The organism is Flavobacterium sp. (genome assembly GCF_965277525.1).
Taxonomy (GTDB): domain Bacteria; phylum Bacteroidota; class Bacteroidia; order Flavobacteriales; family Flavobacteriaceae; genus Flavobacterium.
Map to the genome: position 1 here is coordinate 1 of NZ_CBDIDC010000003.1, position 57,671 is coordinate 57,671.

Sequence of the window (57,671 nt, forward strand, 5' to 3'; positions counted from 1 at the left end):
CCTTTTTCTTTCTGGCAATGGGGAGGTAAATGTGATGCTATTCCAACAGAAAAAGCAACTCCAAAAGAATTGTTTGATTATTTGGATCATATAGTAGGCGTCAAAACGTATAATGATAAAATGTACTTTAATTATCTGCCGTCGTATTATCAGCATTTGAGCGAGCTGGGATACTATGGTTTTGATTTATCCCCGGTTGCAGATTTGTTGAAAATGGTAAAAAGTTCCTCTAATAATCGTTTTGCACCTAAAGATGTTGTTATAAAATACCATCCCCAATATATTAAAGAAGTACGCAAATATGTTGAAAATAAGGGTGATAAAATTTTATACATCTACGGAGGTGATGACACCTGGTATTCCTGTTCTCCAACACCAAATTCAAAATTAGATGCCTTAAAAATGGTTCTTCCAGCCCGGAAGTCATACGACAAGAGTTAAAGGTTTTCCTGAAAAAGATAAAGCGTTTTATTCTGGAAACTTTAGCGAGGTGGCTGGAAATAAAGGAATTTGACAAAAAAGATTAAGGTCAAATTTAGCTTTAAGTTCTTCAGGAAAGTATGATATTTTTTTGTTGCTGTTGATCATAATTAAAGAACTATAGATATTTTATGTGCATAGTCCAGATTAATAGGATTATGATATTTTTTTAACAGTAAAAGATCGTTTTTTATCGAATCTCGTAATTTAGGAATTTTCTTCTTTTTATTTTGTGGATTTAATAGAAGGGTTATATATTAGCTCAAATAGTATATCTTTTTTATAACCACTTCAATGAACTTAAAACTTTGTATTATACTTTTCTTTATAATTATAAATTGCTTCTCACAAAATAGCACAGAGATTTATGGGAAAATTTTATCTGATAATTCAGCCTTAACAGATGTTGTAATTGAATTAAAAAGTGGCACATTTTCGAAATTTGCAATTACTGATAAAAAAGGTATGTATAAATTTTCTAATATAGCTATTAAAGGAAATGATACTTTGTTTTTGATAACAAGTAAACCAGGTTATAGAACTTACTATCATAGAATTGTAGATACAAAATCAGAGAATAACATTTATCTTGAGAAAGAGGAACCAAAAGAGCTTAACGAAGTTATAATTAAATCTGACAATAAAATAATTAATACAGCTCGGAAATTTATATATAAAATTGATTCAAAAGATTTTTTAAAAAATGCGAAAGCCGGAGAAGTTTTAAGTACTGTTCCAAATGTCTATTTTAATAAATTTGAAGAAAAGGTAATTGTTGATGGGGTACTAAGTGTTAGAATTTTCATTGATGGAATAGAAGCAATGTCAAATGAACTGGAAAATATTGATGCAATTAATATTGATAAAATTGAAGTGATTTCCAATCCGTCGTCAACTCTATATGGTTCGGAGTTTTTAGGAGCTATAGTTAATGTTATCACTAAAAAAAAGAAGTGAAGAATTTATAAAAGGAAGTGTTGGTACTACTATTGGAGCTAGTAATAATTATTGGTCTGTTATTCCTGCTCTTACTTATAAAAAAGGAAGGTTTGCAATAAGATCCAATTTTAGATATTTGGATAATGATCAAGTTGTTGATTTTAATTCTTTTAGAAGTGATGAAGAAGGTGCTTTTTATCAAAGTAACGTAAAAAAAACAAAAAGTAATCAGGAAAATTTTAATACAAGAGTAGGAGTTAAGTTATCAGAGAGATCAAATATCACTTTTACTAATGCATTCTCTGGTTATAAATTTAACGGCAATGCTAAAGGTTTTTCAATGTTAAACGATGATAAGGCTGAGCTTTTTTCTAAAAAAGGTAAAGAAACGAATAGCCAATGGAATTTAGCTTCAGTTTTCAGTCATTCTTTTGAAGAAAACACGACTCTTTTTGTAAAAAGTGCTTATTCAATATATAAGAAAGTTGATGCCAACGTGTTTGATTACGAATATCAAGGATTAGAATACTATGATATTCGATCTAAAAATAAGGAGTTTTCAATAGAGGTAGATTTAGAGTCAGAGAACATAACTTTGTTTAAAAAAAATATGAGTTTTTATTCTGATTTGAAATTCATTAATAGAAACTATAGTTTTTTTGAGAGTACTTATTTTCTTAATCAAAAAGTGGTCGATGCTTCAGTAGAATTAGATACTGATTGGTCTAGTAAGATTTCTACAGAAATAGCCTTGACTTTTGAAAATACTTATAACAGTAATAGTACTTTGCACCAGAACTATAATTTATTATTACCAACATTTAATGGTATTTATCATTTTAAAAATAAACTTGATGTTAAATTTAGTTATTCAAGAAAAGTTTTACGGCCGGATGCCAGTGATTTGAATAACAATATTGTCGTTATATATCCAGGATTAGCAAAACAGGGGAATGAAGATTTAGATCCTCAATTAAGAGATTATTATTCATTGACATTCAATAAATCGATTAAATCAGATAATTTTTCACTAAAAAATTTATAATGAATCTATTAACAATGCAATAACAGAAGTTTATAGAAAAGATGGGGAATTATTAGTTCAAACGCTTAATAATGCGGCTAGGTATAATTCTGTAGGTTTTAGTCTGGGGATCAAAACAAAATTGTTTAAGAAAGTAATAACTAATATTAATTCTGGGTTTGATTATAATGTTTATGAAGATAATAGTGAAATGGCAGTAATTGAAAAAAATAGTGGCTATACTTTTCGAGGAAACATTAATTTAAGTACTAAATTTTTTAAAGATAAAATTTCAGTTTCATTTTCAGGTAGACAAGATGGTCCTAATTATTCATTATTGTCAAAGAGAATAACGAAGCCCTATCTGGATTTCAATATAAGTACCAATCTGTTAAACGATAAGATAAGTATTAGTTTGTATGGGAGAAACTTACTAGGTAAGCCTGCTAGTGGATTTACAGATATAAGTAGCTATGGCAATTTTTATCAAAAAGTAGAAACCACAAATAATTCTAGAAATTTATTATTGATTTTAACATATAATTTTGGTAAAAAATTTAATGATAAAATAGATTCTCCGGATATTAATAACAATGACATCAGACGATAGTTTTTATTATGATCTGCTCTTTCAAATAATCCATAGCAAATTTCCCTTCGTTAAAAATTAAATCCAGAACGCTTAGATTATTGATGAATCCATGTTTGTCATCAAAAACCTGTGTGTATTTTTCAAATGTGTTGGGGTCTTTTTTTCCGTTTGCCAAAAATCTGAAATCAGATAGATTTTCTGTTTCGGCAAAATATTCAATGGTTTTGTTAAACTCTAATTTCATTCGTAAACACTTGGTTACGATATCCAGAACTTCAAAGTTTAAATCAATTAAAAAAGTATGTTTTTTTTCGAAAACAGGACGAATATCGTCTTCAAAAAACTCAAAAAAAGGAGAGCTTCTGTACCCTGCTTCCAGTGATTTAAAATGTTGTTTCTGCCAGTCGAATTCATTCTCAATTAAAACATCTTTTGTTTTTTGATGTATTGATTTTGAATGTTTAATTGGGATATTCAGTAACTGAATTCCGTTTGGACTGTAGATATAAGTACGGTTTCTGTTGGTTTGTTTCTGAAAATTATCTTCCATTTCAAAAGTAATATTTTCAGATTGAGCCATAACTGCAAAGTGGCTAATGGAAGGAAAATAAGTAGGAAGTAATAGAGAGTTCATTTTATGTTGAATTTTGAGTTAAAAGTTTCAGGTTTCAGGTTTCACGTTCGCAAAGAACCTGAAACCTGAAACCTGAAACAAAAAAAACTTTATTTTATGCTTTGTTTTCTTTTCTTTTTCTCCAGAAATATTCACCCACAAAATATGCAGCAAGAATAATTAAGAAATATTTAAAGTAAGATTGTGGTTGTCCTTCGCCATTAACGGTGGTAAAAACTCTGTTCCAACGAACTTTGTTAATTCCTTTGCCGTTAGTATCCCAGCTCATCCAGATAAAAACAGGTTTTCCTACGATGTGATCTGCAGGTACATATCCCCAATAACGACTGTCTTCAGAGTTGTGACGATTGTCTCCCATCATCCAGTAATAGTTTTGTTTGAAGGTGTAGGTAGTAGCTTGTTTTCCGTTGATCAAGAAGTGGGAGCCGTCTAATTGTAGCGTGTTTCCTTCGTATTTAGTAATGATTTCTTTGTAGAATGGCAAAGATTCATTGGTTAGAGCAACTGTTTTTCCGGCTTCCGGAATATAGATTGGTCCAAAATTATCCTGGCTCCATTTGTTAATATGAGGAAAAATTGCATTGTCATTTCCTCTGTCAATTTCTCTTTTGACAGCAGTAACCCCAGGAGTGTTTTTCAGGCGTTCAGCACTGGCTTCTGTTAATGCTCTGAAATAGATAGTATCTCTTCTGTCCGGATTTTTTAGGTAAGCACCATCAGTTATATCTAATTCTTTCATTAAAGATTCAATATCGATAGGTGTTTTTTCATCTAAAGCTACTGTGTAAGAATATTGAGGTTTGGCTCTTTCCGGTAAAATCAATTTTTTTCCGTTAATGAAAACAAAACCGTCTACAATTGATAAGCTGTCTCCCGGAATACCAACACATCTTTTTACGTAATTCGATTTTTTATCAATGGGTTTTATAACGCCTGGTCTTCCTTTTGGCTCATAGAAATAATGTACCGTATCAACGGGCCAGTTAAAAACTACGATATCTGAACGTTTTATTTTTTCTAAAGCGGGAAGTCTAAAATAAGGCAATTGTGGCCAGCTTAAATAGGATTTTCTTTTTAAGAATGGTATAGTGTCGTGAACCATTGGCAGTGCTACGGTTGTCATAGGTACACGTGGACCGTAATTTACTTTACTTACAAATAGAAAGTCACCAATTAATAACGATTTTTCCAATGATGAAGTTGGAATCGTATAAGGTTGTACGATATAAGTGTGTACTAAAGTTGCTACGATAATAGCAAAAAGTAATGAGCTTATAGTGTCAGCGGTTTTGTTTTGCGGTCTTAATTCTCTATTGGCATTGTACTCTAATTTCTGAGTATAATTGACATAATAAATATAAAACCCAAAGGTAAATATCCCTAATAAAGTGTCTAAAGTAGATTTTTTGCCAAATGTTTTTAGTGTTTCTACCCAGATAACCGGAAACATGATCAGGTTAATAATCGGAATGAAAAGTAATAAAGTCCACCAGGTTGGTCGACTAATTATTTTCATTAAAATTATTGAATTGTAAACCGGTATTGCAGCTTCCCAGCTTTTTCTTCCTGCTGCCTGATACAATTTCCAGGTTCCCAGAAAATGAATTACTTGTACAGCTAAGAAAAATACGAACCAAAGATATAGTGTCATAATATTTTGTTTAAAGTTTCAAGTTTTAAGGTTTTTTTAGTTTCGGCCTTAAAATTTCAATCTGTTATTTTAAGTTTAATACATCTTTCATGCTGTAAACTCCTGTTTTACCAGCAAGCCATTCAGCAGCGATTACGGCTCCAAGAGCAAAACCTTCACGGTTGTGAGCAGTGTGTTTTAGTTCGATGCTGTCTACTACTGAGTCATAAGTTACCGTATGGGTTCCCGGAACATCTCCAATTCTTTTGGCTTCAATATGTATTTCGTTTGCTTTAGCCTGATCCAAAGTCCAATTTGCGTAGTTGCTATTTTCGATAATCCCTTTTGCCAGGGAAATAGCGGTTCCGCTTGGAGCATCTAATTTTTGAGTATGATGAATTTCTTCCATCGTAACTTTATAAGAATCAAATTGTGCCATGATTTTGGCTAAATACTCATTCAATTCGAAGAAAATATTAACTCCTAAGCTAAAATTTGAACTGGATATAAATCCACCTTGTTTTTCGTTGCAAAGTGCAATCATTTCGTCAAAATGTTCCAGCCATCCGGTTGTTCCTGAAACTACGGGAACATTATTATTGAAACAACTTGAGATGTTGCTTACTGCAGCAGTCGGAACGCTAAAGTCAATTGCGACGTCAGCTGTGGAAAGACCGTCGTATGTATTGAATTCGTCTTTCTTTAAAACAATTTCATGACCTCTTTCTAAAGCAATTCGTTCAATTACTTTACCCATTTTTCCGTATCCTAAAAGCGCAATTTTCATTTTATATATTTTTTGAATTTAAATAACGAAGGCTATTTAAAAGTGGTAATTAAAAGTTAGTCCAACGTTTGGTCTAAAAGTTACATCGTTGGGGTATATTTCCGGAGTCATTGATAATCTTTCGCTTACATTAAACTGAATCAGAGCCGCATCAACATTAGCATCGATGATGTTTAAAGCGTAAAAAGCAACAACAAATAAAGCCGATAAATCCCTGTTTCGTTGATAGAATTTCTGACCTGCAATAAGTCTGCTTTCATCCAGAAACTGATAGTTGTCGTCGTTATAGCCTTCTAATCTTCGTTTATAAGCATCGCGATAATCGTGGTATTTTTTATTGTTATCAAGATAAAAATATAAACTGGTACCAATTGCTCCGTAAACCAACGGTATTTTCCAGTATTTTTTATTGTATGCCTGACCTAAACCGGGTAGTATTGCGGAGTAAAAAGCTGCTTTTGCCGGCGTGAGCGGGTCTATTTCTTGTAACTTGCTAGTGTCTTTAACAACCAAAACCGTGTCTTTTTTTGCCTGAGCAAAAAGAGAAACGGTTCCTATGAGAAAGAACAATAGACTGATGGGGACAATTTTATTCACTATCCGTTTATTAATTTTATAATTCTATTAAAGTCGGCTTCGGAGTTAAAAGGTATTGTAATTTTTCCTTTTCCGTTACCAGCCACTTTTACATCAACTTTCGCACCAAAATAATCATTGAAAGTGTTTTTTTGTGTTTCTCTGATTACAAAAGAAGATTCTGGTTTTGCTTTTCCTTCTGCTTTTGGTTTTAAGCTTTCGTGATAATTTTTTACTAAAGTTTCTGTTTCACGAACTGATAGGTTCTGGCTAACTATTTTTTGATAGATATCAGTTTGAATGTCTAAATCTTCAATGTTGATAATCGCCCTGCCGTGTCCCATGCTGATGAAACCATCACGGATACCGGTTTGAATGATCGGGTCCAGTTTTAAAAGACGTAAATAATTCGCAATTGTAGAACGTTTTTTTCCAACACGCTCGCTCATTTGTTCCTGAGTCAATTGAATTTCGTCAATTAAACGTTGGTACGAAAGTGCGATCTCGATTGGGTCTAAGTCATGACGCTGAATGTTCTCTACCAAAGCCATAACCAATGATTCGTTGTCATTAGCAATACGAATGTAGGCAGGAACATGTGTCAGGCCAACTAAGGTTGAAGCACGTAAACGGCGCTCTCCCGAAATTAGCTGGTATTTATTGAAGTCTAATTTTCGAACAGTAATAGGTTGAATTACACCAAGTTCTTTGATAGAAGTGGCTAACTCACGTAGCGATTCTTCATTAAAATTGCTTCTAGGCTGAAACGGATTTATTTCGATAGCACTTATTTCAAGCTCAATAATATTTCCAACAACTTTGTCAGCGTTTTTGTCTTCTACTGAGGTAATGTCGTTTTCCGGATCTTTTAATAATGCTGATAATCCTCTTCCTAAGGCTTGTTTTTTAATTGCTTTTGTCATAAAAACTATTTACTGTTTTTCTTTATAATTTCCTGGGCTAAATGAATATAATTAACAGCTCCTTTGCTTGTTGCGTCATAATTAATGATGCTTTCGCCAAAACTTGGAGCTTCGCTTAATTTTACATTTCGCTGAATAACCGTATCAAAAACCATATCGTTAAAGTGTTTTTGAACCTCTTCTACAACCTGATTGGATAAACGCAATCTTGAATCGTACATGGTTAGTAACAATCCTTCGATGTCAAGATCCGGGTTGTGTATTTTTTGAATACTTTTTATGGTGTTCAATAATTTTCCTAATCCTTCAAGTGCAAAATACTCACATTGAATTGGAATGACTACTGAATCAGCTGCTGTTAAAGCATTCAGCGTCAATAGACCTAATGAAGGTGCACAGTCGATAATGATATAATCATATTCGTCTTTTACGCTTTCTAATGCTTTTTTAAGCATATATTCTCTGTTCTCTTTGTCAACCAATTCGATTTCGATGGCAACAAGATCAATGTGAGCAGGGATCACATCAACATTTACAGCTGAACATTTTACAATGGTTTCTTTTGGGGTGTTGCTGTGTTCAAGTATTTGGTAGGTACCCATCTCAACAGATTCTACATCAATCCCAAGGCCAGATGTAGCATTGGCTTGAGGATCAGCATCAATCAATAATACTTTTTTTTCTAAAACACCCAATGAGGCCGCAAGATTTACCGATGTAGTAGTTTTTCCAACGCCTCCTTTTTGATTAGCAATCGCAATGATTTTGCCCATTTATTTTCTGAATTTTGAACCGTAAAAATACAATTATTTATGGTTTCTGAAAATCTATTTTGTTAACATTTAAGAAACTTCGATTAACCGTGGTATGGTGCGTGTTTTCAGGATTTTAAATTCGGTTATAATGAAAAATACTAACGAAAATTCGTTCTATTTTAGTGTTGTTTTTAGATTAAAAAGAACAAAACGACAATTTACATCCTGAAAAAGAACAAAATGTTAAAATTTAGATTTTATTTTAATTCTTTCTTTTCAAATCTTTTACTAAGCTGGCTGTAAAAAATAAAATTGTAATGCCTCCAAACAAAATGCAAAGCCACATAAACCAGGATTGTTGCCAAAAAGATTTATTTTTAATTGAATTTTTTTTCGGAATTTTTGACTGAATGTCATAAATGAGAGTTTGAGGTAAAACAGTGGCAATTTTATTTTTAAAATTCGAAAGATCATATTCCGGCCCGGTCAGATTCTTATTTCCGGTTTTTAATAAATAAGTTTCGTTTGCATTTAAATTAGCAACAATAGCAATCGACTTTTGATCGTACTTTATTTTTGAAATTGATAAAGGCTGATTATCATGGTTTTCAATTTTTATAAAGAATTCTTTTTCGAATAATTCAGGAATGGTAAAAATGTTGTTGGTATTTGAATTCAAATCAAAAGAGATGATATCTTCATTAAATAGTTGTGTTTTTCTTTTTATTTTTCGTTTTACTTTCTTGTATAAGATAGCTTTACGGTTGTAATAAGTTGGTTTTGAAATTTCAAAAGTAATCTGATTGATGACTTGTGGGGAATCAAATAGGACATGGATTTGAGTTGTTTTTTCCGAAGGAATTTCTGTTGGTGAAGATTTCTCAGGAACTATTTCATGTACCGGACTTTTTGGAAATTGTGTGCTGTAATTTCCAACTTTTAAGATGTTGATCGGAAGTGTTTTTCGATCGTCAAAATCTATTTTTACAAAATGATAAGTACTTAAAGGATACGAAATGGTTTTGACAACACTTGTCTCAGAAGCGCTGTTTAAATATGATAATAGCTGTGCATCAGAGATTCCAAACCACTCTTTTTGATCGTCACTCCCGGAAATTGAATATTTTTTTTCAACATCAGAATTGGCAATAAAAAGCGAAAGGCGATTATTGGTTTTAGTAGGCGGGACAGCAATGATAATGGAAGTACTCTTTTTTGGATAAACTGTTTTTGAAACAATTGTATACTCTTCGAAACGATTAGAGGAAACTGTATTGTCAGTTTGAATAAAATAGGGAATCTCATTTTCTTTAGAATCAAATAGTCTAATATCGCTCAAATCCCGTTTAGAACAAGATCTGATTTCAGGGGATAAAATGATTTCATGAAAGCCGTTTTCTGTAACCTTTTTTAGTTTTGCAGTAGTTTGATATTGCCCAAACGAAAGGTTTGCAATAAATAGCAATAAGATAAATTTATTTAGTTTCATTGGTTTCCTTTGACTTGTTTTCATCAATAACTAAGACTTTGATTTTTTGATATACAAAAGAGATAATCAAAATTAATATTCCCAGAAGGATAAATGATATGATTTTTCCTGTTTCAGAAATATTGCTGATGTCGTACAAAAATAATTTTAAAATAGTTAATCCGAGTAAAGATAAAGCAATAACCCGAAGCGATTTGTATTGTTTTTTTATACCAATAATTAAAAATACAAAAGCTAAAATCCCCCAAAGGACAGGAAATCCTGTTTTGATTATTTTAGTTTCTGTCAATTTAATGTAACCATCCGCTATTAATTCACGTAAATAAGGCAGATCAGATTTATGGCTTGCATACATAGAATTTGTTTGTATGTCGTGCATTGTTACAGGAGAATCCATTAAAACCAAACCATGAAGCATTACTTCTGAACTGGCGATGTAAATAATAAAAAAAGCAGCAATCCATATTAAATAAGTACTTTTCAAGAAAGTAAAATCTGTTTTTTTACTGATTTGAAACAACTGATAGGCGGAATAAATCGTTATAATGAGCGAAATATAATGAAGGTAAAAGGCAATTGATTTTCCGGATCCTGAGCTGATGATTTCTTTGTGCTCTAAGTACGGATAGTTAGAGAACCAAAAAGCGAATAAAATAATATTGGCAATAATAAGTAGCGTTGCAGCCTGATATCCGGATGTTGTTTTTTTCTTCATCATAAAAGAAGAAAACAGGAGAGAGAACAGTAAATGATATAATACCGGTAATGAAATTGCACTGTAAATACTTTGAATGTGACTGTTAGATTGAAAAATAACTTCGAATAAACCGGTTAAGTATGTTATTAAAAATCCTGCCATTAAAAAAATATCCTTGTATTTTTTAGTATCAAATAAAACATTAAATGTAGTGGTGTTTTCAGTTTCATTTTTTAATAAATACCAAACAGCGAATAAAGAAAATGATGCAAAGATTCCGGTAATAAATATTGGATTAAGAATGATGTTTAACGATAAATTGCTGTTATAGTACTTGTTCCAATCCATGATGAGACTGAAGATCATTAAAATATGAACGATTAGAGCGCCAAATCGATAACTTGAAATTTTTGATTTTTGAGAAAGCCATAATAATAAAACGGCTTCTGCGGCCCAGAATAAAGTAATATAATTTCCTTCAAACTGTATCGGAATTGCCAGTGTTATAAAAGTCAGTGTTAAGCCAATTAACAAATAAGCTGCTTTTTGATCCAGGTCGAATTTTTTGTATAAAAACCAGGCATAAATCAAATTCAGCAAGGCAAGAATTGTGGTGAATAAACCTTTTAGTTCCGGATGATAATTCGTTAAGACTGCCATGCCTGCACCATAAAATAAAAAGGTATTACTGGCAAGAATAGTCAATTGGGTCGTAGAGAATTCTCCTTTTGATCTTATGTTATTTATAATATTCATTAGAATAAAAATAAAGTAGAAGGCAAAACCAAAGACAAGAGTTCCCGGATAATGAGGTTTATCTGAACTAAGATCTTTATAAAGCCAGGCTCCATATAAAAGAACTGTAAATACATACGCCAGAGTATTAACCAGATTCCACTTTTTATAATACGCTAAAGCTAAAATTCCAATATTTAGAATGATGATGTATGTAAAGAGTACAACATAGTTTCCTTCGCCTGTGCTCACCATAAACGGAACTGCAAATCCTCCAATCAAGGAAAGTACGGCTAATTCGATTCGGTCATACGACAGCGATATCAATGCACTAAAGGCCGTAATGATGACCATGATACTAAAAGCAACTGTTTGATTGAATAAATGATAATCGTGAAAAGCAATACCTATGGTGAAGTAGAAAATTGCAATGGCCCCGGCCACAATAACGGAACTGAACGCAGTATAATTTTTACGCAGTTTATGAGCAACTCCCATTACTAATGCACCGGCCAAAACTCCGATTCCAACACGGGCAGGTTCGTTGATCCAGTCTTTATCGATGGCATATTTTACAAAATAACTTATTCCTAAAACCAGAATTAACACTCCAATTTTATTGATTAAATTTTCCCCAATAAATTTTTCTAAATCCGGATTTTGTTCCTTGAAATTTTCCCAGAATGATTTTTCAGGTTCAATAGGGACAATTGGTTTTTGAATTGGTTTTGGTTCGACAGGTTTCGGTATGCTGTCAGTATTCAAAGACAATGCGATTTTTTCTAATGTGTCATCAGTGACTCTTTCTTCGGGAACTTCTCGTTTTACAGGTTCGGGCGTTATTGATCGGGATGGCTCAGGAGCGTTTTTAAATTCTTCTTTTCTTATTACAGGAATTGGCGGAACAGGAATCGTTTCAGAAGGTTTTTCGATTGCTTTTAGGAGATCGATTTTTTTACTCAGTTTTTGAATGTCGTTCTCGAGATGATCAAAACGACCTTTTATGATGTTAACAATGTAAATCAAAAAAATAAATATCGCTGCTAAAACAAAACCTTCCATAGAAATAAGTATATGTTATGATTGGTAAATATAATAACATTTTGATAGGGAGGTAGTTTTTACTGGTTTTTTCGTGTTAATAAAAAAAAGTTAAGTCCGTGATAATCCCCAATTTAATTTATTCTGAAATTAAAAATAGCTCTTATTTTATAAAATGTTTTGGATAAGCAAAAAATAGTTATATATTTGCACCCGCTTACGGGGTGTAGCGTAGCCCGGTTATCGCGCCTGCTTTGGGAGCAGGAGGCCGCAGGTTCGAATCCTGCCACCCCGACAAAAATCCTTTCTGTGTTTACAGAAAGGATTTTTTATTTCTACTCTATTCGTTATTCTCTATTTCAGAATAGCAAAAACTGATTAGTTGGGTTCTTTTTTCCAACAATAAAAACTTACTTTTGCACCATCAATTATTAATACGATCATAATTATGTCAGATACAATCGAAAAAATTAAATGCCTAATTATTGGTTCTGGTCCAGCAGGTTATACTGCAGCTATTTATGCTGCCAGAGCAAATATGAATCCAGTTTTATATCAGGGAATGCAACCAGGTGGTCAGTTGACTACAACAAATGAAGTAGAAAATTTCCCAGGTTATGTTGATGGTGTTACAGGACCTGAAATGATGGTTCAATTGCAAGAGCAAGCAAAACGTTTTGGTTCAGACATCCGTGACGGTTGGGCTACTAAAGTTGATTTTTCAGGAGATATTCATAAAGTTTGGATTAACGATTCTATCGAATTGCACTGTGAAACAGTTATTATTTCTACAGGAGCATCTGCGAAATATTTAGGATTGCCGTCAGAACAACATTATTTACAAATGGGTGGCGGAGTTTCTGCTTGTGCCGTTTGTGACGGATTTTTCTACCGTAATCAGGAAGTTGTAATTGTTGGAGCGGGAGATTCTGCTTGTGAAGAAGCGCATTACTTATCTAAACTTTGTAAAAAAGTAACGATGTTGGTAAGAAGTGAAAAATTCCGTGCTTCTAAAATTATGGAAGAACGCGTGCGCAAAACAGAGAATATCGAAATTTTACTAAACCATGATACGGTTGAAGTGTTAGGAGATGGAAATGTGGTACACGGCATAAAAGCGTTGAATAAAACTACTGCTGAAGTTGTTGAAATTCCAGCTACAGGATTTTTCGTTGCCATTGGTCACAAACCAAACACAGATATTTTTGCAGATTATATCACTCTTGATGAAACAGGATATATCGTAAATACTCCGGGAACCTCTAATACAAATGTACCGGGTGTTTTTGTCGCTGGTGATGCTGCTGATCATGTATACCGTCAGGCTATCACTGCTGCAGGTACAGGATGTATGGCCGCTTTAGATGCTGAAAGATATCTGGCATCAAAAGAATAAGAATTTGTTTCAGATTTTTGGAACTTAAATCTGAAAATTGTCAAAATAAAAAGTCCCGTTCTTAATTGAACGGGACTTTTTTTATAGAGCTTTGAGATCTTTTTAATTACTAAAAATCTGTTTTACAGTGATGGTTTTGCTTTTACAACAGTAGCACCTGGTTTCTTAATTAATTTTGCTTCTTCACTAAAACGCGTAAGTTCAATTTTTGGACTGCCATATAAAGTAATTTCTGATTTGTCTCCTGCTGCAATTGAGATACTTGTATCAGCCAGAATGATAGCTACTGCGGAACCTTCCGTCGTAACATTAGCTTCTTTCAAAGTAAATTTTGTTCCTGTAAAAACGGAATTATTATCTAAACGAATCGTTGCTTTGTCTGCAATACCTTCAATATTTGCTGTACCTTTTTGATATAAATCGCATTTGAATTTTATGGCAGATACTAATGTTTTTATCGAAGAGTTTTTACTCAGTTGTAAATTGGCTTCTTCTGATTTTAAGTTCAGTTCGGTCTTTGATTTGTCATCAGCAAATAATGCGAATTTTTTTGAGTTTACGTTTAGGAATAATTTCGAATAATCAAAACTATTAAAGGTAATGTTATCCAGCTGAAGTTCCTGAATGGCATAAACTACCGCGTCATTTTTTGCAATTACACTTTTTAATGATTTTGTATAGATAACACGAACAGTTAGTTTTTTGAAAATAGTGCTTTCTTTAGAAGTGTATAAGCGAAGTACTTTTTCTCTTAAATCCATGGCGACAATATCATGTAAATTATCGTCGGCTTCAATTTTGATTTCGTTTTTTTCTCCTCTTTCCAGATAGACCTCTAAATTATCATCAACTTCAATACCGTCAAATTCTCCTACTTCTTTTGCCGAAGTGGTTACGATTTTAGATCCTTTTATTTTTTCTCTTCTTTGACCAAAAGTTAGCGTTGTAATCAGTAATAATAGGAGTAAGGCTGTATTTTTTTTCATTAATTCTAAATTTGATTTTCACAAATATAAAAAAATCATCCACTTTCGATGAATGATTTTTTTATATTTAACAGATAAATATGGTTTATCCCTGACTGATACTTCCTCCTGAATTCGAAGTTTTCTCTATTGTTTTTGGTGCAATATCATAATTGATACTTCCTCCGCTGTTGGCCTCCGCCCTTAAGCTTACAATTGGGTGAACATTTATATTTGCACCGCTTGAAGCTTCTGCGTGAACTTCATTAGCTAATAATTTTTTGGCATTGATAGTTGCCCCGCTTGAAGCTGATGTTCTGATTTTTAAAGCTTTTCCTTCTACTTTTATCGAACTTGCACTACTGGATTCACAAGTAATGTTATCAGATTCTACAGTCACATCCATCGTTGATGCACTTGAGGTTTCCAGATTAATATCCTGTCCCTGAAGTATGCCTTTACTTGATATAGAAGCGGCACTTGAAGCTTCAAGTTTGTCAATGTTAGGCATTTTTACGGTTACTTTTTTCTTGGTAATATTTCTGAAAGAACTGTATTTGCATTTTACGACAAGCGTTCCGTTTTCAACTGTAGTTATAATTTCTTTCTGAAGGTTGCTGTCTGCTTCGACAGTAATTTCAGTAGAATCAGACTGTATGATGACTAAATCGATCGCATTGCTAACAGAAACATTTTTAAAATCTCCGTGAACAATTCTTTTTTCGGTCGTAACATTTCCGTTTCCATCAATTGTGTTCACGTTTAAGTTACAAGAGGCAAACAATAATGCGGTAATAGTCGCAATAATGAATTGTGTAATATGAATGATTATTTTTATCATGGCTTAGTTAATTTTGATTATGACTCCGTTTTTGTCAGTGGTTAATCTTCCGTTGGTTTTTTTTCCGTTTAAAATTTCTTTCCCATTAATTTTAACCGAAACTTCATTTACAGTATCATTTTTAATACCGTTTGCTTCGTCTGTGTCATTATAGTCGTTTTCTTCTGATGGGCAATTCAGGCATTTGATTTTAGAACCTTCAACTTTGTAGTTATAATCACCACTAAAATGCAGGTTGAAAAATTCATTCTCAGAATCATCGTAATCCTGAACAGATGCATCTGGCTTGAAAAGTTGTCCCTCAGGCAAGTACAAATACACATCAACTTCCTGACCTCTGAATTTGTTTTTTACATCTGTAAGAAAATAATTGTCCAAAATTAAATGATTTCCTTTAATTTGAAACTTATAATTAATTTTTTCTGCTCTCTGTTTAGCTGAAATGAATGAATTTCCTCGTGCACTTTTCTCTATCTGAATAAAAGGAGTAGCTTCATCAGTGCGTAAAACATGTAAACGAACATCATTTGAATACAATAATTGATTGTTGGCCGAATCTTGTACAAATTCAAATTCTCTGTAGTGATTCAAATCTTTTGCATAATAATCATTGTATCTGAATTTTACGAAAAGCGTATCTTTTGCATTAATATTAAGTGCTTTTTTCTCTACGGTTTTATTATCGTATGAAATTTCAGTAGCTTGCTTAATTCCGATGCTGATAACAATGGCAACTGCAATAATCCAAATCGCTAACAAAGTATATTTTATAATATTTCCGATAGATTTTAAGTTTGGAGACAGCAATTTGAAACCTAAAAGTGTCAAAAAGAAAAACGGAATTCCAACTGCAAAGAACATTAACAAGCCAAATGACCAGATAGGATAATCTGTAAAGTTTCCGGCTTCAACGAAGTTTTGCCAGGGAAAATCAACAAAAACATTCGTTCCTAAAGTAAAAACGCCAATCAATAACATAATCAGAACACTAAGACCTGACATGATTAAGATCACTCCTAAAAATTTAGCGAAGATTTTAAAAACCGTCATTATAAAGTCTCCAAATGAACTACTTATTCTCTCAGCTCCCGACTTTACCTGGTTTCCCATTTTGTCATAATCTGCACTTTTAAATTTATCAGATAATGATTCAATTTCCTCACGTACTTTTTTCTCAATGTTCGAAATAGTTACCGGCTCGCCGGTCATTTCTAATTTTTCAGATGTTGTAACTGCTTCCGGAGTTACAATCCAAAGAACAAAATACGCTAAAATCCCAGTTCCAAAACCTGCAAAAACAAATACCAGGAATAGAATTTTTATCCAGACAGCGTCAATCCCAAAATAATGTCCGAGACCGGTTGCTACACCACCAATCATCCCTTTTTCTTTATCTCGGTATAATTTTTTGTGTTTTCTGGTGCTGTAATCATTAAAAGACTGATTAGGTCTTTCTTCGTCTTCAAGGATATAATCTTCAGGTTGCCCCATTACTACAATCACCTCATCAACGTCTTTCAGTCCCACAACATGTTTTTCGCTTTTTTGTTTTTCTGTTAATAATTCAGAAATACGCATTTCGATATCTTTAATGATTTCATCCTGACCAGATGAGTTGTTTAGTGATCGTTTTATAGCGTCAAAATAGCGTGTCAATTTTAAATATGCATCTTCATCAATGTGAAAAGACATACCGCCTAAGTTAATATTTACTGTTTTGTTCATGACTATTGTTTTTGATTGGTGATTAGATTTACGGCGTCAGACAATTCTGTCCAGGTACCGCTAAGTTCGTTTAAAAATGTTTGTCCTATTTCGGTTAATCCATAATACTTTCGTGGTGGTCCTGAAGTCGATTCTTCCCAACGATAATTTAGCAAACCGTCGTTTTTCAGCCTGGTTAGAAGCGGGTAAACTGTGCCCTCAACAACTAGTAATTTTGCGTTTTTTAAAGTGTCTAATATTTCTGATGTGTATGCGTCTTTTTCTTTTAATACGGATAAGATGCAAAACTCAAGAACACCTTTGCGCATCTGTGCTTTTGTGTTTTCAATGTTCATAATTTCATTTTGTTTTTTTTAGATTGAACAATTCGTTTTTTGATTGATGATGATTGATTGATGATTGATTTCGAAACAATTCCTGTTGATTGCCTGTAAAGTTTCGACTATAACTTTTAATTTTAACAGCTTACTTTATAAAAGGAATCGTTAGCGGATATTTATACAATTCTCCGTTTGAAGTTTTTATTGAAGCATAAATGACTAAAAAGAATTCAACAAATTTTAATACCCCAAAAAGTAAAACTGCCGTTGCTCCAATACTTAGTAATGCAATATTTCCATGAAAATCAAAATTTCTGATGATGAAATCTTCGTCATTAAAAACAGCTTCCAAAGGAATGTTTTGTAAAAAAACAGTGATGAAAATCGGAATTGCAATTAACGCTAAAATTAACGTGTAAAGTAACAGGCTTAATTGAAAATTTAAGGCTTGTTTTCCGTGGTGATTTACAAATTCTGATTTGTCTTTGTAACTCGTCCAGATTAATATTGGAAAAATATAATTTCCAAACGGAATGATGTACTGGCTTAAAGTGCTTAAGTGTGTGAACGTTGCAGTGTTTTTTTCTGATGTTGTTTCCATGATGAGTGGTGTTGTTGTTTCCATGATTAAAAGTATATAGTAATTTCTTATGCAAATATATGGTCAAAAGACAGTATCTGGTTTTGCATAGTACCAAATATTAACAAAATTTTAACAAAGTTGAAATTTTAAAAATGATTATAATGCATTGAAAACCACTCGCAGGGATTGATTTTGTTGGTTTTTTAGGAAAGTAATTGCGATTTATTGTGCGTGCATAGTTTTTTTGTATTTTTACATAAAAAAATAAATATCATGGCACTATCAGTTTCAAAACTCAACAAATTTGTATTATTCAAATTACCATCAGCATACATCTGTGGTGTGCGTGTAAAGGCAATCGACGAAGATAGATGCGTGGTAAGTGTGAAACACAGATGGATCAATCAGAATCCTTTTAACTCGATGTATTTTGCTGTTCAGGCAATGGCGGCAGAGTTAACAACGGGAGCTTTGGTCATCTCGCAAATTCAGCAAAGCGGAAAAAAGATCTCCATGCTGGTCGCCAACAATAAAGGAAACTTTACCAAAAAAGCAACAGGAAGAATAACATTTGTCTGCAACGATGGGCATTTAATAGCTGATGCTATCAAAAGAACAATTGCAACAGGCGAGGGGCAAACTTTCTGGATGAAATCTATAGGGACAAATGAAGAAGGAGTCCAGGTTTCTGAAATGGATTTTGAATGGAGTGTAAGATTGAAATAGTTTTTGAAAGTTCTTTTGCCACAGATTAAATGGATTAAAATGATTTCTAGATAAAGAACTTTGACAAAGTTTCAAACTTTGTCAAAGTTAGCAACATAGTTTTTGCCACGAATTTCACGAATTTCCACAAATTCAAAATGCTTATGCATTTTGTAGAAAAAATAATTCGCGAAAATTTGTGGAATTTGTGGCGAAAAAAAACAACCATAAAAAAAGGCTTCGAATATATTTGAAGCCTTTTTGGTAAAACATAGATTGCGATTATTTTTTAGCGCAACATTTTTTGTCTTTGCTGTCAGCTGTTTTTTTGCAGCAAGATTCTTTCTTCGCTTTTTCTTTTTTAGGAGCCGGTTTTGTGTCTTGTGCTTGTAGACCAATTGTAAATAAAGCGATGGCTAAAACGGCAAATAATTTTTTCATTTTTTATATAATTTAATTGTTAGGTATTTTTCATTTTTTGATTGAAGATTGTGTCTCAAATATAATGCTATTTCGTTTGGAATTTTTAGTGTTTTTAAGAATGATGTTTATTTTTTATTGAGGCTTCCAAGCAGATTAAAGGGCTTTCTAATATTTTTTAAGTAAAGAAGTTTCATTTTTAATTTCTTAATCTTCATTATTATAATTATAAATGCCAGTGCCATCATTGTATAACTTAGGAAAACAATTAAAAGATTTTATAAACTCGATAAGGCCATCTACCTCCATATGGATAAGAATATGCATCGTATAGAAGTAAACCGTTGTCATGCTTTATCTTTTTTAAATCAATATATTGGATTTCGTAATGTATAGATAACAATTCAATAAAAGAATAAAAGTGCCAATTGATCTCGGTTTCTTGAGCTGTATTAAAGTTTGGTTTTAAATCTGAATTTGAGAATGTGAATTTTTCTAATGCATATTTAGGAAATATTTCAATCCAAAATTTATCATCTCTTTTGATTGAGTTATTTTTAGTGTCTTTTATTATTTCGAAAATATATTTTAAATCTTCAAAGTTGTTGTTATCTGTAAACTCAAATTCAATGTAACAATATCGTTCTTCCATAATTTATTTCTTAATAATTCTGATTTTTATTTTGCAAAATGGAACTTTTTTTATGTTAATGTAATATTTTTCTCAATTTAAATATATCAATAATTCAAATTCAATCCAAAACCAACTCCCATATCACTATCATAATGTGTTGTGATTCCGAAGTTTCTTGCCACAATATATTTTAAACCGGCCATATACTCCTTATCAGTATTCCACATCAGGTTCATTCGCAAACGTCTGGAAAGCGGAATATCTTTTCGCTCAAACTGTATCCTCACATTTCCATCGGTATACACTTCAACCTGAGCTTTTACAAGCATTGGCAATGTATATTCCATACCCGCACTAAAAACCGAACGATTGTCTTTGGTATTGGTTTGCCCAAACATATTTTGTTCCTGTTCGTCCATTCCCATTCTTCTGTAGCGCCAGTCAAAACCTATAAAAGGCATAAACCATTGCATTTTGCCAATATAGCGGCCAATATGTGTTTCTGTTTCATAACCGTGTTTGTCATTGTAACCCAGTCTCCATTCTGTTCCAATGCTCCATCGTGTGTTACCTAACATTGCTTCACCGTCATTTCCGTTTGAAGCAAAATCATTTTCAGCCATAAAATGAAACATACGATCGTCCATTTTTAGCATTTTATAAGCCATCTTAGGATCATGAATCAACGGATTTGGTGTCGAATTTTCATAAGTAAAAACACGTCCCATTCCCGCCATCATATGATATAGTATATGGCAATGAAAAAACCAATCGCCATCGGCATTGGCCTGAAATTCGATGGTATCGGTTTCCATGGGCATAATATCAATTACATTCTTGAGCGGAGAATAATCACCGTGTTCGTTCAGAATCCTGAAATCGTGTCCGTGCAAATGCATCGGGTGACGCATCATCGATCCGTTATACAATACAATCCTGACGTTTTCGCCTTTTTTGATTAAGATTTTATCCGTTTCAGAAATTACTTTATTGTCTAAACTCCAAACATAACGATTCATATTGCCCGATAATTCAAATCGTAATTCTTTTACAGGCGCATCTTTGGGCAATGTTGTTTTGGTAGGTGATTTTAACATTCCATAATTCAAAGTCGTAATTTCGGCAACTTCTGTAGTATCGCTAGGCATTTTCATATCGTCCATTTTCATGCCTTCCATATTATGCATTGAATGATCTTCAGGCTTTACAGATTCATCTTCACCGGAAATTTCAGGATACATTACGGCATTCATGTCCATTTTATTGAGAGACATTTTCATGCCCATATCATTCATTTCGCCGTTCATCTTCATCATGTCATTCATCATCTTCATCCCTTCAAAATATTTCAATTTCGGAAGATTTTTGACAGGTTGTTTAGCTCCTTCGCCTAAAAATAAAGAAGCAGATCCGGTCCTGTCTTCGGCTGTAGCCAAAAAAGCAAAGGATTTATGATCTTCAGGAATTGTAACCACCACATCATAAGTTTCAGAAACGGCAATAATCAAACGGTCGACTTCTACAGGTTCAACATCGTTTCCGTCGCTGGCCACCACAGTTATTTTTCCGCCGCCATACGTCAGCCAGAAATAACTCGAAGCACCTCCGTTGGCAATTCGTAATCTGACTTTATCACCGGCTTTAAATTGAGAAAGCTGGTTTTCATTTTTCCCGTTAATAAGGAATTTTTCATAATAAACATCACTCACATCCATAGCATTCATGCGTTTCCATTCGTTCGTGACCTTTGTCGAAAACTGACCTTGTTTGATTGCTTCGGCGTAACTTTGAGTAGTTCCTTTTTTTATAGCAAACCAATCATTGGCATTGTGCAGCATTCGTTGCACATTCTCCGGTTTCAGATCCGTCCATTCACTTAAAATAACCGGAACAGTTAGCAGATCGTCAATTCCTTTTCTAAAAGTAGGATCGTCTTTCTTTTTGTTAATAATAAAAAGTCCGTACAAACCAATTTGTTCCTGCAAGCCTGAATGGCTATGATACCAATACGTTCCGTTCTGGATAATGGGAAAAGTATATTTATGTGTTGTTCCTGCTTTTATTGGCATTTGGGTTAAATACGGAACTCCGTCTTCTTTATTGGGTAAAAATAATCCGTGCCAATGCAGTGCTGTATCTTCGTTTTTTAAGTCGTTGTGCACATAGATTTCTGCAATATCGCCTTCAGTAAAATTCAATGTTGGCATCGGAATTTGTCCGTTAACCGCAAGAGCACGTTTTTGTTTTCCGGAAAAGCTTACGATCGTGTCGCGTACATGTAAATCATAACGAACAACTTTTTGAGCGTTTGCACCAAACGCGATCAAAAAGGCAATAAGAATAGTATATGGTTTCATCTTGATTTTTTAAAGTTTTAGATTTCTCAATCGTAAGGCATTTACAATTACCGAAACGGAACTCAGGCTCATGGCCAGAGCCGCTAACATCGGCGAAAGCAAAATCCCGAATACAGGATATAAAATACCTGCTGCAATAGGTACACCTAAAACATTGTATATAAAGGCAAAAAAGAGATTCTGTTTGATGTTTTTCATTACATTATAACTTAGTTTTTTTGCTTTTACGATTCCGTTTAAGTCTCCTTTTACGAGTGTTATTTTGGCACTTTCTATGGCAACATCCGTTCCGGTTCCCATCGCGATCCCGATATTAGCTTGCGCTAAAGCAGGAGCATCGTTGATTCCGTCACCCGCCATGGCTACAATTTTACCTTCGGCTTGCAAGCGCTGAATTTCTTTTAGTTTGTCTTCAGGAAGACAATCGGCTTTAAAAGAGCTTAAATGCAAATGATCGGCAACCGCTTTGGCAGTATTGCTATTATCGCCTGTCATCATAATCACTTCAACACCTTGATCCATTAACTCTTTGATCGCTTTTGCACTGTTTTCTTTGATGGCATCTGTAATGGCTACATAACCTAAAACAACATTGTCTATAGAAATATATGAAACGGTTTTGCCTAGGTTTTGTTCGGCTACAATTTTGTTTTCAATGTCGTCAGAAACCGAAGCGCCAACCTGAAGCATTAATTTTTTATTTCCCAATGCCACTTTTGAGTTATGGACGGTTCCTGTAACGCCTTTTCCGGCAATAGCTTCAAAGTCGGGCACTTCAAGTATCGTTTGATTTTTAGCTTTAGCAAAATTAACTACGGCTTGCGCCAAAGGATGTTCACTATGTTGATTAATTGACGCGATATTTTGCAGCAAATTATCTTCATTATTATTGACGGCATAGATTTTCTCTACAGATGGTTTTCCTTCAGTAATAGTTCCTGTTTTATCAGTGATTAAAACATCAATTTTGCTCATGTTTTCCAGCGCTTCGGCATTTTTTATCAGGATACCAAATTGTGCACCTTTACCCACGCCCACCATTACAGACATTGGAGTGGCCAATCCCAAAGCACAAGGACAGGCAATAATTAATACTGCAATGGCATTGATCAATCCATAGATATAAGTAGGTTCAGGACCAAATTTTGCCCATACAAAAAAGGTGATAACAGAAATGATAACCACTGTTGGCACAAAATATTTGGCTACGCGATCTGCTAATTTCTGAATGGGTGCTCTCGAACGGCTAGCATCATTGACCATTTGTATGATTTGCGAAAGCAAGGTTTCTGACCCGACTTTTTCGGCTATCATGACAAATGATTTTGTTCCGTTTATGGTTCCGGCTATTACGGTATCGTAAACTTTTTTATCAACCGGAATAGGTTCTCCTGTAATCATGGCCTCATCAATACTGCTTTCTCCTGTGATAATTTTCCCGTCAACCGGGATTTTCTCTCCTGGTTTTACGCGCAGTAAATCTCCTTTTTTAATATTGTGAATTGAGATTACTTTATCATTTCCGTTTTCTACCAAAGTGGCTTCGGTTGGAGCCAGTTTTAACAATGCTTTTATAGCTCCGTTAGTTTGTCCGTGTGCTTTGGCTTCTAATAAATGACCTAATAAAACCAACGTTATAATGACTGTTGCAGCTTCAAAATACAAATGAATGGTTCCATGATGGGATTTGAATTCAGAAGGAAAAACATCCGGAAAAAACATCCCGGCAATACTAAATAAGAAAGCAACTCCGGTTCCAATCCCGATAAGCGTAAACATATTCAGATTCCAGGTGATAATAGATTTATAGGCCCTGACAAAAAACATCCAGCCCGCGTAAAAAAGTACCGGCAGTGAAAATAAGAACTGAACCCAATTCCAATTTTCAATAGACATTATTTTAAAAAGTGGATTATTAGGAATCATTTCTGACATCGAGATAATAAAGATGGGCAACGTAAATAATACCGCAATCTTCATTTTCTTTAATAAGTCAGTATACGTTTTGTTTTCTTCGTTTTCAGAAGCTTGCAATGGAACTAAATCCATTCCGCAAATTGGGCAATCACCGGGTTCGTTTGAAACGATTTCCGGATGCATTGGGCAGGTAAACTGAGTTTTGGTTATCGCAACTTGTGGTACTAAATCCATTCCGCAAACCGGACAATCTCCCGGTTTGTTATAGGTTTTATCGCCTTCGCAATGCATTGGGCAATAAAAAACTCCGGTTGGGTTGTGATTATCTGCTGCTGTCGATTCTTTTTTATGTTGATGACCGGCATAACTGTCATTACTCTTAATAGAACAACAAGATGTAGTGGCAGGTTCTGAAGTGTTTTGAGAAGTAGCCATCTCAATAGTATACTTTCCGGCTTCGGATAAGACTTCCTGGAATTTTTCAGTCGGAACATGTTTGTCCATAGTGATAGTAGCCAATGGAGGATCTAAAGTTACTGTAGCCTGAATTCCTTCTATCGAATTTAAAGTTTTTTCGACTTTTTTTCGACATCCATCACACGACATTCCTGAAATTACATATTGATGAGTCATTGTTTTTATTTTTAAGGTATTACAATGCAAAGTTCCGAAGTAAAGATTGCTTCGGGTTGTATAATTTTGAGAATGATTTGTAAGATTTAGAAAGGTATTTAACCCAAGACACAAAATTTTGTAATATACTGTATTTTATAAAAACGCAAAGTTCACAAAGCTTTGTTTAAATAACTTTGTGTTCTTTGCGTAAATCCTTGCTCTTTGTGGTTAAAAAAATTACAAATTCTCTATTTGAATGCGTTTTTTATCTTTCTGCTGTTTAAAATAAGTAGGTGTAAAACCAGTAATTTTCTTGAACTGATTGCTCAAATGCGCTACATTACTATAGCTTAATAAATCGGCAATTTCGCTTAAAGATAGTTCATTATAAATCAGTAACTCTTTTACTTTTTCTATTTTTTGACTGATAAAATATTTTTCAATGGTAGTGTTTTCAATTTCTGAAAACAGATTGCTAAGCGTACTATAATCCTGATTGAGGTTTTCGACTAAATAATCAGACAAGTTGATTTTAAGTTCATTATTTTTATGATGGACTAAATCGACAATAAGATTTTTTATCTTTTCGATGGTCTTACTCTTTTTACCATCAATAATATCAAAACCCAGATTTTGTAAGTTTTTAAGCAAAACTTCTTTTAAATTGTCTGTAATATCATCTTGTAATTCTACTTCGCCTAATTCAACAGCAATAGTCTGAAGTCCGAGTTTATCCAACTCAGACTTCACAACCATTTTACAGCGACCACACACCATGTTCCTGATGTAGAGTGTCATATTTATTTTATGGTTTCTACCACATTTCCGCACGTCAGCATTGAAGAGCCGTAATATGGATTTTTAACTGCTTTTTCTTTGCTTAACCAGTCTGCATCAGCCATTGGACAGTATTGTTTGTATACCACCTGATCTGATTTTGAAACTTTAATTAAATCGTAAGTATTTTTTGAAAGTGATTTGAAAGTCTCACGTTGTTTTTTAAGATCCGTTGTAGTCGAGATACTTTTTGCATCAGCGGTTAGTTTTTTTACCACTTTCATCCAGGCAGTATGTTCATTAGTTTTTAATTTATCCATTTTTATGGCGGTAATGGCAGTCAATAAATCTGTGGCTTTCGCAGAAGTTAGCTTAGCATCACTTTTAATTAAGGCATCTTTTACCGTAAAGTAAGCATCATAAACAGCTTGTAACTGACTTGAATCAGCAATTTCGATTGAAGTTGTTTGTGTTTTGATTGTATTTGCCTGAACGAAATTTGCAGTAAGTAATAATGTGATTGCTGCAGCTATAGTTGAAATTGAATTTTTCATTTTATGTGTTTTTTATAGAGAATGTAAATTTTTCTCTAAGTTAAATAATTTTAATCTTTACAGGAAGTTATTGTCTCGCAAAAGAGCAGAGACGCAAAGTTTAATTTTTGCTTACAACCTTAGTATCTTAGAGCCTTTGTGGCTGAAAAATAATTATGGCTGTCAGAAATAGAATTATCTTATTTTTGGTGGTAACCAGATCGAAGTAAAACCATCAGAAATAGTAGTGTTTTTATAGTAAGGGGTTACTTTTTCAAAAGAGAAATTGAACAGATTGTTATTGAATTCAAATTCATTTATGGCTACTAAGCTATATTGTAACCCGGAAGTTGTGCAACCGGAATGATCGCATTTTCCGTTGCAGCCATGTTGGTCTTCCTTAGACTTCTGATTTTTTTTGCAACAATCTTTTTGACAAGAATCAGTAGTCTCTTTTTTTGAAGTTGTTTTCTTCTCACATGAAGTTTTTTCTTCAGCTCTTCCACAGGCATAACTCAAATTGGACATCAAAAAGAAGCCAAGTGTTACAAAGAGAAACAATATGTGGAATTTTTTAGCCAATGAAAATTGTATTTGGTAGTACAAATTTAGAGATTTTTTTTAATCGTTACTATTTATTTACCATTTCAAATATTATGTTTTCTTAAAGTCAGTTGGTTTCATGTTTTTTCTCTTTTTAAAATAATTCGATAAGTGGCTTTCATCTGTAAAACCAAACTCGTAGGCAATTTGCTTAATAGGCAATTGATTGTTGTGGATTCGCTTTTCGATCAAAGTCGTTCTCAAATTATGGATATAATCACGATAGCTGATAGCAAAAGTTCTTTTGAAATAAGCACTAAAGTAGGTTTCGGCAATATTAAAATGATTTGCAATGACTTTTATCTGAACTAATTTGGGCTGGTAAATATTCTGATGGATATAAGACGTAATTTGTTCGTTGTCAATTGAATTTCCTTTAATGACAAGATTCATACCGCGCATGGTTTCTTTGATTAAGCCAAAAATCGAAAGAATCTGATAAAAAACAATAGGCGAGGTCCAAACATCAGTTTTACAATTATAGGCAGCAATGTTTTCGATTGTATTTTTTAATATTGTTTTGCAGGGATCATCCAGTTTTAAAACCGTTTCTTTTAGTGTTTTATCACGCATGAAACTTTCCGGGGTATGAATTAGAAATTCATCGCAGGTAAGGTTTTGCTTTGAGTTGAAATAATTGTCAGTAAACTTAATATAGAAAAAGCGCGTTGATTTTTTAATGTCAAAATAATGCTCATCTTCCGGAGAGATTACAAACAGATCACCCGACTTATAAGGTAATAGATTGTTATTGAGATGGTGAACGCCGCTTCCTTTCCTGATATAGATGATTTCATAATAGGTATGTGTATGTGGCGGAAGGTGAAATTTTTCATCTTCAAATTCATCAATGACCAGAGTTTTGAATTGATTTAATTTTGGCATAACTTAAATATACAAGTTTATATCGCAAATGTACAATTTATTTTAAACGAAACCATGTTAAATTTGCACCATAGAAAATCTATTCCTTTCTTATAAAAACAAATGAAAAAAAGTCTTATTGCACTCTCATTAGGAGGATTAACGATCGGTATAACCGAGTTTGTGATGATGGGTTTGTTACCGGATATTGCCTCAGATATGAAAGTTTCGATTCCGGTTGCCGGATATTTAATTTCTGCTTACGCGCTTGGAGTTGTTATTGGAGCTCCTTTATTAGTAATTTTAGGGAGAAATCTTGCTCCAAAAAAAATGCTTCTGATATTAGCTTTGATGTTAACCGTTTTTAATGCGCTTTCGATTATTGCACCTACTTACAATTTTTTATTCGCTTCAAGATTTCTGTCCGGATTACCACACGGCGCCTTTTTTGGAGTTGGAGCAGTAGTAGCAAGTCGCCTGGCTGATAAAGGTAAAGAAGCGCAGGCTATTGCGATCATGTTTTCAGGTTTAACACTTGCGAATTTAATAGGCGTACCCATTGGTACTTATATAGGACATCATTTTATATGGCGTTACACTTTTATATTGATTGCTGTCGTAGGCTTACTCACCTTTTTGTTTATCTCTTTATGGATGCCAAAACTGGCGAAAAGCGAAGACGTGAACATGAAAACGCAATTGCAATTTTTTAAGAAGACGGAAGCCTGGTTAATCATCGGGATTACAGCGATAGGATTTGGAGGGTTATTTGCCTGGATTAGTTATATCGCACCTTTACTAATTAATGTTTCTAAATTTTCAGCAGAAGATGTTTCGTATATTTTGATTCTTGCTGGTTTGGGTATGGTGGTTGGAAACTTTTTAGGAGGTAAATTGGCAGATAAGTATTCACCGGCTCCAACCGTATTGGCATTATTATTCGTGATGTCAATTGATTTGATATTGGTTTACCTATTTTCTTTTAATCAGTATGTTTCATTGTTCCTGACATTTTTAACAGGAGCCATTTCTTTTTCAGTTATTGCACCCATTCAAATGTTGATGATAAAAACGGCCAAAGGTGCAGAGATGATAGCGTCTGCTGCACTTCAGGGAAGTTTTAATATTGGTAATGCTTTAGGCGCTTTTTTAGGCGGATTGCCATTGGCTGCAGGATATAGTTATGCTTCACCTAATCTTATAGGGGTAGTAATGGCTGTTTTGGGTATGATTATTACCTTTATTTTGATGCAAAAGCACAAAAGCAATTTAGAGTTACTGCGTGCCTAAGAGACAACGAGTATTTCTTTATAAAAGAGGTAGCCCTTAAACGATTTTGTTTAAGGGCTTTTTTGTGTTCAATTTTGAGGGTTTTCAATGTAGAGTTCTTAATTGTAGATAAATGAAATTTTTATTCGTAAGAATAGTACTGTTTACTATAGGTATTTGGTCTCTTAAGATTGTTGCAGAAGATATAAATATTCCTCTTTGTCTTATAAAATTTTAAGTTTTATACTGTTATTAAATGTTAAAACAACACTTAATAATATGATCATTACTTTTCGTGTAATCGATTGTTTTTATTCGAAAATCGCAACAAATTCTTAAATATTAAAAATATATTTAATATTTATATGCTACTTAAATTACACATGTCATATAAAAAAGCACTTTTATTTTTGATATTTTATTTTTTTTAGGAAATTTTTATGAGTTTTAATTTTTTATATCAAAAAAATATTTATGTTTGTGTAATCGATTACAACTTTTTATTATTCGAAAAATATAGCTGTTTCATTGCTAAAAAAACAGATGAATTTCTGGCATTACTGTTAAGGGAAATTTGATTAATACTTACAAAAAAGTTGAATGACATAGCTTAAAAATGGCCACTAAAAACCACTAAAAACAATAAACTAATTAATAACTTAAACAATCAACCATGAATTTTAAAGATTTATTTAACAAAGGAGCAAATTGTTGCTTTGCAGTTGTTTTCTTATTGTGTCTGCTGACGAGCCATCGAATGAATGCTCAGACGGTAACACTGGAAGGAACCGTAAAAGATGCTGCAGGACTGACATTACCGGGTGTTAATATATTAGAAAAAGGAACTAAAAATGGGACTTCGACAGATTTTGACGGGCACTATAAAATAAAGCTTTCCAATCCTAAAGCCATATTGACTTTCTCTTTTATAGGCTTTAAAACGAAAGAATCTGCCACTGAAGGAAAAACTAAAATCGATATTGTTTTAACGGAAGATTCAAATGCACTAAATGAAGTTGTCGTTGTTGGATACGGTACTGTGAAAAAAAGTGATTTAACAGGTGCTGTCTCTACGATTTCGGGTAATGATTTGAAAAAAGTGCCAGTGGCAAACGTAGCAGAAGCGTTAACAGGCCGAATTGCAGGTGTACAGGTAACTTCATCAGAAGGTTCTCCGGATGCGGATATCAAAATTAGAGTTCGCGGAGGTGGTTCTCTTACTCAGGATGCTTCACCTTTAATTATCGTGGATGGATTTCCTATAAATAGTATGAATGATATTTCGTCATCTGATATTGAGTCACTGACCGTTTTAAAAGATGCTGCTTCAACTGCAATATACGGATCACGTGGTGCAAATGGGGTAATTATCATTACCACTAAAAGCGGAAAAGATGGTAAAATGGCAGTCAATTTCAACATGTTTTATGGTATGAAAAAGATGGCCAATGAAATTGATGTTTTGTCGCCGGAAGATTATACTAAATGGCAATACGAATATGCTTTGCTTTCGCAATCAGGAACAAAAGTAGCTTCTGATCCGTCTTCTTATACTAAGTATTTTGGAAATTGGCAGGATCATGATCTGTACAAAGGTTTAAAAGGAGATGATTGGCAAAAACAAATTTTCGGGCGTACAGGAGAAGTGCAAAGTCGTGATTTAGGAATTAGAGGTGGTACTGATAAGCTTAATTATAATTTCAATTATGCTCATTATGATGAAAAGGCCATTATGATAGGTTCAAATTATAAAAGAAATAACCTTGCCCTGGCTTTAAAAAGTAAACTAAATGATAAGATTGATGTTGCTTTTACCATGCGTTATTCAGATACTGAAATTGATGGTGGGGGTGTAAATGAACAAAATGAAAAATCTTCATCAGATTCACGTATGCGCACGATTGTGGGGTATGCGCCGCTTCCGGTAGCAGGATTAACTTCAGATGATACATCCGGAGATGGCTCAGATGTATTGATAAATCCTTTAACGTCTGTTTCTGATAATGATCGCCAACAGTTTCGTAAGAACTATAATATGTTAGGTAGTTTTGGATGGGAGCTTGCAGATAATTTGAAATTAAAAGTAGATTTAGGTTTGGATAATTTTAGCAATTTAGATTATCGTTTTTACGGATTAACTACTTATTATGTAGCTAATTCTCCGGTAGGACCATTACAAGGTATGCCTGCCATGATTATGACAGATACTAAAGACAGACGTTTTCGAAATGCAAATACGCTGAATTATGATTTCAAAAAAATAATGGGCGGAAATCATCATTTGAGTGCTCTTCTGGGAGAAGAAAGTATCACCTACAATTCAAATACTGTAACGTCTACTATTCATGGATATCCTAAGTTTTTTGATTTTAACCAGGCAAAAAAATTAACAACACAAGGAACTCCACAAGCAATAGATAATTATTACAGCCCTGATGACAAGTTATTGTCATTTTTCGGACGTGCCAATTATGATTACAAAAATCGCTATTTATTAACCGCTACATTTCGTGCAGACGGATCAAGTAAATTTTTAGAACAGAATCGTTGGGGATATTTTCCGGCTTTTGCAGCGGGATGGAAAATCTCGGAAGAGAATTTCCTTAAAGGGAAAAGTTGGATAGATCTTCTAAAAGTAAGAGCCAGTTATGGTGAGGCAGGAAATAATAATATACCTGTCGGGCAACAAGTTCAAATTTTTCAATCTACACCAACAACATGGATTAATGGGGTTACTAGTGTTTGGGCACCTTCGAAAACAATGCCTAATCCTGATTTGAAATGGGAAACAACAGTTACCCAAAATATTGGTTTGGATTTTGGATTTTTCAAAAATCGCTTGAGCGGTACTTTTGATGTCTATAAGAATGTTACCAGTGATTTATTAATTAATTTTCTAGTTCCTGGATCCGGATACGATTATCAATATCGTAATATGGGTGAAACACAAAATACAGGTTTCGAAGCTACTATAAATGTTGTTGCAATTGACAAAGCCAAATACGGATTGAGTTTTTCATTCAACATGGGAATAAACAAAAATAATATTAACTCATTAGGGGTTATGAATAATTTTGGACAGGCTACAGGATGGGCTTCTTCACAAATTGGGGATGATTATCTAATTTCGGTTGGCTCTTCTCTGGGTTCTATGTACGGTTATAAAAATGACGGTAGATACGAAGTTTCGGACTTTGATTACGTTGGAGGAAAATATGTTTTAAAAGCAGGCGTAATTCCTACAGCTACAACTTTAGTAGGGGATGGAAGTGCTCTTAAACCCGGAGATATGAAATTGAAAGATGTAAATGGAGATGGTAAAGTAGACCTAAACGACAAAACAGTTATTGGTAATGTTAATCCTAAAAGTTATGGTGGTTTTGTTATCAACGGAAATGCTTATGGATTCGATTTAATGGCAGCTTTTAACTGGAGTATTGGAAATGACATATACAATGCTGATAAAGTTGAATTTTCGACAGCCACTGCTTCAGGGAAGTACAAAAATTTAAATTCTACTATGGCTGACGGACAGAGATGGACGAATTTAGATCCTGTTTCAGGTCAGTTAGTAACAGATCCTGCTGCGTTAACAGCTCTTAACGCGAATACTACCATGTGGTCCCCATATATGAGAAGTGCTATACTTACTGATTGGGCAATTGAGGATGCATCGTTTTTAAGATTGAATACTTTAACATTAGGGTATACAGCCCCTCAGATGTTTACCTCTAAACTTGGAGTTTCTAAATTGAGATTTTATCTGACAGCAAGCAATGTTTTTGTTTGGACTAACTACTCAGGTTCTGATCCGGAAGTGTCAACGAGAAGAAAAAATCCACTTACACCTGGGGTTGATTCAAGTCCTTATCCAAGAAGCAGACAAATGGTTTTTGGAATGAATCTTAATTTCTAATTTTAAATTATCACAAAATGAAACATAAAATAATAATAGCAGGATTGATAATTTCGGGTTTATTCAGTTCTTGTCAGCAATTTGAAGATGACTATTTAGAAGCACCCGCAGAATCAACATTAGATGCGTCTGTAATTTTCTCTACAGCCGGACTTGCAAAAGGAGCTATTGATGGAATAAAAGTACCATTTGCTGAGACTAACTCGTACAGAGGACGCTTCTTGCCTTATTATGGTTTAAATACGGATGTGGAATGGTATGGTACTTCGCAAACGGCAGGGGATAAGTCAGATTTGTGTGTTTACGATACAAAGCCAAGTAATACAGAGATGAATACTACGAATAATGCCTATTCAATGATGTACTCGGGTATTGAACGTGCTAACATTTGTATTAAAGGTTTACGTCAGTACGGAAATCCATTGCCAGGAACAGAAATGGGGCAATTATTAGGAGAAGCTTTAACATTGAGAGCTATTTACTATGCTGATTTAATTAAAGCATGGGGAGATGTTCCGGCTCGTTTTGAACCTATTACTTCTGCAACTTTATATTTGCCTAAATCAAGTAGAGATGTTCTCTACAAACAATTAATTGCAGACTTAGGAGAAGCATCAACATTGGTGGCATGGCCTAATGAAACTGCCTATACAAGTACTGTAGAACACGTAAATAAAGCTTTCGTAAAAGCATTTAGAGCACGTCTGGCTTTGGTAGCAAGTGGTTATCAGCAATATCCTGATGGAGTAAGAAGAAGTGCTGATCCGGACCTTTCAGTGGGTAGTATGTATGCATTGGCATTAAGAGAATCTCGTGAAGTGATTCAGAGTGGTGCTGCTCGTTTAGAATCTACTTTTGAAGGACTATGGAGAAAATACAATGAGGAAAACACTACTGCCGGAGGAGAATCGCTTTGGGAGCTTCCTTTCGCTGATGGACGTGGTAGAATGTTGTTTACGTTTGCGGTAAAACATACGGCGGCTAGTGATCAGTTTCAGGCTAATGGAGCCAACCGTGGTGGAGTAGCAGGTCCATTACCATTTGTTTTTTATGACTATGACCAGGCTGATGCCCGCAGAGATGTTACTTGTGTGCCTTATAAATATGGTGCAGCAGTTAATAATATTGCTAAACAAGAGCTAAATACACTGGATACCTGGTATTTTGGTAAATACCGTTACGAGTGGATGAAACGTTATGTGACTTCTACCAATGATGATGGAGTTAATAAAATGTATATGCGCTATGCTGAGGTACTTTTGATTGCTGCTGAAACAGCTAATGAATTAGAAGGTCCTGGAGCTGCTGCGCCTTATTTAAAAGAAATTCGCAGAAGAGCATTCCCTGCTGCAGTGCAAGCCATTAAGGTAGATGCGTATGTAAATGCTTTAACTAGTAAGGAAGCGATGCTTAATGCTCTTGTAGAAGAAAATAAATTTGAGTTTACCGGAGAGATGGAGCGTAAACAAGCGCTTATTCGTTGGAATTTGCTGAAAGTAAAATTAGACCAGGCAAAACAAAAAATGACAAATTTATCAGCTCGAACAGGTGAATATGCAGATGTACCGACAATTTTGTACTACAAACTTAAAGCAGATAATGTCTCTCTTGATATCTACGGATTAAACAGAGGAGAGACAACAAACCCGGGAGTAACATATTCATCTGCTACCTGGACGTGGACAGGAACAGCGGCAGATGCTAAGATAAATTCATTGTACAAACCAGGAGTTAATCCTGATAACAGACAATTCTGGCCAATATGGCAAGTATTTCTTGATGGAAGTAATGGACAATTGAAAAATGATTACGGTTATTAAAATCTTAGAAAAAATTAATAAAGTTATGATGATGAAAACAAAACATATATTAAAAGGATTAATAGCCACATTAGTACTTGTATTTGCAGTTTCAGGCTGTGAAAGTTATAATGAAGGATTGTTAGACGGTATAGGAAATACAAGAGAATTTTCTCCAATCGCACTTACGGCAAAAGTAAAAAACCAGACGTTTGTTGAACTTAACTGGACAGTGAACCCGGAAGCGGATCATTATACAGTAGAATTTAGCGCAGATGATCCGGAATTTAAAGTGATCTACAAAACACTACAAGTTACCGCATCACAATTGCCATTAACAGTTCAGCTTGAAGGGGAAACTACTTATTCCATAAGAGTAAAGGCAATCACAAACGGATTAGCAGATTCTAAATGGTCTGTGATCACTGCAACAACATTAACGGAACAGATTTTCTTTCCTGTTCAGGTTGCAGATATTGATTCAAAACAAGTTGTTCTAAGATGGACTCCAAATAGCGCAGTAACGCAAATTAACGTTGCTCCGGGCGATATAGTTCATACGATAACAGTAGCAGAAAAAGCAGCAGGCGTTGCAACTATAACAGGACTTACAGGTGAAACAGCTTATACAGCTACTTTACTAAATGGAGTTAAGAAAAGGGGTGTAGTTACATTTACTACCGGAATTGATATTGGAACCGGTATTCTAGTTAAGCCAACAGATGATTTAAATGCTGTAATTACTGCAGCTCCATCAGGTTCAATATTAGTTATGATGCCTGGAGATTATACTGTGTTCACAGGTGATATAGTTTTGAGTAAACCAATTACAATAAGAGGATTACGTCCTGCCGATAAACCTAAGCTACATGTCAAATTTACATTGAATGCAGGCACGACTAATTTTTCATTAATTGATTTAGATTTAGACGGAACAGGAGTTGGAGATTTCAGCTTTATTACAATAAATGCTGCTGGTGCTACTTATGGAGACATATTAATTAGTGGTTGTAATATTCATGATTATTTGCGAGCTTTAATTTATGGAAGTGTTAATGCAGCAAAAGTAGCTTCATTTACGGTAGATAATAGCATAGTGAAAAATGTAAGTACTAACCTGCAAGCTGAATTTATAGATTTCAGAAATACGTATGTAGCAAGTGTGGTGTTGAAAAATAGTACATTTGATTCTTGTTCAATCGGACGTGAATTTATTCGTGTCGATAATGCAGGATTAACAGGTACAGGATTATCAACAAATGTATTAATTGACAGAAGTACTTTATATAATGTTTCAAATACCGTAGCAGCAAAAAGGATTTTATATCTTCGATTTGGATCAAATACTTCTACTGTAAGAAATACAATAATTGCAGGAACAACAGCAATTTATTCGAACCAAAATGGAACAACAACACCTACAACTCCACCAACATTTACGGCTAATAATTATTTTAACGCAAGTTTATTATATACAGTGGGAGCAGCAGCAATAACAGTTGATAAATCTACAACATTTACAACATTAGATCCACAGTTTGCAAACGCTGCAGGAGGTAATTTTACAATTGGTAACCAAAATTTAAAAGATAATGCAATTGGAGATCCCCGTTGGATAAAATAGTTCATTGATAAGTTTTAATTGAAAAAGGGATGTAGTTTTTATAAACTATATCCCTTTTGTTTTAAAATCAAGTAAATAAAAAAACTTTTAAATTTTAGCAGAAATCTGCGACTGAAAACTTTTCTAACCTACTCAATATCCAAATCAAATTTTTCCAGCAATCCCGCAAGTGCAGCATGGGATACTTTAGTTTTTTTGATTTTATTTTCAGAGGGATCAAAAGCATAATTTCTGGAAGAGCGGAAATCCGTTTTCTCCAAAATACAATCCTGAAAAGTAGCATTGGCCAGGTCACAATTTTTAAAAATCGAGTGGGATAAATCCGTATTCGAGAAATCTACATCTTTTAGCGAACAATCGATGAAGTTTGTTTTCTTTACTTTCTTGTAAATAAAAGTCGAATAATCCAAAAGACAATCCTGAAAAGACATCGAAAATAAAAAACTATTGCTGGAGCTGAAGTCAAGTCCCATTAACTTGCAGCCTATAAATTGGATGTTTTTTAATCCTGTATTTTTTAGAACAGAAAGCGAAAGATTGCAATTTTTAAAAGTGCAATCTAAAAAATCGATAGCACTGAAATCGCTTTTTGCGAAGTTACAGTGGATAAATTCACAGTTTACGAACTCGTTAGCCGATAGTTTTTGATCGGAATAATCAATAGTGTCAAATGTTTTGTTTTGATGCAATGCAGCTTCCATAGTCGTATGTTGAGGTTTTGGAAAAGAGTTTTAGGAAAGGCAATTTATTCTAATTCGATACAATCGAAAATTTCGTTTTTGAGCAACATTTCATTTATGTCGGCTTCGCTTTCGATTCTTAAGATGTTATCACAATCTTCAAGATCAAAATTCCATAAAGAATTAGGAAGCAATTCATAAAGCAATGCATTTGCGTACTCTAATTTCGATTTTGAGTCAACTGAGGTTTTAAAAACATAAATCATAATTTGCTTTTTTTTACTGCGCAAATTTCAATAAATGCTTTTTGAGTTGATAGGATTTTGCAAGCAATAATTAGGACTTATCAATCATTTTCCGATATTGAATAGGCGTCATACCTTCGTTTTTTTTGAAAAAACGACTAAAGTAAGAATGATCTTCATGACCCACCTGCATGGCAATTTCACTTATAGAAAGGGAAGTTTGAAAGAGTAAATATTTAGCTTCTAGTAAAATGGTTTCGTCAATCCATGAGACCGCTGTTTTGTTCGTGACAGATTTAACAGATTTGTTTAAATGATTGGGTGTCACATTGAGTAAAGAGGCATAATAATTAACCTGATGATAGGTTTTGATATTTTGATGAATTAATTCTCTGAATTTACTGGTAAGAATTTCTGCTGCCGACAGATTTTTAGAAGCTTTTACCGTATTTTTATTCATCTCATAAAACAAGGCAATTAGATAGGCTTGTACAATATTTAGATTCGCAGTTTCAGTTTCTGAATATTCTGTTTGCAGCCGATTTAATATTGCAATAATGGATGCAGCATCTTGAGCTGATAAACTCACTTTTGGATTTCCGGATATTTTTAAAAAATCAAAATCATTTAATATTTCACGATTAGCATATTTACCAATTAAAATATCAGGATGAAATTGACACACATAACCGGTATGTGAGCTGTTAATATTTTTTATGGAAAAAACCTGACCCGCCGGTACCACAATAATTTCATTAGAAACAGTTTGATATTCCTGGTAGCCTACTTTCATTGTATGACTGCCGGATGCAATAAAAAGTAGTGTATGACAGCTGTGTTTAGAAGGTGGAACAGGATGCTGTAAACCCATTATTTCGTTCATTTGTAAACAAAAAAAGTGATCTGAATTTGATTTAAAAAGCAGATGTACAGGATTGTCCTCTCCCAAAAATTTCTCCCGAAAACCTTTTGCCTCATACGTTTTTATCTTTTCGACTGTTTTGCTTTTCATGTTTTAATAATACAATCTAAAATCAAGTAGTTTACATAAAGCATAATGTTTTTGATACAATTCTTCTACCACTTCAGTAATGTCATCATTGTCCTGATAAAGACTAAAAAAAGCTTTATCGATAGTGCTGGAACTTGCGATCTTATTATAAGTTGATCCATAACCTGAAATAGCACGTGCACCGGTTATGTCTAAAAAATATTGCGCTTCATCATCATTTAAATCCAGAACTTTTAAGTTGGCAAAATGAATGATTTTTCCTTTCATCTTTCCTTCAAAAAGTTCTGCTATTTCTTCCAGGCTGTAATAATAATCGTGAAGACATATATTATTGGCTTCACCTGGCATTACCAGATAAATGATTTCATAATCCTTAAAATTATGATCTTCATAAAGTAGTACATTTAAACTTTCTTCGAGCCCTTCAATCGTATCGCAGGTTTTATAAATGCTGGCAATGCCCTGATCAATAGCAATTTCTTCTAAGTTCTTTACCGCAAGAGTTGCCGTGTCATTGTCTACGTCCGGAACACCTTCGAGGCAGAAGATGAATTTTTCGTAATCCATACCATTATGTTTTCGGGTTACTGATAAGTCTTTGTTTTTCCTTTCTCACAAAAGTATTTTTTATTGTGGAAAAACTGCTATCCGGAAAGTTTTTTAACGCATTTTTGACATTGAAGAAATAAATAAAGTATTGTAGTAAAATAAAGAAATCCACTTTTAGTTTTTCTAAAAGCAGATTTATAAGATAAAGATTGCTTAATTCTTTATTCGTCTCGAATATAAGTTAATTCCAAATACAATTGCAGAAAGTACAAATGGAATAAAAGCAGAGATTTGCCAGAAAAGATCAGTTCCTGTTTTTAATCCTTCATTTGATATTTCGAATATACCCAAGCCAATAAAGAAAATACAAATCGTAAATAAGGTAAATTGAATTTTATAGTTTATTCTCATCATTTTAGATTTTTATAAATTTAAATAAAAATTGTTTATGAGATTAAAAAAATTAATCCGCTCTGTTCAAAACCAATAATTTCTGCCACCATTTTATTGCTGCTTTTTCTGAAGTTTCAATATGGCTCACTAGGGTGGCTTCTCTTTTATGTCCGCAAGCAGCACAAAAAGATGCTTTAGGAGTTCTATAAGGTTTAGCGCAATTTTCGCACACAGGACCATACAAAGCAATTCTATGGTACATGATAGCGTTGGGATTAGTGGTTTCAAATCCTGTTAAATCTTTGTAATAATCCAATAGGTCCTTGAAACGTTTCTTTCTTGTCATATTACATTTTCCCTTTTCAAAACCATCCCGATACAGTTGAGATGCAACCTTATATTCTTCTTCATCAAGCATGGGAACTTCCATTTTGCAACGCCAGCACCAAAGATTTTTCATAGTTTTTTTTCAGGTTAAAATGTAAAATGAATTGTTTTTTATGATTTTTGACTTAAATGTCTTGCTAATTTATAATCGTTTAATGAGAATAACTTACGGTTTCTCACATTTGCAAACAAAAATCGCTTTTTTAACATTTCTGGCACTACGTAGAAATACCTGATTTTTAGGATATGACCTAAGTTTTAAACCTAAAAAAAAGCGGACTAGTTACTACTAATCCGCTCACTTGTAAACGATTTTCCAGTAAGTATATTTATATTTATATTTTATTTGAAGATTTTATTAGTGTGATACTGCTTTCAGACCAATAATAGAACCAATAAGAGTGGCAATAAAAAAGAGGCGCCAGAAGTTCGTTGGGTCTTTAAATACTAAAATTCCAATTATAACAGTCCCAACAGCACCAATCCCTGTCCAAACGGCATAAGCTGTTCCGAGAGGCAAAGTTTGTGTCGCTTTCATTAAAAGTCCCATACTAATAACTAAAGAGAGAAGAAAACCAGTATACCATATATACATTTCGGTTCCGGTAGTTTCTTTGGCTTTTCCTAAACACAAAGTAAAAGTTACTTCAAATAAGCCCGCAATAATCAAAATAATCCAGTTCATATCTTTTTTTGTGCAAAGGTTAAAAAAGGAATTGGTCGCGAATTTTACATTTGTTAAAAAATGAGATTATTTGATATCGGCACGAATTCGGCTCAGGCTCACTTGAGAAATGCCTAAATACGAAGCGATATGTCCTAATTGAACGCGCTGAATTAGATGTGGGTAATCAGTGAGAAGTTCTGTATAGCGTTCTGTAGCCGTTCGAAATTGGCGTGAGATAAGTCGCTCTTCTGTTTTTACCAGTTCTTTTTCGGCAAACTTTCTTCCCCAATTGGCAATATGTATATCTTCCTGAAAGAGCTGTTGTAGCTTTTCAGATTTCAATTCAAACAATTCACAGTCTTCCAGAAGCTCGATATCTTCATATCCTTTTTGGTTGACAACATAACTTTTCATAGACAAAACGGTATCTCCTTCTTTGCCAAACCAGAAAGTAACCTCGTTACCATCCCGATTAGAGTAAGCTCTTGCAATACCTTTTCGAATAAAATAAATAGTGGTTTCAATTTTGTCAGCTCTCAATAAAATATGCCCTTTAGGATACTTTACTTCGGTCACACAACTTTGAAGTTTCCATTTTGAAGTTTCCGGTAAGGGGTATATCTGATCCAGGATTTGTTCTATTTCCATATACTATTGTATTAAAATGTTTTATTTTTTAGAAAGTAATAACTGCGATTGATTTTAAAGTATAGCTTCAAGAGATTGGCGTAAAATTGCTATTGCATTTTCCATTTCTGTTTCGTCTAAATGTCCAAAACCTAATCGGGTAGCGGTAAGATCTCTGGTTTGATATAAAATGGTCTTGGGTAAAAATAATCCATTGGCAGCACATTGTTTCTGTAGCTTTATCAAATTAAAATGATCCAGCCATTCGACCCAAATCGCCAAACCCCGCAACGGAACCTTAAACTTAATCTTTCCGCTTAACTTTTCATTTAGTAATAAAACAAAATAATCCCTGCGTTCTTTATATATTTTTTTGTTTTTTTTCGAAAGGCGATGTACTTCACCTTCCCTGATCCATTCGGTTAAAACCTGTTCCTTGATGACATCTATTCCGGGTTCAAGAATATTTTGATGCTTTTCTAATTCTTTAATAAACGCTGACGGAGCAGCAATAAAGCCATAACCAAAACCTGCCGGCAATGACCTTCCGAAGGATCCAATATAAACAACCCTTTCGTTTGAATCTAAAGCAGCGAGAGGCAATACCGGATTATTATCGTAATGAAAGTCAAAATCGTAATCATCTTCTATAATGACAAAACCGTAGCGATTGGCCAATTCCAAAACTTCCATTCTCCTTTTGGCGCTGAGCGAAGTTGTTGTTGGATAATGATAATTTGACGTTAGGTACAAGATCCTGATCTGGTGTTCTTCGCAAATTTGTTTTAGATGTTCTGTATTGATGCCGTCTTTGTCAACCGGTATTGTGATAATTTGCGCCCCGCTATCAGACAACGTCATATTAGAGATATAGTAACCCGGAGAAGCTACCACAACTTTATCACCTGGTGAAATTAATAATTTTGTAACCAGATACAAACTAATTTCATGACTGCTTGTGGTGAGCAAATTTGATGTTGAAATACGAATGCCCCGTGTCAGATTTAAAAAATTAGAAAACTGGGTTTTAAAATTCAGATGAGATTCTGCCTGAATTTGTTCACGGGTTCTCGTGCTCTTTTGCTTTTTTAGTTTAGAAACATACAGCCTTGCCAGGACATCTGTCTGAACCAGTCGTAAATCCGGTAAACCATCATTGAATTGATAGGGGAGATCGCTTGTTTCTTTTGGGTTCTCAAGAATTGTAGAATGTTTAAAAGTAAAACCAGTGGTGGCTTTTGATGAATTTTTGCTTTCTGGTGAAGTAAATTCAGCTTTGTTTTTTAATTGTTTCTCAGAGAGAATAAATGTGCCTTTATTGGGGAGGATTTCAATCCATCCTTGTAGTTCTAAATCCTGAAAGGCTTTGATCAGTGTGTTTCTGTTAACAGATAAAAGCTTGCATAATATGCGGGTTCCCGGAAGTTTTGTACCCTCGGGAAGTAAACCAATTTGAATTGCCTTAATGAATTCAAAAACGATTTGCAGGTATAAAGCAGTAGCTTCTTCAGGCTTAAGCTGAATGAAACTTTTGAAAGGAATTTGAACCGGACTATCCATTTTTATAAAACTGGTACACATTAGTAGTACGGCAAGATACTACTTTTGCAAAAAAATAAAACAAATGACAAAACTTTATTTTGCTGCACTGACTCTTTTTAGTGTTAGTTTACAAGCTCAGGTGCAAAAAGATACCATTAATATTGATGAAGTAATCATTCATGAAAACAGGTTTAGTACGCCAATATCCAAGAAAAACAGAAACGTATATGTAATTGATAAAGCAACAATTGCAAAACTGCCGGGACGATCTGTTCAGGAAATTTTGCAATATGCCAATGGTGTCGATCTAAGACAGAGAGGACCTTTTGGAAGTCAGGCAGACGTAAGTGTCGATGGCGGAAGTTTCGAGCAAACTGTCGTTCTCGTAAACGGAACTAAAATAATTGACTCTCAAACGGCACATAATATGCTGAACCTGCCTATTCCGGTTGAGGTGATCGAGAGAATCGAAATTATTCGTGGTCCGGCTGCCCTTACTTACGGGATTAATAGCCTTACAGGAGCGATCAACATAATAACTAAAAAGCCAACAAAATCTGGTTTTATGGTAAATTCTTATGCAGGTTCGAATTTCGAAAAAGATACACAAGATACAGGAGATACATTTTACGGTACCGGAATTCAGGTTGGAGGGGTTTTAAGCAAAGAGAAACAGCAGCATTCGCTTTTTGCCTCTCACGATAAAAGCAATGGATACCGATATAATACCGCTTTCGAAAATAATAAAATATTCTATCAGGGTAATTACCAACTCAACGATAAAAATGAAATTTTAAGTTCGTTTGGTTATGTCAATAATGGCTTTGGTGCTAACGGATTTTATGCTGCGCCGGGAGATAAAAACTCAAGTGAGGTCGTTCAGACTACATTTGCATCGGTTCAATCTAAACATCAGTTATCTGAAAAATGGACATTGATGCCAAGATTGACTTACCGATACAATTATGATGATTATCGTTATTACGGAATTGCGAACCTAAACGCAGGAAGAAGTCAGCATTATACCAATTCGTTTGCAGCAGAAGTTAACTCATCGTATAAGATGGAAAATGGTGAATTGGGTTTTGGCGCAGAAGCAAGAAGCGAAGACATTAGTTCGTCTAATATTGGGCAGCACAATCGTGATAATTACGGTATTTACCTGCAATACAGAACAACTTTTATTGAAAAACTAGATGTGAATTTGGGAGCTTACCTAAATTATAATTCAGATTATAAATGGCAGGTTTATCCGGGGCTTGATGCCAGTTATGCGATAACAAATGCTTTTAAGATCATCGGGAATATCGGAACAAGTCAGCGTATTCCTTCGTTTACGGATTTATATCTCAACCAGCGCCCCGGAAATATCGGAAATCCTAATCTGGAAACCGAAAATGCTTTTCAGAGTGAAGTGGGATTCAAATACATCAAACGCGATTTTACTTTTAATGCTAATTATTTCTATAGAAAAATTAACAATTTTATAGACTGGACAAGAAATGTTACCACTGAACCTTATCAAAGTAACAACTACGGAAACCTGAATACAAACGGTTTTAATTTACGCACCAATTATAGTGCTCACTTTTCCGGAAATTCCAGGTTAAATATCAATCTGGCGTATTCGTATTTAGATTTCAAATTTCAGGATGTTATCCCGGTAGTGTATTCTAAGTATCTGGTTTCGTCATTAGAACATCAAATCACCAATACAATAGATTTTCAGCATAAAAATTTTACGGCTTTATTTGCAACTCGTTTCAGTCAGAGAGTGACAGGACCATCATATTGGGTAAATGACTTTAGGGTAAGTCAGGCGATCAAAAAAGTAACCGTTTATGTTGATGCCCAAAATATTTTCAATACAACATATTATGAAGTTGGAGCAGTTCCTCTTCCTTCGAGATGGTTTAGTTTAGGAGTGAAATTGGTGACTTTTTAAAAAATCTCTTATTTGTAATCAAGCATAAAAACGCCTTTAATCAGTTTATGATTAAAGGCGTTTATATTTACAGACACATTCTAAAATATTGAAAATCATTTTAGAATTAATTTTCTAAGTTTGTATAACCTCATCAGTCATGACGTTTATGCAGTACTTATAATTCTAAAAAGAATCCAACTTGAAAATTCCCATTTACAACCAGAGATCAGAAGCAGTCGGAGGTATTTATATCGCTGAATTAGCTGTATTGGGGAAAGATTCTGCTGTTATAAATAAATTAGGAACACATCGGGATGATTTTTATAACTTTTTTGTACTCACAAAAGGAAAAGTCATCATGAAATGTGATATGGTTGATGTAAAAATAGGCACCCCAAGTATTGTTGTTATTAAGCCATTTCAGGTTCATTCGCCACAATTTATTTCGCCGGATGCTGGCGGATATTACATTAGTGTAGCCCCGTTTTTAATTCCAAATAATTGTGCTGCCATTTTTCAGAACCTGAAAATCGCGGATCAGGTCAGTAAAATAGATAAATTTCAGAAGAAAGACATTTTAGAAACCGTGTCATTATTACACCGTTCTTTTGAAAATAGTACTTCAAATAAAACACCTATTGTCAATGGTCTTTTTAGTGCTTTGGTCTACCGTTTTGTAAATATTTATTCAGAATCAAATAAGTCAACAACGGAACTTAAAAATCAATCGGTACAGATTTATTCTAATTTTAAAACATTAATTTCTGATAATACTTTTTTAGAAAGTCCTTCTTTTTTTGCTAAAAAATTAAATGTCACCACTTCGCATTTAAACTATTGTGTGAATGTCGCGACAGGAAAATCGGTAACGTATTGGCTTCAGAACGCAATGATTTTAGAAGCACAACGATTATTGTATTATACCGCATATGATGTCAAGGAAATTGCTTTTATGTTGGGATTTGAAGATCATACGTATTTCTCCAGATTGTTTAAAAAAATAACAGATGAAACTCCTTTAGCCTTCCGGTTAAAATTCCGTGAATAGTCCAATCATTCCTATTTCTTCTTCAATTTATCCTTCTTGTTTTAGCTTCAATTTTGTATTGAAAATTAAAACAATCATTATGAATTCGATGCCCAGGATTATTGGAGATTTTATGGAACGGGCATTTACCAGCAAGATTTGCAAGGTAAATGTTGCCGCTACTAAAATGCTCAGCGAAAATGTAAAAATGATCCAATTCAAAGGTCATTTTCCGCATATCAATTTTAAAACAGGACAAGCCATAGTCATTAGAATAGATGACACAAATTATCGCAATTACACGCCCAGTAAATGGAATAGAGAAGAAGGATGGTTTGAAGTCATTTTTCATATTCATAAAAATGGTCCCGGAAGTTATTTTATTGAAAACCTAAAACCCAATGATCAGATAACAGTGGGTTTACCCCGGGGTTTTGAGTTTTTTAAAAAAGAAGAAAAGTACCATTTTTTTTATGGAGATGAAACTTGTATCAGTGTCTTTAAAAGTTTTAAAGATGAAATTAATGCTAATGAAAATAATTACTTAGGCATCTTAGAATTAGATGCAGGTGCTATTGAAGTCCCAAAGATGTTAGGGCTTGAAGTGGATATCGTGCAAAAGACAAACATCAAAGCCGAATTAGCAATAGAAATACTGAATAAATTAGATGCTAAAATTTGGGATTTATGGCAACATGGACAATTTTATTTAATGGGAAATGCAAAATCCATTCAGGCCTTTAGAAAAGTACTAAAAGAAAAAGGTGTTCTGAATAAAAAAATCTATACGCAGTCGTATTGGGCAGAAGGAAAAATCGGACTTTAGTTTGTTATTAACTGGTTTGGGGTGATTACTTCGTTTCGGTCTTAAAAAAATTAAACACATAGAAACATAGATTTATGTGTCGCAAAGGAGACAAAAAGAAATGTATTTCTTTCACATATATAGCTATGTGTATTGCAAATAAGTGAAACGCCTTTTTTAAGTAAGTAAAGCTATGTTTCTATGTTAAAATCATTGTTGTCAACGGATTATTATTGTAGTTAAGAGTAAGTTGAGATTGAGTTACTGCATTTTGGTACAATTTGGAACAACTGATTTTAATATTTTTTTGTCTTTAAATAGTAGTTTTGAGGTCAGACAAATTTAATTTTCCAAACCACTAAAAAAGGCTCAAAATGGTACATGAAAGAGTGATGGAGAAGCTGGGCATATTGGCCGATGCTGCAAAATATGACGTATCATGTTCGTCAGCATTAAGTAATCGAAAGAATAAGGATAAAGGATTAGGAGATGCTAAAGGATATGGCATCTGTCATTCGTTTACCGAAGACGGGCGTTGTGTCTCCTTGCTGAAAATCCTGTTGACCAATCATTGCATTTTTGACTGTGCGTATTGCGTAAGCCGAAAAAGCAATGACATAAAACGTGCTGCTTTTACCGTAGATGAGGTTGTCGATCTTACTATAGGTTTTTACAGGAGAAATTATATCGAAGGACTTTTTTTAAGTTCCGGTATCTTTGATAATGCCGATTATACGATGGAACGTTTGGTTCGGATTGCAAAGAAATTGCGATTAGAACACAATTTTAATGGTTACATTCACCTCAAAGCGATTCCCGGAGCAAGTGACGAATTATTGAAAGAAGCCGGAATGTACGCAGACCGGTTGAGTGTAAATGTCGAAATGCCAACAGAACAAAGCCTTAAATTACTGGCGCCCGATAAAAATCATGTCGATGTGATTAAACCCATGGAATATCTCAAAAATGAAATTGTCGGGTATAAAGAAGAAAAAAAACTCAATTATAAAGCACCACTTTTTGCTCCTGCAGGTCAGAGCACGCAAATGGTCATTGGCGCAACAAAAGAAAGTGATCTTGAGATTTTGGGCATGGCAGATTATTTCTATCAACAGATGAACATGAAACGGGTGTATTATTCCGGATATGTCCCAATTAGTTATGACAACCGCCTTCCCGCTATCGGAACTCCGGTTCCTGTTATACGTGAAAACCGTTTGTATCAGGCCGATTGGTTAATACGATATTACGGATTTAATGTCAATGAAATTGTTGGCTTCAACCAGCCTAATCTCGATCTGGACATCGATCCTAAACTGGGATGGGCTTTGCGAAACCTGAATCAGTTTCCTGTTGATATTAACACTGCAGATCTGGAACTTGTAAAACGGATTCCGGGGATTGGTTTTTTAGGGGCTCAGAAAATTGTAGCGGCAAGAAAATTTAAAAAACTGCTACCTCAGGATTTGCAAAAGTTGGGAATTGCTTATACGCGTGCCAAATATTTCCTTGCCTTTGCTTCCCCTTTTTTATTGCAAAAGGATTTAACGGCAATTCAGATTAAAGATCATATTTTAGATTCTCAAAAAAGTAAATATAAAAACGATTTCTCTAATCAGCTTTCTTTATTCTGACTACTTATGACACAAGTAATTTATGACGGAACTTATGAAGGCTGGCTCACAGCAGTATTTGAAATTTATGAGTATAAACTAAAAGATATTATTTTTGCTAAAAAAGAGCCTTTGGGAACATTGCTTTTTTCGACTAATTATTTTGTTGTAACCAATCCTGACAAAGCAAAACGCGTTGCAAACGGTTTGAAACAACGGCTTTCAGAAGAAGGTTTTAGAAGAATTTATGGTACATTTTTATCAGAAGTGCATCAGGCAGAAGAAATCATGTTTCGGTTCGCGGAATATGTCTTTTCAAGCTCAAAAAATGTAGAAGAAGATCTGAGCAACAGCGAAGTTTGGGAGGTCAGGAAAGCGGCAAGATTAACGGCTAAAGAAAGCCATCGGATGGAAGCCTTTGTTCGTTTCAAATTAACCAAAGATCAATTGTATTATGCCATAGTTGAGCCGGATTGTGATGTATTGCCACTTATAGAAAGTCATTTTAAAAACCGCTACACAGATCAGCGTTGGCTGATATATGACGCAAAACGTAAATACGGAATTTATTATGACCTTGTAAATGTAGCAACAGTAACATTACAATTCAATCCGAAATCTGCTTCTTCAAAAGCCTTGACTGAAATCTGCGATGAAGAGGAAGAATTTTTTCAGAATCTGTGGAAACGTTATTTCAGTAGTGTCAATATTGAGTCGAGAAAAAACATGAGACTTCATCTTCAGCACATGCGAAAAAGATATTGGAAGAACCTGACAGAGAAAATTCCGGATTTCAAAAAGTAAATAATGACAACTTTTAAAATGATACCATAAAACCCGCCTAAATCAATTCTAAATATATCTTAATTTCTCCTCTTCAATATCTAAATAATGCATCTGGCGTCTTACGATGGCTTCGTCTAAGGTTTGATCTTCTTTGTTTTTATTGATCAGCCATTGCCTTTGTTTGTCTAACAAGTCGAGATAGATTACTTTAAGTTCTTTTCCTATTTGTTCATCATCAATGCCATTGCTGTATTGTTCCCATTTCTGAATAAGATGCTGTAGCGAAGTATTACTTTCGACCTGATCGCTGTAATTGGTTTTTAGATAATCTAAAGCAAATTCGGCTAATTTGTGACGCAGGTTATTATGCGCTTCTTCTTTTGGCAGAGGATCATAGACATCGGTAAGATTAATTTTTTTAATGAAATAAGGCAATGTTAGCCCCTGAATGACCAGAGTCAAAAGAATAACGATAAAAGTAATAAATAAAATAAGATTTCTTTGTGGAAAACCGTTGCCGTTATTAAGATAAACAGGTATAGATAAGGCAGCAGCCAATGATACTACGCCTCTCATTCCGGTCCAGCCCAATATAAATGGAGTTTTATAACCGGGATTTCTGCTATCCGCCACTGTAATAAAATTTCTCGCAATAAGCGTGACAAGGACAGCCCCGTAAGAAGATAAAATTCTACTAATAATCAGAACAAAAGTTATCAGAACGCCATAGCCAATTGCTGACGGAATGCTAACAGCTTCAACCTTAAGACCGTCTGTGATTTGTGGCAGATCTAAGCCAATCAGCATAAACACAAAACCATTCAGAATAAAAGTAAGACTCTGCCAAACATTTATACCCTGCAAACGAGATTTACTACTCAAAAATCGGTGACGGTTATTAGACAATAGCAATCCGCCACATACAACGGCCAGTACACCGGAACTATGCACTTCTTCGGCAGCAAGATAAATAATATACGGTGTAAGTAATGACAAAACGATATCTACATTAGCATCTGTAGGCAAATATTTATGCGCTTTCATGAAAAGCCAGCCAATTAATAATCCAATTCCAACGCCGCCAAAAATCATCCAGCTAAAACTCATTGCAGCTTTATAAAATATAAATTGCTCAGTTGCTACAGCAATCATTGCAAATCTGAAAATAATTAAGGAAGAGGTATCATTCAGCAAACTTTCGCCTTCTAAAATTGATGAAATAGTTTTGGGTACTTTTACAAATTTCAAAATAGCACCGGCACTTACTGCATCAGGAGGTGATACAATTCCACCCAAAACAAAACCTAATGCTAATGAAAAACCGGGAATAATATAATTCGCAACCAAGGCGACAGATAATGCCGAAACAAAAACAACTACAAAGGCAAAACTCGTAATAATACGTCGCCAGCGCCACATTTCTTTCCATGAAACCGTCCACGAAGCCTCATACAATAAAGGGGGCAGGAAAATAAAGAATATAAGTTCAGGTTCTATTTTTATAGCGGGTACGCCAGGAATAAAACTGATAGCCAATCCAGCCAATACTAATAATATTGGGTAGGCTACTTTTATTTTATTAGCCAACATGATCAGTAATAAAATAACAATTAACAGGCCTAAATAAAAAGGGAAGTTATCAAGCATTCTTTTGGTTTATAAATCTTTAGTATCATTCTTAGTTCAAGCTTCTGTATTCAATGGGTGTAAAACCGGTATTCTTTTTAAACATTCGATTAAAATGCTGTGGATATTTAAAACCCAGTTCAGCTGCAATTTGACTAACCGGTTTATTGGTGTCGAAAATTCGTTCTTTAGCTAAGTTAATCAATTTTAACTGAATGTGTTCCTGCGCAGATTTACCGGTCTCTTTTTTGATCAGATCCCCAAAATAATTAGGAGAAAGATGCAGTTGATCAGCAAAATAGCCAACAGAAGGCAAACCTGAATCCTGTGCATTTTCAGATTGGAAATAAGCATTGAGCAAATTTTCAAATTTTGTCAGGATATCAGTATTGATGTTCTCACGGGTAATAAATTGCCTGTCATAAAACCGAACGCAATAATTTAAAAGCAACTCAATATTGGTGCTTATAATAGTTTTACTGTGTTTGTCGATAGACTGACTTATTTCATATTCTAATTTACTAAATAAATCTTTTATAATCTGTTGTTCTTTTAAAGATAAATGAAGGGCTTCATGCGAGTCATAAGAAAAAAAGGAATATTTACTTATGTTTTTGGCTAGTGGAGTACCTTTTAAGAGATCAGGATGAAACAAAAGTGCTAATCCTGTGGGGTGATAATCTTCGGGGTTATTGACTTCAAGTACTTGTCCCGGTGCTACAAAAACCAATGTTCCGTCATCATAGTCATAATTATTACGGCCATATTTTAGTTCACCACAATTTCCGGCTTTTAAAAATATCGTATAAAAACCAAAATGCATTCGGGTATGATTGGGTAATGTTTTGGTATTAGAATTGTCAAAAACACTTATTAAAGGATGCTGCGTTTCAATACCTTTTAATTGATTGTATTGCGCGATTCTTTCAAGTTTTATAATAGAATCCATGATGTGTCTATTCAAATTAGCTACACAAATATACTATTCAGATTATTAATAACTTAGCATGATGGTTTAAATCAGTAAAAATGGTAAGAATAGCAGTAATATGTATCATATGAAGATCATATTATTAAAGGAAATTTGTAGTATTAAAAATGATAACAAACGTATCATGTAAATGTTTTTAAAAATAAAATTATGGAAAAGAGAATATTAGGAACGCAAGGATTAGAGGTTTCTGCCTTAGGATTGGGTTGTATGGGATTAAGTTTTGCATATGGCACTGTGATAGAGAAACAACACGCTATAAAAATAATCAGGGAAGCCTATGAGCAGGGAATTACTTTTTTTGATACTGCCGAAGCGTATGGCATTGCCAATGAAGAATTGGTAGGAGAAGCTTTGAGCCCGTTTAGAAAAGAAGTGGTGATTGCGACCAAATTTGGTTTTAAAGGAGGAAATGCGCTGAACGGACAAGACAGCCGACCGGAAAATATCAGGGCAGTTGCCGAAGAATCTTTAAGACGTTTGAAAACGGATGTTATTGATTTGTTTTATCAACACAGAGTCGATCCAAATGTGCCAATAGAAGATGTTGCCGGAACCGTTAAAGATTTGATACAGGAAGGAAAAGTAAAATACTTTGGAATGTCTGAAGCTGGTGTAGCATCGATTAGAAAAGCACATGCCGTGCAACCCGTATCTGCTTTACAAAGCGAATATTCTATCTGGTGGAGAGAACCTGAATTGGAAATTTTGCCAACACTAGAAGAATTAGGAATTGGTTTTGTACCCTTTAGCCCTTTAGGACGAGGATTTTTAACCGGTGCAATTACTGAAAGTACCAATTTTGAAGCTACCGATTTTAGAAATACTTTGCCTCGTTTTAGTGAAGAAAACAGAAAGGCAAATCAAAAACTAGTTGATTTACTTACTGCAATTGCTTCTCAGAAACAAGCAACTCCTGCTCAAATTGCATTGGGTTGGCTGTTGGCACAAAAACCGTGGATTGCACCAATTCCGGGGACTACAAAATCACACCGATTAACAGAAAATATTGGTGGAGCCTCAATTCATTTATCTGCAGAGGATGTTAAAAATATTGACGATGCTTTTGCCCAGACGACAATACAAGGAGATCGATATCCTGCTCATTTTCAAAAGACAGTAGGCAAATAAAAAACAAACCCCTTAAATAATTAAACTATTTAAGGGGTTTGTTTTTTATATAAAAAGTGATTTAGAAAATAAGGTTATTTGCCTTGTAATAATTTTTCTAAATATTCGATTTTATCTTTTTCAGCTTGTAGCAAACGTTCGTAAAGTTTTTTGTTTTCTTCCATTGATTCCATTAGTTTATCCAATGGATTGAAAGTACAATAGTTTGAATTCACAGGTCCGTTTAAAGTGCTGTCATTAAATGTGTTAAAATAACTAATCATACTTTCTTCTGAGAAATTTTTAATTGCTTCTACACTCATTCCAAGTGCCTCTGCGACTTCTAAAAGTTTTTTATCATCAATAGTTTCGCTGTTTTCTATTGCAGATACAGTTTGTTGAGAGATTCCTAAAGCGTCAGCTAATGCTTCTTGTTTCATGTCTTTCAATTCACGAATACGGCTAATTTTTCGCCCTATATGATATGGTTTTGTTATTGTGCTCATAGTTCAAAGATATTTAAAATTCTTTAAATTTTTTCTGGTTTGGTAAAACACACTGTTGCAGCTGTAAAATACATTTTTATAAGGCTGTATAAAAAAGTTTGTACATATTATGCGTTTAAACAAAAATACAATTTTTCAGACAAAGTTGTTGTGAAATATATTTATTAGAGGTTTCTTGTGTGTTTTAAATTATATTCATCTGCAATATCTGTCCAGTCATCTCTCCATGATTTGTGAAAATAAATTTCTGCTTGGTGCCAATCTTCTTCATCCCATTCGTCTCTTTCATCGGTTAATTTTAATCTTTCAGTAATAACGGCATCAATTAAAAAGCAAAGGAACTCATCAAAATCATCTGCTATAACTGAAATAGGTTCTGGATCTCCGGCAGGTAAATATAAAATCTGACCAGACTTTCCTTGAATATTGGGATCGTAGTCAATGCATAAAAAATTTCCTGAACCATCATGAGCAAAGGGGATTCTTTTTACAGAATATAATTCATTCTTAATTTTGTCCTTTTGATATATAGAATCCGGTTCTCCCTGACCGGCTGATATTAGGAAAAAATCCCATTGCGATTTTATATCTTCAATTTCTAAAAATCCAAATCCTGCCATTACTCCAAGGATTTCTTTTTCACCATTATATACTTTTAACAAATCTGTATATGACTTTGGTAAAGTTTGATTGACTAATTTTTCTAAATCCAGTATATCCTTTTCGTTTGCTCCCTCATTCATCAGGGAATCAAAAATATCTAATTTTGATTTAAAAGCTTCCTTTAATTGGTCAATCAATATGTTGGTCATTAGTAATTTTGATTAATAATTTTACTTCTCTTCTTCTAAACCATCAACAGCAGAAATCTGGTCCAGTATATTAGTTTGGTTGGGCGAAATATAGTTTTTTATTTCAGGAGTGTTTTCTTTCTTAAAAAGAATATCTAATGCATTATAAAGTCGTAATAAAACTTCCTTGTCTTCTTTTTCAATTTCTAAAGCAGTATTAAAATTAAAAACATAATTATTCGAATTGCGTACTTCTACTTTTATCGTTTTTGATGTGATTTTAAATTTAACTATATCCATTGTTTCTTCTTTTTTAGATATTTTAGGTGTTCTTATGAAGTTCTTTTAAACAAAACTACAATAAAAAAACCCTAATCAATTGATGATTAGGGTTTTGTTTTTTGTAGCGAGGACGGGAGTTGAACCCGTGACCTCAGGGTTATGAATCCTGCGCTCTAACCAACTGAGCTACCTCGCCAAGATTGCAAGTGAACCGTGTTCCTCATTGCGGGTGCAAAGATAGAAATATTATTAAAGCTTCCAAGAATAAAATGAAGAAAAAATAAATTTTTTAAAAATGCATTGTTTTTGGACATATATTCTTATATTTCCAAAAAATTAAAAGTAGCACATGGATCCAAAAATACGTTACGAAATCGAGTTTCCGATCAATTCTTCGCCGCAATTATTGTATCAATATATATCAACGCCGTCAGGTTTATCAGAATGGTTTGCAGATAATGTAAATTCAAGAGGCGAATTCTTTACTTTTATCTGGAATGATTCCCAGGAAAAAGCACGTTTGGCTTCTAAAAAAACCGGAGAAAAAGTAAAATTCAAATGGGTTGATGAAAGCAGCAAGGATACGGAATACTTTTTTGAACTACATATTTTAGTTGATGAATTGACTAAAGATGTGTCATTAATGGTTGTTGATTTCGCAGAAAAAGAAGAAGTGGGAGAAGCTAAACAATTGTGGGAGAATCAGATCTCAGACCTGAAACATCTTATAGGATCTGTTTAGTAAAATTCTATTTTATACCTTATATTTGCCCTGAACAAAATTCAGGGTTTTTTTTATGATCAATTTTAACGGAAATATAGTAGCGGAAGAGGACAATATATTAACTCAAAATCGTGCTTTTTTGTATGGAGATGGTGTTTTTGAAACACTAAAAATAGTCAATAATAAAATCTTATTTCTTGAAGATCATTATTTTAGGTTAATGGCTTCGATGCGTGTGGTTCGAATGGAAATTCCCATGAACTTTACGATGGAATATTTCGAAGAACAGGTTTTAAGCTTGGTGAACCAAAAAAAAATTTCGGCATCAGCCAGAGCAAGGATCACTGTTTTTAGAAAAGACGGAGGATTATATTTGCCTAAAACCAATGAAGTTTCCTTTTTAATTCACGCAACTGCCCTTGAAGGTGTTTCGTATGCTCTAAATACTGCCCAATATGAAGTTGATTTGTACAAAGACTTCTATGTGACCAAACAATTATTATCGTCTATTAAAACGACTAATAAAATGATTAATGTTACCGGAAGTATTTTTGCACACGAAAATGGGCTTGCCAACTGTATTTTAGTCAATGATACTAAAAATGTGGTAGAGGCATTACAAGGTAATTTATTTATGGTCGTAGGAAAAAAAATGATCACGCCACCAATTTCTGAAGGATGTCTGAACGGAATTATGCGTAAACAAATATTGGCATTAGCTAAAAAAGTAGAAGGCATAGAAGTAGTAGAAGAAATAATTTCGCCATTTGATCTTCAAAAAGCGGACGAATTATTTCTGACAAATGTAATCACGGGGATACAACCGATAACAAAGTATCGAAAAAAGGAGTTTACAAGTAATCTGGCTCATTTATTAGTGCAAAAACTAAATGAATCCATTTCTGAAAATTAATTCAGATATGGATTTTCAGGTGCATTCGACCAAATAAGATAATCGCCTCCAAGCTCGATAATTTGCTCCTTCCAAAAATGGGTGGTTGACTTTCCGATAATTTTATTTTTATAACTATTATCAGTGATGATCCATGAGTTTCCCTGCATTTCATTCTCAAGCTGATTTTCGTCCCAACCGGTATAGCCTAAGAAAAAACGAATATTGTTTTTACCAATAGATCCGTCGTTTATCAAGTCTTTAGTCGATTCAAAATCACCTCCCCAATAAATCCCATTCGAAATTTCAACACTATTAGGTATCAATTCCGGGATATTGTGAATAAAATAAAGGTTGTCTTGTTCAACAGGCCCCCCGTTATATATTTTGAAAGTGGCTTCAATTTCAGGTATCAGGTCATTAATAGTGTACTTTAAGGGTTTATTAATGATGAAACCTATTGATCCTTCTTTGTTATGGTCTGCTAATAAAATTACCGATCTATTAAAAGATAAATCTCCAATTATAGAAGGCTCGGCAATAAGCAGGTGTCCTTTTTTTAATTTTTCTGAAATCATACGGCTACAATTTTTATTAAATTTAATAATAAAATTTTTAAAATCCCAAATAAAAACGTTAAACCGCATAAAAAAACCCTCCATGAGGAGGGTTTTGATTATATTATAAGTTTAGAGAACTTTCTTACTTAGTTCACTGCACCTTCTAATTCAGCTCCAGCTTTAAATTTCACTACATTTTTAGCAGCAATCTGAATAGTTTTTCCTGTTTGAGGGTTTCTACCATCTCTTGCAGCTCTCGCAGAAACTGACCAAGATCCAAAACCTACTAAAGAAACTCTTCCACCTTTTTTCAAAGTAGCTCCTACATTTCCTAAAAATGACTCTAAAGCTAATTTTGCCGCAGCTTTTGTAATTCCTGCATCAGCAGCGATAGCATCGATTAATTCTGATTTGTTCATAATAATTAGTTATTAATTGTTGGTTAAAAAAAATTGTTAATACACAAATTTAGTAGGAAATCCGTTCCTTGCAAGTGTTTTCTTTAATTTTAGCAAAAATTGTTGATAACTTGCTTTTTTTGTTCATAACGCAAGTTGTTTTTCGCTCAAAATCAGGTAAAAACCCTTGTTTTATTGACCTTAATAGACCTTTGCGCTATCAGAAAAAGTTAATCCGTTTAATAGCTCAGCAACTTGCATTCTCTTTTTTCCGGGCAATTGCAAACTTAAAAGTTGGATAAAGCCTTCTTTGATCGCAATTTTGATTTCTTTTTTGCTGCTAATCAAGCTTCCAACTTCGTAAGAATGGCTTTCCGGAACTAGTTTTGCCTCATATATTTTGATGCTTAATTCTTCGTTTTTGTCCTTTAAGAAGCACCATGATGCCGGATATGGGCTTAAACCACGAATCAAATTATTGATTTCATCCCCGGATTTGGTCCAGTCGATCTTACAATTTTCCTTATTGAGTTTGTAAGCCGTTTTAATTTTGGCATCATCTTCCTGAATTGTTGTGGTTAAATTTCCGCTTTCGATAACCTTCAGGGTTTCAATTACGGTTTTACTTCCTAATAACATTAATCGGTCATGCAATTGTCCTGCATTTTCTTCCGGTTCAATAGCGATTTCCGAATTTAAGATCATCGCACCAGTATCTATTTTGTCATCAATAAAGAAAGTAGTAACGCCGGTTTTGGTTTCTCCATTAATAATAGCCCAGTTAATAGGTGCAGCACCACGGTAATTGGGTAACAAAGAAGCATGAAGGTTAAAAGTGCCTAAACCTGGCATCTCCCAGACTACTTTTGGTAACATTCTAAAAGCTACTACAATTTGTAAATTGGCATTTAAGGCTTTTAATTTTGCAAGAAAACTTTCGTCTTTTAAATTTGTGGGTTGTAATAAGGTAAGATTATTTGCCAGTGCATATTCTTTTACTGCTGAATATTTTATTTTTTGTCCGCGTCCTGCCGGTTTATCTGCGGCGGTGATAACGCCAACAACATCGTAATTGTTTTTGATAATGGTATCCAAAATGCCAACGGCAAATTCAGGAGTTCCCATGAATATGATTCTTAATTTTTCCATTATAATTTTAAAGTATATTTGTTATTCGCCTGAATCGTGATGTAATTATTTTCAAGTAATTCCTGAAGTGCCATAACCACATCATTGGCATCTAGTTTTATTGTAGTTTCAATTTCTCTCGAAGTCAAAGCAGTTGTTTTTAATACGTGCAGAATTTTATCTGCAATAGAATCGGCTTCGGTGATTTTTCCTTTTTGTGTAATACAATAAGAGCAAA

56 protein-coding genes, 2 tRNA genes and 1 pseudogene (1 of these 59 running past the window's edge) are annotated in these 57,671 nt (G+C 34.0%); 19 read left to right on the forward strand and 40 right to left on the reverse strand.

What is annotated here, in order from left to right; translation table 11 throughout:
* The 4 genes and pseudogenes from ACQY44_RS06615 to ACQY44_RS06630 form a co-directional block, all read left to right on the forward strand.
* A pseudogene (locus ACQY44_RS06615) lies at window positions 1-441 on the forward strand (S28 family serine protease); the annotation flags it as partial.
* 333 nt (window positions 442-774) lie between these two features.
* On the forward strand, window positions 775-1,437 hold the full coding sequence (locus ACQY44_RS06620) for a TonB-dependent receptor plug domain-containing protein (RefSeq protein ID WP_428229619.1): 663 nt from the start codon (window positions 775-777) through the stop codon (window positions 1,435-1,437).
* Window positions 1,412-2,464 (forward strand): outer membrane beta-barrel protein, encoded by a 1,053-nt coding sequence (locus ACQY44_RS06625; protein ID WP_428229620.1) that lies wholly within the window; start codon window positions 1,412-1,414, stop codon window positions 2,462-2,464. The genes ACQY44_RS06620 and ACQY44_RS06625 overlap by 26 nt, the downstream gene beginning before the upstream one ends.
* Window positions 2,465-2,471: 7 nt before the next feature.
* The gene (locus tag ACQY44_RS06630) at window positions 2,472-3,053 is read left to right on the forward strand and encodes an outer membrane beta-barrel protein (protein WP_428229900.1); all 582 of its coding nucleotides are present in this window, start codon (window positions 2,472-2,474) and stop codon (window positions 3,051-3,053) included.
* On the opposite strand, the gene ACQY44_RS06635 is transcribed toward ACQY44_RS06630, so the two are convergent.
* The 8 genes from ACQY44_RS06635 to ACQY44_RS06670 form a co-directional block, all read right to left on the reverse strand.
* Window positions 3,043-3,669 (reverse strand): WbqC family protein, encoded by a 627-nt coding sequence (locus ACQY44_RS06635; RefSeq protein ID WP_428229621.1) that lies wholly within the window; start codon window positions 3,667-3,669, stop codon window positions 3,043-3,045. The genes ACQY44_RS06630 and ACQY44_RS06635 overlap by 11 nt on opposite strands.
* A 94-nt stretch (window positions 3,670-3,763) precedes the next feature.
* Window positions 3,764-5,320: a signal peptidase I gene (gene lepB, locus ACQY44_RS06640; RefSeq protein WP_428229622.1), complete on the reverse strand. Its 1,557-nt coding sequence runs from the start codon at window positions 5,318-5,320 to the stop codon at window positions 3,764-3,766.
* A 64-nt stretch (window positions 5,321-5,384) separates the two neighbouring features.
* Window positions 5,385-6,086, reverse strand: coding sequence for a 4-hydroxy-tetrahydrodipicolinate reductase (gene dapB / locus ACQY44_RS06645; RefSeq protein WP_428229623.1), 702 nt, complete (start codon window positions 6,084-6,086; stop codon window positions 5,385-5,387).
* 36 nt (window positions 6,087-6,122) lie between these two features.
* A complete protein-coding gene (locus ACQY44_RS06650) occupies window positions 6,123-6,683 on the reverse strand; it encodes a DUF5683 domain-containing protein (protein ID WP_428229624.1) in 561 nt (186 codons plus the stop codon).
* Window positions 6,683-7,585: a ParB/RepB/Spo0J family partition protein gene (locus ACQY44_RS06655; protein WP_428229625.1), complete on the reverse strand. Its 903-nt coding sequence runs from the start codon at window positions 7,583-7,585 to the stop codon at window positions 6,683-6,685. Before ACQY44_RS06655 ends, ACQY44_RS06650 begins: the two co-directional genes overlap by 1 nt.
* Window positions 7,586-7,590: 5 nt before the next feature.
* Window positions 7,591-8,358: a ParA family protein gene (locus ACQY44_RS06660; RefSeq protein WP_428229626.1), complete on the reverse strand. Its 768-nt coding sequence runs from the start codon at window positions 8,356-8,358 to the stop codon at window positions 7,591-7,593.
* 244 nt (window positions 8,359-8,602) lie between these two features.
* Window positions 8,603-9,829, reverse strand: a complete 1,227-nt coding sequence (locus ACQY44_RS06665) for a hypothetical protein (protein ID WP_428229627.1) — start codon at window positions 9,827-9,829, stop codon at window positions 8,603-8,605.
* Window positions 9,816-12,323 carry a DUF2339 domain-containing protein gene (locus ACQY44_RS06670; RefSeq protein WP_428229628.1) on the reverse strand — a complete coding sequence of 836 codons (2,508 nt, stop codon included), beginning with the start codon at window positions 12,321-12,323 and terminating at the stop codon, window positions 9,816-9,818. The genes ACQY44_RS06665 and ACQY44_RS06670 overlap by 14 nt, the downstream gene beginning before the upstream one ends.
* A 199-nt stretch (window positions 12,324-12,522) precedes the next feature.
* Between ACQY44_RS06670 and ACQY44_RS06675 the strand changes: the two genes are divergently transcribed.
* Window positions 12,523-12,597 (forward strand) — tRNA-Pro (locus tag ACQY44_RS06675).
* 153 nt (window positions 12,598-12,750) lie between these two features.
* Window positions 12,751-13,698 carry a thioredoxin-disulfide reductase gene (gene trxB / locus ACQY44_RS06680; RefSeq protein WP_428229629.1) on the forward strand — a complete coding sequence of 316 codons (948 nt, stop codon included), beginning with the start codon at window positions 12,751-12,753 and terminating at the stop codon, window positions 13,696-13,698.
* A 122-nt stretch (window positions 13,699-13,820) separates the two neighbouring features.
* Here trxB and ACQY44_RS06685 read toward each other — a convergent pair whose 3' ends face one another.
* From ACQY44_RS06685 to ACQY44_RS06705, 5 genes are all read right to left on the reverse strand, one after another.
* A complete protein-coding gene (locus ACQY44_RS06685; RefSeq protein ID WP_428229630.1) occupies window positions 13,821-14,684 on the reverse strand; it encodes a GIN domain-containing protein in 864 nt (287 codons plus the stop codon).
* Between the two features lie 85 nt (window positions 14,685-14,769).
* Window positions 14,770-15,504 carry a head GIN domain-containing protein gene (locus tag ACQY44_RS06690; RefSeq protein WP_428229631.1) on the reverse strand — a complete coding sequence of 245 codons (735 nt, stop codon included), beginning with the start codon at window positions 15,502-15,504 and terminating at the stop codon, window positions 14,770-14,772.
* Between the two features lie 3 nt (window positions 15,505-15,507).
* Window positions 15,508-17,229: a PspC domain-containing protein gene (locus ACQY44_RS06695; RefSeq protein WP_428229632.1), complete on the reverse strand. Its 1,722-nt coding sequence runs from the start codon at window positions 17,227-17,229 to the stop codon at window positions 15,508-15,510.
* A gap of 2 nt (window positions 17,230-17,231) precedes the next feature.
* Complete coding sequence (locus ACQY44_RS06700) at window positions 17,232-17,564, reverse strand: PadR family transcriptional regulator (protein WP_428229633.1); 333 nt, start codon at window positions 17,562-17,564, stop codon at window positions 17,232-17,234.
* Between the two features lie 130 nt (window positions 17,565-17,694).
* A complete protein-coding gene (locus tag ACQY44_RS06705; protein WP_428229634.1) occupies window positions 17,695-18,174 on the reverse strand; it encodes a DUF4870 domain-containing protein in 480 nt (159 codons plus the stop codon).
* 231 nt (window positions 18,175-18,405) lie between these two features.
* Here ACQY44_RS06705 and ACQY44_RS06710 point away from each other — a divergent pair, with 231 nt between their 5' ends.
* Window positions 18,406-18,858, forward strand: coding sequence for a DUF4442 domain-containing protein (locus ACQY44_RS06710; protein ID WP_428229635.1), 453 nt, complete (start codon window positions 18,406-18,408; stop codon window positions 18,856-18,858).
* Window positions 18,859-19,119: 261 nt separating this feature from the next.
* Here the strand turns inward: ACQY44_RS06710 and ACQY44_RS06715 are convergent, their stop codons facing one another.
* From ACQY44_RS06715 to ACQY44_RS06750, 8 genes are all read right to left on the reverse strand, one after another.
* Window positions 19,120-19,278 carry a hypothetical protein gene (locus tag ACQY44_RS06715; RefSeq protein ID WP_428229636.1) on the reverse strand — a complete coding sequence of 53 codons (159 nt, stop codon included), beginning with the start codon at window positions 19,276-19,278 and terminating at the stop codon, window positions 19,120-19,122.
* 247 nt (window positions 19,279-19,525) lie between these two features.
* Entirely contained in the window at window positions 19,526-19,909 is a 384-nt protein-coding gene (locus tag ACQY44_RS06720; protein WP_428229637.1) for a hypothetical protein, read from the reverse strand.
* Between the two features lie 86 nt (window positions 19,910-19,995).
* Complete coding sequence (locus tag ACQY44_RS06725) at window positions 19,996-22,248, reverse strand: multicopper oxidase domain-containing protein (protein WP_428229638.1); 2,253 nt, start codon at window positions 22,246-22,248, stop codon at window positions 19,996-19,998.
* Window positions 22,249-22,257: 9 nt separating this feature from the next.
* Window positions 22,258-24,798 (reverse strand): heavy metal translocating P-type ATPase, encoded by a 2,541-nt coding sequence (locus ACQY44_RS06730; protein WP_428229639.1) that lies wholly within the window; start codon window positions 24,796-24,798, stop codon window positions 22,258-22,260.
* Window positions 24,799-25,017: 219 nt separating this feature from the next.
* Window positions 25,018-25,578, reverse strand: a complete 561-nt coding sequence (locus tag ACQY44_RS06735; RefSeq protein WP_428229640.1) for an AraC family transcriptional regulator — start codon at window positions 25,576-25,578, stop codon at window positions 25,018-25,020.
* Window positions 25,579-25,580: 2 nt separating this feature from the next.
* Window positions 25,581-26,111 carry a DUF3347 domain-containing protein gene (locus tag ACQY44_RS06740; protein WP_428229641.1) on the reverse strand — a complete coding sequence of 177 codons (531 nt, stop codon included), beginning with the start codon at window positions 26,109-26,111 and terminating at the stop codon, window positions 25,581-25,583.
* Window positions 26,112-26,285: 174 nt separating this feature from the next.
* The gene (locus ACQY44_RS06745) at window positions 26,286-26,672 is read right to left on the reverse strand and encodes a hypothetical protein (RefSeq protein WP_428229642.1); all 387 of its coding nucleotides are present in this window, start codon (window positions 26,670-26,672) and stop codon (window positions 26,286-26,288) included.
* A 72-nt stretch (window positions 26,673-26,744) separates the two neighbouring features.
* A complete protein-coding gene (locus ACQY44_RS06750) occupies window positions 26,745-27,578 on the reverse strand; it encodes an AraC family transcriptional regulator (protein ID WP_428229643.1) in 834 nt (277 codons plus the stop codon).
* A 102-nt stretch (window positions 27,579-27,680) separates the two neighbouring features.
* Between ACQY44_RS06750 and ACQY44_RS06755 the strand changes: the two genes are divergently transcribed.
* The 4 genes from ACQY44_RS06755 to ACQY44_RS06770 all read left to right on the forward strand — a co-directional run bounded on the left by ACQY44_RS06755 (window position 27,681) and on the right by ACQY44_RS06770 (window position 36,165).
* Complete coding sequence (locus tag ACQY44_RS06755; RefSeq protein WP_428229644.1) at window positions 27,681-28,847, forward strand: MFS transporter; 1,167 nt, start codon at window positions 27,681-27,683, stop codon at window positions 28,845-28,847.
* 652 nt (window positions 28,848-29,499) lie between these two features.
* Window positions 29,500-32,742 (forward strand): SusC/RagA family TonB-linked outer membrane protein, encoded by a 3,243-nt coding sequence (locus ACQY44_RS06760; protein WP_428229645.1) that lies wholly within the window; start codon window positions 29,500-29,502, stop codon window positions 32,740-32,742.
* A gap of 17 nt (window positions 32,743-32,759) precedes the next feature.
* Entirely contained in the window at window positions 32,760-34,562 is a 1,803-nt protein-coding gene (locus ACQY44_RS06765) for a RagB/SusD family nutrient uptake outer membrane protein (RefSeq protein ID WP_428229646.1), read from the forward strand.
* Between the two features lie 31 nt (window positions 34,563-34,593).
* Window positions 34,594-36,165 carry a DUF4957 domain-containing protein gene (locus ACQY44_RS06770; RefSeq protein ID WP_428229647.1) on the forward strand — a complete coding sequence of 524 codons (1,572 nt, stop codon included), beginning with the start codon at window positions 34,594-34,596 and terminating at the stop codon, window positions 36,163-36,165.
* 128 nt (window positions 36,166-36,293) lie between these two features.
* Here ACQY44_RS06770 and ACQY44_RS06775 read toward each other — a convergent pair whose 3' ends face one another.
* The 9 genes from ACQY44_RS06775 to ACQY44_RS06815 form a co-directional block, all read right to left on the reverse strand.
* A complete protein-coding gene (locus ACQY44_RS06775; protein WP_428229648.1) occupies window positions 36,294-36,866 on the reverse strand; it encodes a pentapeptide repeat-containing protein in 573 nt (190 codons plus the stop codon).
* A 44-nt stretch (window positions 36,867-36,910) separates the two neighbouring features.
* Complete coding sequence (locus ACQY44_RS06780) at window positions 36,911-37,111, reverse strand: hypothetical protein (RefSeq protein WP_428229649.1); 201 nt, start codon at window positions 37,109-37,111, stop codon at window positions 36,911-36,913.
* Window positions 37,112-37,181: 70 nt separating this feature from the next.
* Window positions 37,182-38,102 (reverse strand): helix-turn-helix domain-containing protein, encoded by a 921-nt coding sequence (locus ACQY44_RS06785; RefSeq protein ID WP_428229650.1) that lies wholly within the window; start codon window positions 38,100-38,102, stop codon window positions 37,182-37,184.
* 3 nt (window positions 38,103-38,105) lie between these two features.
* Window positions 38,106-38,669 carry a DUF6642 family protein gene (locus tag ACQY44_RS06790; protein WP_428229651.1) on the reverse strand — a complete coding sequence of 188 codons (564 nt, stop codon included), beginning with the start codon at window positions 38,667-38,669 and terminating at the stop codon, window positions 38,106-38,108.
* 195 nt (window positions 38,670-38,864) lie between these two features.
* Window positions 38,865-39,065 (reverse strand): hypothetical protein, encoded by a 201-nt coding sequence (locus tag ACQY44_RS06795; protein ID WP_428229652.1) that lies wholly within the window; start codon window positions 39,063-39,065, stop codon window positions 38,865-38,867.
* 49 nt (window positions 39,066-39,114) lie between these two features.
* Window positions 39,115-39,504, reverse strand: a complete 390-nt coding sequence (locus ACQY44_RS06800; RefSeq protein WP_428229653.1) for a hypothetical protein — start codon at window positions 39,502-39,504, stop codon at window positions 39,115-39,117.
* Between the two features lie 285 nt (window positions 39,505-39,789).
* A complete protein-coding gene (locus ACQY44_RS06805; RefSeq protein ID WP_428229654.1) occupies window positions 39,790-40,116 on the reverse strand; it encodes a DMT family transporter in 327 nt (108 codons plus the stop codon).
* Window positions 40,117-40,182: 66 nt separating this feature from the next.
* Window positions 40,183-40,746 carry a Crp/Fnr family transcriptional regulator gene (locus ACQY44_RS06810; RefSeq protein WP_428229655.1) on the reverse strand — a complete coding sequence of 188 codons (564 nt, stop codon included), beginning with the start codon at window positions 40,744-40,746 and terminating at the stop codon, window positions 40,183-40,185.
* A gap of 54 nt (window positions 40,747-40,800) precedes the next feature.
* Window positions 40,801-42,285, reverse strand: a complete 1,485-nt coding sequence (locus ACQY44_RS06815) for a PLP-dependent aminotransferase family protein (protein ID WP_428229656.1) — start codon at window positions 42,283-42,285, stop codon at window positions 40,801-40,803.
* Between the two features lie 64 nt (window positions 42,286-42,349).
* On the opposite strand from ACQY44_RS06815, the gene ACQY44_RS06820 reads away from it, so the two are divergent.
* The 5 genes from ACQY44_RS06820 to ACQY44_RS06840 all read left to right on the forward strand — a co-directional run bounded on the left by ACQY44_RS06820 (window position 42,350) and on the right by ACQY44_RS06840 (window position 48,443).
* On the forward strand, window positions 42,350-44,212 hold the full coding sequence (locus ACQY44_RS06820) for a TonB-dependent receptor plug domain-containing protein (RefSeq protein WP_428229657.1): 1,863 nt from the start codon (window positions 42,350-42,352) through the stop codon (window positions 44,210-44,212).
* A 181-nt stretch (window positions 44,213-44,393) separates the two neighbouring features.
* Window positions 44,394-45,242 (forward strand): AraC family transcriptional regulator, encoded by an 849-nt coding sequence (locus ACQY44_RS06825; RefSeq protein WP_428229658.1) that lies wholly within the window; start codon window positions 44,394-44,396, stop codon window positions 45,240-45,242.
* Window positions 45,243-45,321: 79 nt separating this feature from the next.
* Complete coding sequence (locus ACQY44_RS06830; protein ID WP_428229659.1) at window positions 45,322-46,047, forward strand: siderophore-interacting protein; 726 nt, start codon at window positions 45,322-45,324, stop codon at window positions 46,045-46,047.
* A gap of 353 nt (window positions 46,048-46,400) precedes the next feature.
* Complete coding sequence (locus tag ACQY44_RS06835) at window positions 46,401-47,660, forward strand: putative DNA modification/repair radical SAM protein (RefSeq protein ID WP_428229660.1); 1,260 nt, start codon at window positions 46,401-46,403, stop codon at window positions 47,658-47,660.
* 6 nt (window positions 47,661-47,666) lie between these two features.
* The gene (locus ACQY44_RS06840) at window positions 47,667-48,443 is read left to right on the forward strand and encodes a TIGR03915 family putative DNA repair protein (RefSeq protein ID WP_428229661.1); all 777 of its coding nucleotides are present in this window, start codon (window positions 47,667-47,669) and stop codon (window positions 48,441-48,443) included.
* A 48-nt stretch (window positions 48,444-48,491) separates the two neighbouring features.
* Here the strand turns inward: ACQY44_RS06840 and ACQY44_RS06845 are convergent, their stop codons facing one another.
* Together ACQY44_RS06845 and ACQY44_RS06850 are read right to left on the reverse strand one after the other, a co-directional pair.
* The gene (locus ACQY44_RS06845) at window positions 48,492-50,072 is read right to left on the reverse strand and encodes a Na+/H+ antiporter (protein WP_428229662.1); all 1,581 of its coding nucleotides are present in this window, start codon (window positions 50,070-50,072) and stop codon (window positions 48,492-48,494) included.
* 31 nt (window positions 50,073-50,103) lie between these two features.
* Window positions 50,104-51,000, reverse strand: a complete 897-nt coding sequence (locus ACQY44_RS06850; RefSeq protein WP_428229663.1) for a helix-turn-helix domain-containing protein — start codon at window positions 50,998-51,000, stop codon at window positions 50,104-50,106.
* Between the two features lie 192 nt (window positions 51,001-51,192).
* Here ACQY44_RS06850 and ACQY44_RS06855 point away from each other — a divergent pair, with 192 nt between their 5' ends.
* A complete protein-coding gene (locus ACQY44_RS06855) occupies window positions 51,193-52,173 on the forward strand; it encodes an aldo/keto reductase (protein WP_428229664.1) in 981 nt (326 codons plus the stop codon).
* A 74-nt stretch (window positions 52,174-52,247) separates the two neighbouring features.
* Here ACQY44_RS06855 and ACQY44_RS06860 read toward each other — a convergent pair whose 3' ends face one another.
* The 4 genes from ACQY44_RS06860 to ACQY44_RS06875 all read right to left on the reverse strand — a co-directional run bounded on the left by ACQY44_RS06860 (window position 52,248) and on the right by ACQY44_RS06875 (window position 53,927).
* A complete protein-coding gene (locus tag ACQY44_RS06860; RefSeq protein ID WP_428229665.1) occupies window positions 52,248-52,658 on the reverse strand; it encodes a helix-turn-helix domain-containing protein in 411 nt (136 codons plus the stop codon).
* Window positions 52,659-52,822: 164 nt separating this feature from the next.
* The gene (locus tag ACQY44_RS06865; RefSeq protein WP_428229666.1) at window positions 52,823-53,470 is read right to left on the reverse strand and encodes an SMI1/KNR4 family protein; all 648 of its coding nucleotides are present in this window, start codon (window positions 53,468-53,470) and stop codon (window positions 52,823-52,825) included.
* A gap of 21 nt (window positions 53,471-53,491) precedes the next feature.
* On the reverse strand, window positions 53,492-53,749 hold the full coding sequence (locus ACQY44_RS06870) for a hypothetical protein (RefSeq protein ID WP_428229667.1): 258 nt from the start codon (window positions 53,747-53,749) through the stop codon (window positions 53,492-53,494).
* Window positions 53,750-53,853: 104 nt separating this feature from the next.
* Window positions 53,854-53,927, reverse strand: a tRNA-Met gene (locus tag ACQY44_RS06875).
* 153 nt (window positions 53,928-54,080) lie between these two features.
* Here ACQY44_RS06875 and ACQY44_RS06880 point away from each other — a divergent pair.
* Window positions 54,081-54,473, forward strand: a complete 393-nt coding sequence (locus ACQY44_RS06880; protein WP_026984135.1) for an START-like domain-containing protein — start codon at window positions 54,081-54,083, stop codon at window positions 54,471-54,473.
* 55 nt (window positions 54,474-54,528) lie between these two features.
* Complete coding sequence (locus ACQY44_RS06885) at window positions 54,529-55,368, forward strand: aminotransferase class IV (RefSeq protein WP_428229668.1); 840 nt, start codon at window positions 54,529-54,531, stop codon at window positions 55,366-55,368.
* On the opposite strand, the gene ACQY44_RS06890 is transcribed toward ACQY44_RS06885, so the two are convergent.
* The 4 genes from ACQY44_RS06890 to ACQY44_RS06905 all read right to left on the reverse strand — a co-directional run.
* Window positions 55,365-55,925 (reverse strand): YqgE/AlgH family protein, encoded by a 561-nt coding sequence (locus ACQY44_RS06890; protein ID WP_428229669.1) that lies wholly within the window; start codon window positions 55,923-55,925, stop codon window positions 55,365-55,367. The two genes, ACQY44_RS06885 and ACQY44_RS06890, sit on opposite strands and share 4 nt — an antisense overlap.
* 128 nt (window positions 55,926-56,053) lie before the next feature.
* A complete protein-coding gene (locus ACQY44_RS06895) occupies window positions 56,054-56,326 on the reverse strand; it encodes an HU family DNA-binding protein (RefSeq protein WP_017498096.1) in 273 nt (90 codons plus the stop codon).
* A 180-nt stretch (window positions 56,327-56,506) separates the two neighbouring features.
* Window positions 56,507-57,454, reverse strand: coding sequence for a methionyl-tRNA formyltransferase (gene fmt / locus ACQY44_RS06900; RefSeq protein ID WP_428229670.1), 948 nt, complete (start codon window positions 57,452-57,454; stop codon window positions 56,507-56,509).
* A protein-coding gene (locus ACQY44_RS06905; protein ID WP_428229671.1) for a RecQ family ATP-dependent DNA helicase crosses the window boundary here: on the reverse strand, window positions 57,454-57,671 show its 3' portion. Its footprint extends 1,678 nt past the window's final position; only the last 218 of its 1,896 coding nucleotides appear in the window; the start codon falls outside the window, past its right edge — the gene reads right to left on this strand; the stop codon is at window positions 57,454-57,456. Before ACQY44_RS06905 ends, fmt begins: the two co-directional genes overlap by 1 nt.

Bases quoted from the DNA above. Each gene is read 5' to 3' on its own strand.
- ACQY44_RS06850 (WP_428229663.1), bottom strand. From the start codon at position 51,000: ATGGATTCTATTATAAAACTTGAAAGAATCGCGCAATACAATCAATTA.
- ACQY44_RS06865 (WP_428229666.1), bottom strand. From the start codon at position 53,470: ATGACCAACATATTGATTGACCAATTAAAGGAAGCTTTTAAATCAAAA.
- ACQY44_RS06880 (WP_026984135.1), top strand. From the start codon at position 54,081: ATGGATCCAAAAATACGTTACGAAATCGAGTTTCCGATCAATTCTTCG.
- ACQY44_RS06635 (WP_428229621.1), bottom strand. From the start codon at position 3,669: ATGAACTCTCTATTACTTCCTACTTATTTTCCTTCCATTAGCCACTTT.
- ACQY44_RS06770 (WP_428229647.1), top strand. From the start codon at position 34,594: ATGAAAACAAAACATATATTAAAAGGATTAATAGCCACATTAGTACTT.
- ACQY44_RS06690 (WP_428229631.1), bottom strand. From the start codon at position 15,504: ATGATAAAAATAATCATTCATATTACACAATTCATTATTGCGACTATT.
- ACQY44_RS06790 (WP_428229651.1), bottom strand. From the start codon at position 38,669: ATGGATTACGAAAAATTCATCTTCTGCCTCGAAGGTGTTCCGGACGTA.
- ACQY44_RS06715 (WP_428229636.1), bottom strand. From the start codon at position 19,278: ATGAAAAAATTATTTGCCGTTTTAGCCATCGCTTTATTTACAATTGGT.
- ACQY44_RS06710 (WP_428229635.1), top strand. From the start codon at position 18,406: ATGGCACTATCAGTTTCAAAACTCAACAAATTTGTATTATTCAAATTA.
- ACQY44_RS06655 (WP_428229625.1), bottom strand. From the start codon at position 7,585: ATGACAAAAGCAATTAAAAAACAAGCCTTAGGAAGAGGATTATCAGCA.
- ACQY44_RS06890 (WP_428229669.1), bottom strand. From the start codon at position 55,925: ATGATTTCAGAAAAATTAAAAAAAGGACACCTGCTTATTGCCGAGCCT.
- ACQY44_RS06685 (WP_428229630.1), bottom strand. From the start codon at position 14,684: ATGAAAAAAAATACAGCCTTACTCCTATTATTACTGATTACAACGCTA.
- ACQY44_RS06735 (WP_428229640.1), bottom strand. From the start codon at position 25,578: ATGACACTCTACATCAGGAACATGGTGTGTGGTCGCTGTAAAATGGTT.
- ACQY44_RS06765 (WP_428229646.1), top strand. From the start codon at position 32,760: ATGAAACATAAAATAATAATAGCAGGATTGATAATTTCGGGTTTATTC.
- ACQY44_RS06800 (WP_428229653.1), bottom strand. From the start codon at position 39,504: ATGAAAAATCTTTGGTGCTGGCGTTGCAAAATGGAAGTTCCCATGCTT.
- ACQY44_RS06670 (WP_428229628.1), bottom strand. From the start codon at position 12,323: ATGGAAGGTTTTGTTTTAGCAGCGATATTTATTTTTTTGATTTACATT.
- ACQY44_RS06840 (WP_428229661.1), top strand. From the start codon at position 47,667: ATGACACAAGTAATTTATGACGGAACTTATGAAGGCTGGCTCACAGCA.
- ACQY44_RS06795 (WP_428229652.1), bottom strand. From the start codon at position 39,065: ATGATGAGAATAAACTATAAAATTCAATTTACCTTATTTACGATTTGT.
- ACQY44_RS06665 (WP_428229627.1), bottom strand. From the start codon at position 9,829: ATGAAACTAAATAAATTTATCTTATTGCTATTTATTGCAAACCTTTCG.
- ACQY44_RS06755 (WP_428229644.1), top strand. From the start codon at position 27,681: ATGAAAAAAAGTCTTATTGCACTCTCATTAGGAGGATTAACGATCGGT.
- ACQY44_RS06815 (WP_428229656.1), bottom strand. From the start codon at position 42,285: ATGGATAGTCCGGTTCAAATTCCTTTCAAAAGTTTCATTCAGCTTAAG.
- trxB (WP_428229629.1), top strand. From the start codon at position 12,751: ATGTCAGATACAATCGAAAAAATTAAATGCCTAATTATTGGTTCTGGT.
- ACQY44_RS06760 (WP_428229645.1), top strand. From the start codon at position 29,500: ATGAATTTTAAAGATTTATTTAACAAAGGAGCAAATTGTTGCTTTGCA.
- fmt (WP_428229670.1), bottom strand. From the start codon at position 57,454: ATGGAAAAATTAAGAATCATATTCATGGGAACTCCTGAATTTGCCGTT.
- ACQY44_RS06835 (WP_428229660.1), top strand. From the start codon at position 46,401: ATGGTACATGAAAGAGTGATGGAGAAGCTGGGCATATTGGCCGATGCT.
- ACQY44_RS06660 (WP_428229626.1), bottom strand. From the start codon at position 8,358: ATGGGCAAAATCATTGCGATTGCTAATCAAAAAGGAGGCGTTGGAAAA.
- ACQY44_RS06700 (WP_428229633.1), bottom strand. From the start codon at position 17,564: ATGAACATTGAAAACACAAAAGCACAGATGCGCAAAGGTGTTCTTGAG.
- ACQY44_RS06845 (WP_428229662.1), bottom strand. From the start codon at position 50,072: ATGCTTGATAACTTCCCTTTTTATTTAGGCCTGTTAATTGTTATTTTA.
- ACQY44_RS06705 (WP_428229634.1), bottom strand. From the start codon at position 18,174: ATGGAAACAACAACACCACTCATCATGGAAACAACATCAGAAAAAAAC.
- ACQY44_RS06855 (WP_428229664.1), top strand. From the start codon at position 51,193: ATGGAAAAGAGAATATTAGGAACGCAAGGATTAGAGGTTTCTGCCTTA.
- ACQY44_RS06885 (WP_428229668.1), top strand. From the start codon at position 54,529: ATGATCAATTTTAACGGAAATATAGTAGCGGAAGAGGACAATATATTA.
- ACQY44_RS06860 (WP_428229665.1), bottom strand. From the start codon at position 52,658: ATGAGCACAATAACAAAACCATATCATATAGGGCGAAAAATTAGCCGT.
- ACQY44_RS06720 (WP_428229637.1), bottom strand. From the start codon at position 19,909: ATGGAAGAACGATATTGTTACATTGAATTTGAGTTTACAGATAACAAC.
- ACQY44_RS06870 (WP_428229667.1), bottom strand. From the start codon at position 53,749: ATGGATATAGTTAAATTTAAAATCACATCAAAAACGATAAAAGTAGAA.
- dapB (WP_428229623.1), bottom strand. From the start codon at position 6,086: ATGAAAATTGCGCTTTTAGGATACGGAAAAATGGGTAAAGTAATTGAA.
- ACQY44_RS06810 (WP_428229655.1), bottom strand. From the start codon at position 40,746: ATGGAAATAGAACAAATCCTGGATCAGATATACCCCTTACCGGAAACT.
- ACQY44_RS06895 (WP_017498096.1), bottom strand. From the start codon at position 56,326: ATGAACAAATCAGAATTAATCGATGCTATCGCTGCTGATGCAGGAATT.
- ACQY44_RS06780 (WP_428229649.1), bottom strand. From the start codon at position 37,111: ATGATTTATGTTTTTAAAACCTCAGTTGACTCAAAATCGAAATTAGAG.
- ACQY44_RS06730 (WP_428229639.1), bottom strand. From the start codon at position 24,798: ATGACTCATCAATATGTAATTTCAGGAATGTCGTGTGATGGATGTCGA.
- ACQY44_RS06740 (WP_428229641.1), bottom strand. From the start codon at position 26,111: ATGAAAAATTCAATTTCAACTATAGCTGCAGCAATCACATTATTACTT.
- ACQY44_RS06830 (WP_428229659.1), top strand. From the start codon at position 45,322: ATGAATTCGATGCCCAGGATTATTGGAGATTTTATGGAACGGGCATTT.
- ACQY44_RS06750 (WP_428229643.1), bottom strand. From the start codon at position 27,578: ATGCCAAAATTAAATCAATTCAAAACTCTGGTCATTGATGAATTTGAA.
- ACQY44_RS06620 (WP_428229619.1), top strand. From the start codon at position 775: ATGAACTTAAAACTTTGTATTATACTTTTCTTTATAATTATAAATTGC.
- ACQY44_RS06775 (WP_428229648.1), bottom strand. From the start codon at position 36,866: ATGGAAGCTGCATTGCATCAAAACAAAACATTTGACACTATTGATTAT.
- lepB (WP_428229622.1), bottom strand. From the start codon at position 5,320: ATGACACTATATCTTTGGTTCGTATTTTTCTTAGCTGTACAAGTAATT.
- ACQY44_RS06625 (WP_428229620.1), top strand. From the start codon at position 1,412: ATGTTATCACTAAAAAAAAGAAGTGAAGAATTTATAAAAGGAAGTGTT.
- ACQY44_RS06805 (WP_428229654.1), bottom strand. From the start codon at position 40,116: ATGAACTGGATTATTTTGATTATTGCGGGCTTATTTGAAGTAACTTTT.
- ACQY44_RS06820 (WP_428229657.1), top strand. From the start codon at position 42,350: ATGACAAAACTTTATTTTGCTGCACTGACTCTTTTTAGTGTTAGTTTA.
- ACQY44_RS06725 (WP_428229638.1), bottom strand. From the start codon at position 22,248: ATGAAACCATATACTATTCTTATTGCCTTTTTGATCGCGTTTGGTGCA.
- ACQY44_RS06785 (WP_428229650.1), bottom strand. From the start codon at position 38,102: ATGAAAAGCAAAACAGTCGAAAAGATAAAAACGTATGAGGCAAAAGGT.
- ACQY44_RS06695 (WP_428229632.1), bottom strand. From the start codon at position 17,229: ATGAACAAAACAGTAAATATTAACTTAGGCGGTATGTCTTTTCACATT.